Here is a 55,738-nt window from a genome sequence, read left to right as displayed (position 1 = left end):
CGGCTATGCGGCGGAAGAGGTGGGGCTGCGGGGCTCCAAGGACATCGCCACCCGCTACAAGGCGGCCAACACCAAGGTGCTGGCGGCGCTGCAGCTGGACATGACCAACTACCAGGGCTCGGCACAAGACATCGTCTTCATGACCGATTACACCGACCAGGGGCTGACCGGCTATCTGGCCCAGTTGCTCGACGCCTATCTGCCCCAGATCCGCTACGGCTACGACAGCTGCGGTTACGGCTGCTCGGATCACGCCTCCTGGCACAATCAGGGCTACCCGGCCGCCATGCCGTTCGAGTCGCGCTTCAACGACTACAACCCCAACATCCACACCGCCCAGGATACCTTGCAGAATTCCGATCCCTCGGCCGCCCACGCCCTCAAGTTCGCCCAGCTGGCCACCAGCTTCGCCATCGAGATGGGCAAGATAAACTGAGGCGTCAGGGGCAATGAAGCACGCAAAAAAAGGCCCACTGTCGTGGGCCTTTTGCATTCTTGGCAGGGGCGGGAAGCTATTCCCGTTCCTTGACATAGGGGGTGCCGAGCGCCTTGGGTGCCACCGCCTTGCCGATGAAGCCGGCCAGCAGGAACACGGTCAGGATGTAGGGCAGCGCCTCGATGGCCTGCACCGGGATCGGGAAGTCGCCGATGCTGACCCCCTGCAACCGGATGGCGACGGCGTCGAGGAAGCCGAACAGCAGGCAGGCCGCCATGGCGTTCCAGGGGCGCCACTTGCCGAACACCAGCGCCGCCAGTGCCATGAAGCCCTTGCCCGCGCTCATGTTGGGGATGAACTGGGCGGTCTGGGCCACCGCCAGGTAGGTGCCGCCGATGCCGGCCAGCAGGCCGCCGATGATGAGCGCCGTGTAGCGCATGCGCACTACGGAGATGCCGGCGGTATCGACCGCGGCCGGGGCCTCGCCCACGGCGCGCAGGCGCAGGCCGAAGCGGGTGCGGAACAGCACCCACCAGGCCAGCGGCACGGCGGCGAAGGCCACGTATTCCAGCAGGGAGTGGCCGCTCAAGAGCTCGCTGTAGAGCTGGCCGATGACGGGCACGTCGTACAGTTCCTTGGCGTAGGGCAGGTCGATGGGGGCGAAGCGGGCGTCACCGGACAGTGCCGGGGTCTGACCGCCCTGATCGAACCAATAACGGCCCAGGGTCACGGTCAGGCCGGCCGCCAGTATGTTGATGGCCATGCCGCTCACCACCTGATCGCCGCGGTGGGTGATGGTGGCGAAGCCGTGCATCAGGGCGAACAGGATGGATATCCCCACCCCGACGCCGAGCCCGATCCAGGCCGAGCCGGTGACGGCGGCGGCCGCCGCGCTCGCGAAGGCGGAGGCCAGCAGCTTGCCCTCCAGGGCGATGTTGACCACCCCGGAGCGTTCACAGAACATCCCGGCCATGGCCGCGAGGATCAGCGGCGGTGCAGTACGGATGGTGGCATCCAGCATCAATATCAGGGTTTCGAACATGGTCAGGCTCCTTTGACTTGCGCGGCTGAGCGGTTGGCGAAGGCTAGGTAGGCCTGCTCGATGCGCGGGCGCAGCATGTGCTCCAGGGCGCCGCAGAACAGGATCACCAGACCCTGCAGCACCACCACTATGTTGCGGTCCACCCCGAACTCGAAGCTGAGCTCGGCGCCGCCCTGATAGAGGAAGCCGAACAGCAGGCTGGCGATGATGACGCCGACCGGGTGGTTGCGCCCCATCAGCGCCACCGCGATGCCGGTGAAGCCGAAGCCCTCCACGAAGTTCAGCTTGATCTGGTGCAGCTCGCCCTGCAGCACGTTGAGGGCGAAGAAGCCCGCCAGCATGCCGGAGATCACCATGGCCAGGATCACCACCTTGGGATAGGAGATGCCCGCATAGGCGGAGGCGCTCTGGCTGGCGCCGACCGAGCGGATCTCGTAGCCCCAGCGGGTATGCCAGATGAAGACCCAGACCAGCAGCGCGCAGATCAGCGCCCAGAAGAAGCTGATGTTGAGCGGGCTGTTGGGCATCTCCATGCCGAAACCGGCCGCCAGTTCACTCATCTTCGGCAGCCAGCTCGCCACGGCGAACACCTTGCTCTCGGTGGCCATGGAGCCCGCCGGCTTGAAGATGTCCACCAGCAGGTAGGCCATCAAGGAGGCCGCGATGAAGTTGAACATGATGGTGGTGATGACGATGTGGCTGCCGCGCTTGGCTTGCAGCCAGGCCGGGATGAAGGCCCAGGCCGCACCGAACAGACCGCCGGCAATGATGGCCAGCGGCAGCAGCAGGGCGAACGGCAAGACGTCGCCGAGCAGCAGGCAGACCAGACCGACGCCGAGGCCGCCGATATAGGCCTGCCCCTCACCGCCGATGTTGAACAGGCCGGCGTGGAAGGCCACCGCCACCGCCAGACCGGTGAAGATGAAGCCGGTGGCGTAGTAGAGGGTGAAGCCTATCCCCTCGCCGGTGCCGAAGGCGCCATACCACATGATCTCGGCGGCATCGATCGGGCTGATGTCGAGGTAATAGAACAGGATGGCCGACACCAGGAAGGCCAGCAGTATGTTGATCGCGGGCAGGACGCCCACGGAAATCCAGGCGGGAACACGTGCTTGGCTCATGGGCGAGCCTCCTTGGCAATCTCGTCGGGAATGATGTTAGCCATCATCAGACCTATGGTGCGTTCATCGGCCTTGGCGCCGTCCAGCTCGCCGACGATGCGACCGTCTGCGATGACCAGGATACGGTCAGACAGGCTCATGATCTCGTCCAGCTCCACCGACACCAGCAGCACGGCCTTGCCCTTGTCGCGCATGGCGATGATCTGCTGGTGGATGTACTCGATGGCGCCGATGTCGACCCCGCGGGTCGGCTGGCCGACCAGCAGCACATCCGGGTCCTGCTCCACTTCCCGGGCGATCACCAGCTTCTGCTGGTTGCCGCCGGAGAAATTCGCGGTCTTGTGCTCGGGATGGGGCGGGCGCACGTCCCACTTGTCCATCTTGGCCTGGCAATCCTGGCGGATCGCCTCCTTGTCCTGCAGCCAGCCCTTGTTGTACTGGGCGCGCTGGTGGTAGCCGAGGATGAAGGCCTCTTTCGCCTCGAAGCGGTTGATCAGCCCCATCTTGTGGCGATCTTCCGGGATGTGGCCGAGGCCGAAGTTGCGCACCTGCTCCGGGTTGGCCGGGCGGGAGGGATCGACCAGGTGGGCCTTGCCGTCACCCAGGATGCTGAAGCTGCCCTTGCTGGGCTTGATGATGCCGCCGAGCAGGCTGAGCAGCTCGGACTGGCCGTTGCCGGAGACGCCGGCGATGCCGACCACTTCCCCGGCCCGTACCTCGAAGCTGGCGGACTTGACCCGCTCCACGCCGGCGTCGTCCACGTAGCTGAGGCCCTCGACCTTGAGCTTGGCCTCGCCCGGGTGGGCGGTGCCCTTGTCGACCTTGAGGCGCACCTTGCGGCCCACCATCAGCTCGGCGAGCTGCTCCTTGTCGGTATCCTTGGTGGCGACGTGGGCCACCATCTCGCCCCGGCGCATGATGGAGACCTGATCCGTGATGGCCAGGATCTCCCGCAGCTTGTGGGTGATGATGATGACGGTGGTGCCCTGATCCCGCAGCTTCTTGAGCACCTCGAACAGGTGATCCGCCTCTTGCGGGGTCAGCACCCCGGTCGGCTCGTCCAGGATCAGGATACGGGCGCCGCGATAGAGCGCCTTGAGGATCTCGACCCGCTGCTGCAGGCCCACCGGCAGATCCTCGATCTTCTCGTGCAGCGGCACCTCGAGACCATAGTCCCGGGCCAGCTCGCCGAGCAGCTTCTCGGCCGCGCCCAGGCTCTTGCCCAGATGCCAGCCATTTTCCGCGCCGAGGATCACGTTCTCCAGCACGGTGAAGTTGTTCACCAGCATAAAGTGCTGGTGCACCATGCCCACGCCTGCGGCAATCGCATCCTGTGAGCCATGGGGTTTGAAGGGGTGACCGTCGATCAGCATCTCACCTCTGTCGGCGTGGTAGAAACCGTAGATGATGCTCATCAGCGTCGACTTGCCGGCGCCATTTTCGCCGACGATGCCGTGAATGCTGCCTTTACGAACCTTGAGGTCGATCTGCTTGTTGGCGTAAACCTCGCCAAAGCGCTTATCGATACCTCTTAATTCGATGGCATAGCGATCTGTCTGGTCCATGATGCAGGTCCTTGCGAGTCATGAAGTAGAGACTAAAAACCGGCCCGTATGGGCCGGTCATCTTGGGTTGAGAGTAGTAGCGGTGACTCAGTACTTACAGGAGTTGTCGCTCATGTAGTCGTGCACCTTGATCTTGCCGGCGATGATGTCGGCCTTGATGCTCTCGACCTTGGCCTTCATCTCCGGGGTGATCAGCTTGGCGTTGTTCTCGTCCAGCGCCCAGTCAACACCGCCTTCCGCCAGACCCAGGGACTGGATGCCGGGCTTCCAGGTGCCCTTGGCGGCGTCATCCCAGGTCTTGTACGCGGCCAGGCCGACGGACTTGACCATGGAGGTCAGCATGGTGCCGGGTTGCAGGTGGTTCTGGTTGGAATCCACGCCGATGGCGAACTTGCCTTCGTCCTTGGCGGCCTGGTAAACACCGATGCCGGTACCGCCGGCGGCGGCATAGACCACGTCGGCACCCTTGGCGAACTGGGACTTGGCCAGCTCTGCACCCTTGGCCGGGTCAGCAAAGGCCGCCGGGGTGGAGCCGGTCATGTTCTGATAGACGTCGATCTTCGGATTGATGTACTTGGCGCCCTGCTCGTAGCCGCACTGGAATTTTCGGATCAGCGGGATGTCCATGCCGCCCACGAAGCCGACCTTGCCGGTCTTGGAGGCGATGGCGGCCAGGGCACCCACCAGGAAGGAGCCTTCATGCTCCTTGAAGATGAGGGACTGCACGTTCGGCTTGTCGACCACCATGTCGATGATGGTGAACTGGGTGTTCGGGAACTCGGTGGCGACCTTCTCTACCGCGGAGCCCATGTTGAAGCCGACGGCGACGATGGGGCCGTTGCCACGGCTGGCCAGACGACGCAGGCCCTGCTCGCGCTGGGCTTCGTTCTGGGGTTCGAACTCCTTGACCTTGACGCCTTTGTCCTTGTTGTAGAGTTCGACGCCGTTGCGGAACACGGCTTCGTTGAAGGACTTGTCGAATTTGCCTGCGGTGTCATAGATGACGGCGGGCTCGGAGGCTGCCTGAGCGGACAGGGCAGCAAGGGTGAGGGCGGCCACGGTGGCCAGCTTGAGCACTTTAGTCACGATCGTATCCTTGATTGTTATGTGAGGGGCCACAACCTGCCGTGGCAGGTCATAAAGCACGCTGGCTAACTGTAAGTGAGCCAGATTGTGGGTCAAGGAGATCATAAAGGAAAAACGTTTGCGTTAACGGTTTGAAATATAAGCAATTTGCCTTATAAGTGATTGTTTTTGGCGTTGTTTCCAGAACTAAATGCTGTGATTAATAGGTGTCAAATGACATTTTTGTTTGTATTCATCGAGTTAGACGCAAGCGTTTTCGTCCGTCGATGAAAATCAAGGCTTCCATTGACGCCAATTTGCACCCCGGACGCCTCCCGCGGCACTGGGCCGTCGGGCACAGCTTCCCGTCAGGCCGATTTGGTCTCTGGCGGCTCAGGCCGTATAATCCCCGCCTGTATAAATAAACAGGAGTGGTGATGGACGTTTCAACCCTGCTCGACGGGCTCAATGACAAGCAAAGAGACGCGGTGGCGGCCCCCCGTTGCAACCTGCTGGTGCTGGCCGGTGCCGGTTCGGGCAAGACCCGGGTGCTGGTGCACCGTATCGCCTGGTTGATGCAGGTGGAACGCTGTTCACCCTTCTCCATCATCGCGGTGACCTTTACCAACAAGGCGGCGGCCGAGATGCGTGGCCGGGTCGAGAAGGTGATCGGTGACGGCGTGCGCGGCATGTGGATTGGCACCTTCCACGGCATCGCCCACCGATTGCTGCGGGCCCACCATCTGGATGCGGGGCTGCCCCAGGATTTCCAGATCCTCGACTCCGACGACCAGTACCGCCTCATTCGCCGGGTGCTCAAGGCGCTCAACCTCGACGAGAAGCACTGGGCCCCGCGCGCCGTGATGGGCTACATCAACGGCAAGAAGGACGAGGGGCTGCGCCCCGGCGACATCGACCTCTACGGCGACCCCGTCACCCGCACCTACCAGCAGATCTACAAGACCTATCAGGAGACCTGCGATCGCTCCGGGCTGGTGGATTTTGCCGAGCTCCTGCTGCGCGCCCACGAACTGTGGCTCAACAAGCCCCACATCCTCGAGCACTACCGGGATCGCTTCCAGAACATCCTGGTGGACGAGTTCCAGGATACCAACGGTATCCAGTACGCCTGGCTGCGGATGCTGGCAGGGGATTCCGGCAAGGTGATGATCGTCGGTGACGATGACCAGTCCATCTACGGCTGGCGCGGCGCCAAGATTGAGAACATCCAGCGCTTCCTGACCGACTATGAGGGCGCCGAGACCATTCGCCTCGAGCAGAACTACCGCTCCACCGCCAATATCCTGAAAGCCGCCAACAGCGTCATCGCCAACAATGCGGAGCGCCTTGGCAAGGAGCTGTGGACCGAAGGGGCCGAGGGGGAGCCGATTTCGCTGTACGCCGCCTTCAACGAGGTGGACGAGGCCCGCTTCGTGGTCGGCCGCCTCAAGGACTGGAAAGAGAAGGGGGGTCTGCTCGCCGACTGCGCCATCCTCTATCGCTCCAACGCCCAGTCGCGGGTGCTGGAAGAGGCGCTGATGCAGGATGCCATGCCCTATCGTATCTACGGCGGCCTGCGCTTCTTCGAACGCCAGGAGATCAAAGACGCCATGGCCTACCTGCGCCTTATCAACAACCGTGGCGACGACGCCAGCTTCGAGCGGGTGGTCAACACCCCGACCCGCGGCATCGGCGATCGCACCCTCGAGATCCTGCGCAACAACGCCCGGGATCAGGGTCAGAACCTGTGGCAGTCCGCCAAGACCCTGCTCAATGACAAGGTGCTGACCGGCCGCGCCGGCAACGCGGTGCGCGGCTTTGTGGATCTCATCGACGCGCTGGAGAGCCAAGTCTCCCTGCTGCCACTGCACCAGCAGGCGGATATCGCCATCCAGCACTCCGGGCTCAAGGCCATGTATCTGGCGGAAAAAGGGGAGAAATCCCAGGCGCGGGTAGAGAACCTGGACGAGCTGGTCACCGCCTGCCGCCAGTACCAGCGCCCGGACGAGCTGGAGGACATGAGCGATCTCTCCGCCTTCCTCGCCCATGCGGCGCTGGAATCCGGGGAGAATCAGGCGGACGAATACGCCGACGCGGTGCAACTGATGACCCTGCACAGCGCCAAGGGGCTGGAATATCCCCTGGTGCTGCTGGTCGGTGTGGAAGAGGGCATGTTCCCCAGCCAGCAATCCACCGAGGAGTCGGGCCGGCTGGAAGAGGAGCGCCGCCTCTGTTACGTCGGCATGACCCGCGCCATGGAGAAGCTCTACATCTGTTATGCCGAGAGCCGCCGCATCTACGGCCGCGAGATGTTCCACAAGCCGAGCCGCTTTATCCGCGAGATGCCCGCCGAGTGTCTGGAGGAGATCCGCCTGCGCACCCAGGTCAGCCGACCCACGCAATATGGGCGCTTCAGCCAGAATGAGGTGCAGCAGAGCTTCGACGCCAGCGGCATCAAGCTCGGCCAGCGGGTGCTCCATCCGAAATTCGGCGAAGGGATCGTGCTCAACTTCGAAGGGGTCGGCCAGCAGAGCCGGGTGCAGATCCAGTTCGACGAGGTCGGTGCCAAGTGGCTGGTGACGGCCTATGCCAGATTGGAGGCGCTCTGATTTCTTTCGCCTTTTGATGCAATCAACCCGGCGTAGGCCGGGTTGGTTTTTATATGATTAGATTCGCGATAGTCCAAATACCTTTAGCTATTCAAACCTACTAGCTGTAACTGCTCTCAACCTGCCCAGTTTTGTTGGTCGGAAGACTTCTATATCAGTAGCTACATCTCGTGCAACTTATGTGGATCAATGAAGGACGTCAGGTGGCGCCTACCTGTCCCAGCGTTACTTCAGCTGACGAGATTAGGCTGTCTATCGACAGCGCTGACTTTGTATCATACATTAGAGCAACTAAGACGATTTTATGTCTAGAGGCGCCTAGTATGATTAAAAAGTATAAGTTTATTAATTTTCAATCCTACCTGAATGAATGTGAAGTTGACTTTTCAGTCAATAAAAGAGCTCCCCATTCATACTATGACTATGAACTACTAGATGGCTCCAAGATTGCCAAGGTAATGGCTGTCATGGGTGCAAATGGTGCTGGTAAGTCAAACCTTCTCAAGCCACTATCATTTTTATCTTGGTTTATCCCCGATTCTTTTGGCTTCGCTGATCAGAGGGAGGGAATATTTATACTTCCACATGCGAAGACATCAAAAAACAATACGGTAATTGAACTCTCTTTTGTTCTTCCTAGGACGAAAGAGCATAATGATGAAGTAGAATATAAATATTATATCGAACTCAACTCTGAATATATAGTTGAAGAGTCGTTGAAGCTTAAAACATCACGTTTGTATTCAAACGTTATTTCTAGAAAGCTTATTGACAACAAAAAATTCAAATACAAAGTTTCTAAGAGCAAAAAATATGGTTCATCTTTGGATGAGCGTATTCTAGAAAAAGCCCCAAGAAATTGCTCTATATTTTCATTCATTGATAATCTTTTGTCGGAAGAAGAAAAAGATGATGTGGAGAACTCTGTTCTATTGCTTCCGATTTATTATTTCAGAACTAACCGCAGTAACATCCAGGCTATTGGTAAAAAAAATATTTCAGATAACCTTGACCAATCCATAGAGTTTTATAAAAACAATCCAGACGATTTTAAAAAGATCAAAGATTTACTGATTAAATATGATCTTGGAATTGAAGATATAACGCTTGAAGAACGTCTTCTAATGAACTCAGAAACGGGTCAAGAAGAGAATGCAACTATACCCATGTTTACTCATGAGTGTGAAAAAGGTTCTTTTAAAATCCCAATATTCATGGAGTCTAGTGGTACGAAGAGTGCTTTTTGTATTCTTGCATTTATAATGGAGACGCTCACAACGGGTGGTGTAGCTATTCTAGATGAATTTGACAATGATCTTCACCCACACCTCACGGTAGAAATTATAAACTTATTTAAGAGTCAGTCCAAGAACCACATGAATGCTCAACTTTTGTTCAATACTCATTCTCCCGAAGTATTGAAGAGTTTGAGAATGCAGCATTGTTACCTAGTAGAAAAAAGAAATGGAATTTCAAGTGCTTACAGAGCGGATGATGTAGAAGGCTTGTTAGCAAGGGACAATTTGTACGCAAAGTATGTCTCTGGTTCTCTTGGTGCAGTACCCAACTTTGACTAAAGTAACTGGAACAGACTTTATGGCACGAACAAAATTCACAAGAAAATTAAAAGAAACTCTTGTTTTTGTTGGGGAAGGAGAAACAGAAGAGGCCTTTATTAGTTATCTGAGGTCATTATTCTCTACAGGTAACCCAAGTGTAAAGGTAAAAAGCGCTGGTGGGAAAGGTCCAAGTAATGTAATAGGTGATGCAATCGGGACATTAAACTCTTCTGGTTGTGACCGTGTAGCAGCACTACTAGACCTTGATTTACCATGGCCTAAAACTAAGGTTAGCACAGCAAGAAAGAAAAAAATAATCCTTATTGGTGTTGATCCTTGTATTGAAGCAATGTTGATTGACATACTTGAAATACAAAGACCGACACCATGTAATAATCAGACATGTAAAGCATTACTACATCCAAAGCTAAACGGTAGTCCAACAGAAAAAACAAGTTATGCTGCTCTTTTTAACAAAGACACGTTATTAAAAGCGAGAACGCGAGTCTCACCATTAGATGATATAATTAAGGTCATTACTGGTGACTTAAAGTAATATATAAATCTCGGACACCTATCTTTATGCGCAAAGAGTAGCTAGCTAGGTTGGTTATAGGTAAAATAATGGTGTCCGAATATTCATCTTCTGCACAAGACCGTAGGTTCGATTAGCGAAGCGTAATCGGACGATCGCGTAATCAGACGTTTACAACGGAACAACCCTTTTAGGGGTTTACTCCAATCCTCCCAACACCCCATCCACCGACCCGCACCAATCCGGCGGATAGACGCCACTCGCCACGTAACGATGGAAGGTGGAATACGGCCAATCGGCCACCCGCGTGACATGACCATGTTTGAGGGGGTTGATATGGACATAATCCATATGGTGGCGGTAATCCTGCTCATCCCGGATCAGGTGTTCCCAATAATGGCGTTGCCAGATGCCCCGCTCCCCGTGGCGCAACCGGGTCTGGCTACGCCGCTCGGTCACCGGCAAGGCGCGGGAAAAGTGGCTTTTGATCAACCGCCACCGCAGGGGGAAATCGGTGTCCCCCTGCGGTAAAGAGAGGATGCAGTGGAGATGGTCGGGCAACACTACCCATGCATGAATGGCGAAGGGGTGAGCCTGTTGCACCTTGGCAACGCTATGGCGCAGCAGGTCGATCTGCTCCACCAGCAACCGGTTGTTGCGCCGCTCCAGCAGGTTGACGGTAAAGAACCAGGTTCCTCCGGGCCACCATGCCCGCCGCCAGTTGGCCATTCCTTGCCCCTTGCCTCAGTCGAAAAGCCAAGCATAGCCTTGTTGTCTATATAGCCAATCACGCGAATGTCCTATGACGCGAACGTCCGATTACGCGATCGTCCGATTACGCTTCGCTAATCGAACCTACACGCTGCATACAGGTATCGTGGCCGAGAGGCACAAACCCCAAGCTCCCGCCTGTCTGACTTACCTCGGCTGAAACGCCTTGACGAGAAATTCGATAAAGAGCCGCACGTTGCGGGACTGCTCCTTGTGGAAGGGGTAGACGGCGAACAGGGCGTGGGGGTCGGGTTGCCAGTCGGGGAGCAGTTTGACCAGGGTGCCGTCCGCCAGTTCGCTTGCCACGAACTCTTTGGGCACCAGGATCACCCCTAGCCCCTGCACCGCCGCCTGTTTCAGGGCGATGCCGTTGTTGGCGCAGAAGCTGGCGGGGGGCAGCTCCACCGCCACGCTCTCCGCGTCCCGGGTGAAGAACCACTTGTTGGGGGAGGAGGAGAGGCTGTAGCGCAGGCAGTTGTGGCCCTTGAGATCCGCCGGGTGGGCAGGCTGGCCCGCCTCTTTCAGGTAATCGGGGGCGGCGCAGAGCACCCGCTGCACCTCGCACAGGGGTTTGGCGCGCAGGGTGGAGTCCTCCAGGGTGCCTGCCCCCCGGATCACCACGTCCAGCCCCTGATCCACCAGATCCATGTAGGCGTCGCTCAGGATCACCTCGATGCCGATCTCCGGATAGCGGCGCTGGAATTCGCAGACAAGGGGGTTGAGCCGGATCAGCCCGTAGGACATGGGCATGCCGATCCTCAGCCTGCCCCTGGGGGTGAAGGAGGCGGCCATGATGGACTGGTCGGCGGCCTCCAGGCTGTCCAGCACGGCGCATATCTGGCCGTAATAGGCCATGCCCGATTCGGTGACGCTCAGCCGCCTTGTGGTGCGGTTGATGAGGGCAATGCCGAGAAAGGCTTCCAGCTCGTTGATGTTCTTGCTGACCGCCGCCTGGGAGAGGCGCAGGTCGTCCGCCGCCGCCCTGAAGGTGCCCATTTCCACCACCCGGCGAAAGACGTTCAGCGCCGTGATCTTGTTCATCCTGCCCCCGTTAATTCACTACTGGTAAATGATGGCGCCATCATTGCGCACTTTTATCACAATAGTGCGGTTCCCCGGGGTGTCCACCCCCCATCCCCCGCCAGACAGAGAGCTGCCCGTGGCAGACCGGCCCGGATCATGGCCCTCCGGGCGTGGCAGAGACGCAGACGAAAGAGAGGCGATGGGCCCCGGGCACCCCGGCCCCGAGGTGGCAGGCGTAGCAGGCATAAAAGCAGGCGGCAGGGCCCGGGCCCCGCCGCCAGATGGCACGCACCGGCTTACTGCACCTTGCCGGGGGCGGGGGGCAGGGTGATGCCGACATCGGCCCAGGGGTTGGTGCCAAGCAACTGGGCGTGGGGCACATCCGCCTGGTAGCGCATGGTGAATGCTCTGGGGCCGTGGGCGAAGGCCACCAGCAGCCCCTGTTTTGCATCCATCAACCCGGCGTGCATGCCCAGCCCGTGATAGCTGACTCGCACGGCCTTGTCCTCCAGGCCCACCTTGTCGATCTGGAAGCGGGCGATGCTGCCGTCTTTGAGGGTAAAGCCCCAGCGGAACGGCCCGCCGCTGACCACCGTCATCACCTCGTCGATGTCGGTGCCGTCCTCGGCGGAGTTGACGTGCATGCGGCCATATTTGCCCAGCACGGCGCTGCGGGTGCGCTCGTCCAGCGCCATCAGGTCATAGACCTTGGGGTAGGGGCCGACGCCGGTCTCCTCGGTGGCGACGCCGCCTCCTTGCACCGCGGGCTCGCGCCCTGCGAGCCTGGCCTGCTCCAGCAGCTCCCCCTGACTCAGGTTGAAGGCCGAGATCAGGGCGCCGTGCTCCGCTTTGGTCAACGCGCGGCGGTGGGAGGCTTCAAGCAGCGGCCTGGCGGCCTCGGGGATGTCGACGGTGACCACGTTGACGCCTATGGGGTTGAGCGCTTTGTTGACCGCCTCGACCCCGCTGACGGCGGGGCGGCCATCGCTGAACTGCACCGAGACCAGATCACCGGCGATGGTGTTGAAAGAGAGGGCCGAAGCGATAACGCCGGTCAGCAACGCGAGATGGGTGAGTTTCATACAAGACTCCTCGTTAAGGTTCGAGAAGCAGTCTAGGGCGGTGAAGTGTTCACTGAAATGGCGCTCGGCTGATATGAAAATTCACTGACAGTAATCAATAGCAGGGTTCATGGTGCGGGCACACCCGCCAGGTGAACCAGGCGCTCACTGCCGACGTGACGGGGGCAGGGCGGGTGAGCCGCTCCTGGCCGTCCAGGCTGCGTCACAGCCTGGGCAAATAAAGTACAAAAGGTGATGATCCAGTCATTAGAGAGATGCATATGCCTGTGGGGACCAATCAATGGAGAATGACCAGATGAAAGGGATTCAACGTTGTGCCGCACTCGCAATGATACTGGGTCTGGCTGCGTGCGGAGGCAGTGACAATGACAGCAGTTCGCCCAATGCCGCCATCAGGATCAGCCACCTGGCCCCCGATGCCCCCAGGGTGAATGTCAATGTCGATGGGGCGGCCTTGCTGACGGCCGTTGACTATGGCTCAAGCAGCGGGCTCAAGCCGATTGCGGCAGGCAGTCACGAGCTCGCGGTAGACGGCATACTGCCGGGCGGTACGACGACCGTCATAGGCCCGGTGTCGCTCGAGTTGAAGCCGGACACCCAGTACGACGTGCTGGCGGTCGGCAAGCTGGCGGGGAGCGGGGATAGTGCCTTTGGCCCTCTGGTGATTGAGCGGCCGAACCAGGCGCCCTCGGGCGGGGATATTCGCGTGCAGGTGCTGCATGCCGCGCCGACTGCCCCCGCCGTCGACGTCCATGTCACAGCTCCCGGGGCCGCGCTGACCAGCCCGACGCTGGCCAATATCCCCTTCAAGACCCATAGCGACCCCCTGACCCTGCCCGCGGGTGCATACCAGATCCGGCTGACCCTGCCGGGGAGCGCGGCCGCGGTGTATGACTCGGGCCCGCTGACCCTCGACGGCGGTAGCGACCTGCTGATCGCGGCGATCGACAACCTGGGGGCAGGGCCAAGCCCGGTCAAGCTGCTCGCCATCGACAGTGCTGGTGCCACCCCCATCCTGTCTGCCGATGAGCAGGCTCAGCTGAGGGTGGTTCATGCGGTTGCCGATGCCCCTGCAGTCGACATCCGGGTGAATGGCGTGGCCCCGACGGCGGCTCCGCTGCAAGGATTGGCCTTCAAGGGGGATACCGGGTATCTGGAGCTGGCCGCCGCCGACTATGACCTTGTGGTGACGCCGACCGGCGCGACTGCGCCCGAGGTGATCAACGCCAGCGACGTGCCGCTCAAGGCGGGCGCCCGCTACTCCCTGTTTGCCGTGGGCCAGTTGATGGGGCCATCCGGCGAGACCATAGAGCCGCTGTTGCTGACCGATACCGGTCGTTCGGTGGCGACAGAGGCGCAGCTTAGGGTACTTCATGCGGCCCCCACGGCCCCGGCGGTGGACGTCTACCTGACCGCGGGGACGGACATCGGCGGCGCGACTCCGGTGCTCAAGGCCGTGCCCTTCAAGGCAGACAGCGGTTATCTTGCCGTCGCCGCCGGAGACTACTTTGTCACCGTCACGGCATCGGGCGACAAGGCGCCGGTCATTGGCCCCCTGCCGGTCACCCTGGCCGATGGCCAGGTGCTGACCGCGGCGGCCCTGTCTGACAGTGTCGGCGGCGTGGATCCTGCGCTGCTGATCCTGGAGGACGTCGGCAGCAACTGATGCTCCGCCGCTGGCCAAAAGACCCATAGTGAAACCCAAACTGATGGCATCAGTTTGGGTTTTTTGATGGCGGGAAATCTTGAACGAATCGGGCAGGAAAACTGGGACATCCCTCTTGTTGTGCGTGTCGCCGCGGTTGGCGGTCGAGCACAAAAAGCTGGGTGTCCCAAGATGCATCCCAAGATGAAGGGTGTCGGCGAGGCGTTCGCCGACAGCTCAGTCAACGGCAAGCTGCCCAGTCGCCGGCGAGATCAGGCCCCCTGCCAGCGCTTGAACAGCACGCTGGCATTCACGCCGCCAAAGCCGAAGCCGTTGGAGATGGCGTGCTCTATCCGCATGTCACGGGCCGCGCCCCGCACTATGTCCACGCCGTCGGCGAGGGGGTCGGGTTGCTGCAGGTTGCGGGTGGCAGGCACCCGCTGATCGCGAATGGCCAGGGCGGTGAAGATGGCCTCTATGCCTCCGGCGGCCCCCAGCAGATGGCCGGTGGCGGACTTGGTGGAGGTCACCGCAATCTGGTGGTTGTCGCCAAACACGCCCTTGATGGCGGCGAGCTCCCCCCTGTCACCCACCGGGGTCGAGGTGGCATGGGCATTGAGGTGCTGGACATCCGCCCCCTGAATGCCGGCCTGCGCCAGGGCCGCCATCATGGCGCGGCGTGCGCCGTCGCCATCCTCCGGGCCGGCGGTGAGGTGATAGGCGTCGGCGCTGGTGCCGTATCCCACCAGCTCCACTATGGGGGTGGCGCCCCTGGCCAGGGCGTGCTCCAGGGACTCAATCACCAGGATCCCTGCCCCTTCGCCCATAACAAAGCCGTCGCGGTCGACATCGAACGGGCGGGAGGCCGCCTCGGGGTCATCGGCATAGGCGGATGACAGGGCGCGAGCGGCGGCAAACCCGCCGAGACTGACGCGATCTATGGTGGCCTCGGCCCCGCCACAGATGGCGATGTCTGCCTCACCGCAGCGAATGAGCCGGGCGGCGTCACCAATGGCCTGCACCCCGGCGGCGCAGGCCGTGACCGGTGCCCCGAGCGGCCCCTTGAAGCCGAAGTTGATGGAGACATGGCCCGCCGCCATGTTGACCAGGAACGAGGGGATGGTGAAGGGGGACAAGCGGCGTGGGCCCCGCTCATCCGTGGTGCGCACGGCCTCGACGATGGCGGGGAAACCGCCGATGCCAGAGGCGATGATGGTGGCGGTGCGCTCCTGCTCAGCTGCCGTCGCGGGGGCCCAGTTGGCTTGCGACAGGGCCTCCTTGGCCGCGGCAATGGCAAACAGGATGAAGCGATCCATCTTCTTCTGCTCCTTGGTCGACACCACGGCATCGGGGTCAAACCCGGCCAGGGGATCCTCGGCCAGGGAGGGCACCATGGCGCCCACCTTGGCCGCCAGCCCTTCGGTGAAGGCCTCCGGCAGGCGGCACAAGCCGGACTGGCCCGCCAGCAGCCGTTGCCACACGGTTTCCACCCCAGATCCAAGGGGGGTCACCGCGCCCATTCCTGTCACCACGATGCGAGTTGAGGTCATGACTCTGATTCCTGTTTCGAAGGGGGGTTGCCGCTCATCACGCCATTGGCATGGCACAGACGCTGCTTCATGCCGTCGCTGGCGGCCGGTCCCGGCACCAATCTGTGGCGCGAGGGGGAAATCTCCTGACCGGTGCGCCTGTCCACCAGCAGGGGCTCGACCAGCTCGCCCGTCTGGGCATCCCTCAGCTGGATGCTGGCCCCCTCGGGCGCCAGGTGGTTGTTGCCCCAGGTGAGCAGCGCGATCAGCACTGTGCTGAGATCCTGGCCGCGGGGGGTGAGCGCATATTCATAACGAGGGGGGCGCTCGGAGTAGAGCCGCTTCTCCATCAGGCCCCCCTCGACCAGGGCGCTCAGGCGCCGGGTCAGTATGTTGGGGGAGATGCCAAGGCTCTTTTGAAATTCATCGAAGCGCGACAGGCCATGCATGGCATCGCGGATAATCAGCAGACTCCACCATTCGCCGACGTGATCCAGGCTGCGGGCGATGGGGCACTGCTGTTCACTCAGACTCTTCTTGCGCATATGGGTCATCAGGTTACTTGCATAATGGAAGTAACCTTACGGCCCTTACTTCCATTATGCAAGTGACTCGTGTCATCCGGTGGCGGACGACATCTTGGGGATAGGAAAAGCTGGGAGTCAGAAACCCGGCCACCGACGGGGCGCGGCGGCCGGGTGAATTGTAAAGAGTAGGGTGACGGAAAACGGGATCAGCCTAGTCTAATCAACTCGATGGGGGCGTAGCGCTCTCGGGAGTTGGCCAGCAGCACGCACTTCTCGTGCTCCGCCTCATAGGGGGTCAGGTTGTCGGTGTGGGCCTCCTTGAGGGTGTCGACCGCGCCGGTGGCGGCGATCATGACGCGCTGGCCCAGGGTCAGCACATTGCGGTTTCGATCGTAGATCTTCATGGCATTCTCCTTTTCGGGTATGGGTCCCGGTTCGTGCCGGGACAGCGGGCTCCAGACTACGCCCATCAAAAAACGGGATGCCTGTCACAGATCAAAAAAATCGCAGAGGGGGCCGGGAGGGCCTGAACCGGGGCGCCCCGGGGGCGCGTCGCCTGCCACTCCCTGTCGCAGCCCGTGGCCGCTTTGTGTTGCCCCGGGCTCGAACCGGAAGGCGGATGCGCTATAGTGGAGGCCGCTCGCATTTCTGCCTTCAACCAACCGAGAGCCTGTTATGAACCGTGATATTGCCGCCCAGTTTATCAAGATGCTGACCAACCTGGACCATTGCCTCGCCAAGGCCGAGGCCCACGCCGAGGCGAAGAAATTCAATGTGGAGAACTTCCTCGGCGAGCGCCTGATCGTCGACATGCTGCCGTTTGCCAAGCAGGTGCTGATCTGCTGTGACAGCGCCCGCGCCGTGGTGGCCACCGCCAGCCTGAGCGAGCCGCCGGTGCTGGGAGATGATCCCAAGACCATGGCGGATCTGCGCGCCCACGTGGCCAAGACCATCGCCTATCTGGAGGGCAAGCTGGAGGCCGATTTCAGCCGGTATGCGAGCGGCCACTACTACCCCTACTGGGCGGGCGGCAAGGGGATGGACGGCCACAGCTGCGTGCACGAGTACGGCATTCCGAACTTCTACTTCCATCTGACCATGACCTATGCCCTGCTGCGCCAGGCCGGGGTGGATCTGGGCAAGCGGGACTATCTGGGCGGCCTGAACCTGCAATGAGTGCTGGGCATTGCACATGAAAAGAGCCTGCCATCCGGCAGGCTCTTTGCTTTTTGCGGGTCCGGCATCCCCGGGATGGCGCCGGGTCATTCGTTCGGGATCTCGGGCTCCACCAGGGCGGCGAGCTGCACCAGGGACTCCTGCCAGCCGAGGTAGCACATGGCCACCGGGATGAGCTCGGGGATCCCGGCCTGCTCTATCTCCAGGCTGGTGCCGCACACCACCTCGGTCAGGGTGATGGTGACCCTCATCTCCCCCGGCAGATTGGGGTCGTCGAAGCGATCCGTGTAGCGGATGCGTTTGCCCGGCTCCAGCTCCTGATATTCGCCGCCGAAGGCGTGGCTGTGGCCGGTGGCGAAATTCGAGAACGCCATGCGAAAGCTGCCGCCGACCCTGGCCTCCAGATGCGCCACCTTGCAGGTGAAGCCGTGGGGAGGCAGCCACTTGGCGAGGGCATCCCCGTCGATAAAGGCGCGATAGACCCGCTCTGGCGGGGCCTTGAGGACGCGATGCAGTGTGACAGTGCCTGTGCTCATGATGGATTCCTTCTCTGTGGTTCCGGAGCAAGGATAGTCGCCGCCGCCTGGGTTGGTGGCGGCCTGTGCCAAGGTGGGGGAGGAGGGCTCCCTCAGCCCCCCAGGGCTATGGTGACCAGCACGATGGCGACGCCGGCCGCGGCGAAGAGCACGCCGATAAGCCAAGGGCGCGGCGAGCCGGCATGGCGGGCCAGGCCATACCCTATTCCCATCAGCATGACGAGGGCGATGGCGTGGGAGAGGCGCAGGGCCGGCACCGGATCCGCCAGGAAGATGAAGGGCAGCAGCACGGGAAAGGTGGAGAGGAACACCATGAGGAAGACCCCCAGGCTGTTGAGCAGATCGTTCCAGCGGAAGATGGCGCCCTGGCTCAGCTCGGGGCGTTGGCGCAGGCGTGTCTGCCAGTCGCCGAGCTCGTCGTCGCGGCAGATCGCCGCAAGCGGGCCGGGCAGGGCATTACGCAGCGCCGCGATCCCCCTGTGGTCCCCCGACGGCAGCAGGTTGAGCCGTTGCAGCAGTCGCAGGGCGCGGCCGCGCTCGGTCAGGGTAGTGATGAGGTAGACGATGGCATCGATCATGCCCCAGGCGAGGTTGCAGCCGATGCCGGCGATCAGCAGATCTCTCACCTCGGCCCGGCCCGCTTCGAAAGCATTGAAGCCGCCGGTGAAGGTCAGCACCATCAGCAGGCCGAACAGGATCTCGGAATAGCGCGAGATGGGATCGAGGGGGGAAAAACGGGACTGGCTCATAGGGGGACCTCCATGTCCGTGAGATCATGAGCATGGGTCGGCCTCCTGGCCGGGTCAAGGCTGCCCGGCGCGTCCCTCGCGTCTGACTCCTTCGCTAACAGGATGATTTTCCGGGGGGATTGGCGAGGAGTTGATCAAGATAGAGGTTATTGTCGCCGTTCGCTCATATAATCGCCGCCATGCAAGCGACTCGGAAGGATTCGATGACACAGCTGATGGCGGCCCTGCTGGGGCTGTTTTACGCCGGCCTGATCTGGGCGGCGCCCGTCCCCTTCGTGGCCACCCCGGCCAGTTCCCCCACCACTCAGGCCAGGATGGAGCCGCTGCTCTCCTGGTTTACCGGGGAGTTCTCCAGCCAGGAGCAGGCCACCTTTGATGCCCGCTTCACCAGCGCCGAGCTGCGGCTGGTGGAGATCTGGCCGGGAGAGGGACCCTTTCGCTGGGTCTATGCGGAGCAGTTCCTGACAGAGCGGGCGCTGCGGCCGTTTCGCCAGCGCATCTACCGTTTCTCCCCGCTGCCCGATGGCCGCATCCTGATGGCGGAGCTGACCATGCCGAGGGCCACGGATTTCGCCGGCGCCTGGCGCCAGCCCGAGCTGCTCGATTCCCTCACCCCGCAGCAGCTCTCCCTGCGCGAGGGGTGCGAGATCTGGCTGACCCGCCAGCCGGGGGGAGACTACAGGGGGCACACCCAGGTCGGTCACTGTGCCACCGACTTTGGCGGTGCCACCACCCTGGTGCAGTACCTCTGGATCGGGCCGGACAGCGTCAGGCTGCTGGACAGGGCCTATGACAATGGCACCCGCCAGCGCTGGGGCAGCCCGGGGGAGGGTTATGTCTATCTGCGCAAGGGCACTCGGCGCGGGGAGTAGCGACTCAGGCTGGGAGATCCAGCTCGCGGCGATGCTCGCAGAGATAGTCGATGAGCAGCCGCAGGCGCAGCGGCATGGGCTCCCGGGCCGGATAGAGCAGGTTGACCGGGCGCGGGGCGGGCAGGGCGTGGGAGAGGATCTCCACCAGGGCGCCGCTGGCCAGCGCCTCCCTCAGCAGGGCGCGCGGTTGCAGCACTATGCCCGCATGGTGCAGGGCGGCCATCTTGAGGGCGCCGCCATGGTTGCTGACGAAGGGGCTGTCCCACAGGTGCAGCTGGTCGAGGGGAAACTCGCCGGCGAGGTTCGACTGGCTCAGCCAGGGGGTGAAGCCCAGGCAGTGGTGCCGGGCCAGCTCCGCCAGCTCCCGCGGGGTGCCGTGCCGCTGCAGGTAGCGGGGTGAGGCGCAGAACACCGGAACCGACGTCGCCATGGGCCTGGCGATGAAGGCGGCATCCTTGGGGGCGCCGACCCGGAAGACGAGGTCGAAGCCGTCCCCCGTCACGTCGACCAGCAGGTCCGAGAGGTCCAGCTCGATGCGGATCTGCGGGTAGTGCGCCATGAAGCGGCACAGCAAGGGGGTCAGCCGGTAGGTGCCGAAGGTATAGGGCGCGCTGATGCGGATCTTGCCCGTCGCCTGACCAGTGTGGGCCTGGGTGTTCTGCTCCAGCTCCCGGTAGTGCTGCAACAGGCTCTGACAGCCGGCGAGGTACTCCCGACCCGCCTCGGTCAGGCTCTGGCTGCGGGTATTGCGGTTCAGCAGGCGGGAGCCGACCCTGGCCTCCAGCCACTTGATGTACTTGCCTATCATGGCCGGCGTCATCTCGAAGCGTTCCGCCACGGCGCTGAAGCTGCCTGCCCGGGCGACGTCGACGAAGATCTCGATGGCGGTGAGGCGGTCCATTCCAAACTCCTGGTTTATAAAGCCCGTCGCCACTATGTCTGGCAGGAGAAACGGCTGTCAATATACTGGATGGCAGCCGTTCGACACTGGAGTCTTCCGATGAGCCCCGATTATTATGCCCTCTACCTGCTGCTTGCCATCGGGACCGTGCTCACCTCCGGCCCCGCGGTGATCTACACCATAGGCAACACCCTGACCCGGGGCAGCCGCCATGCCATCGCCGGGTTCTGCGGCGTGGCGACGGGCATATTGCTGGTGGCGGCCATGGCCTCGCTGGTGGTGATCTGGTTTACCCGCTGGCTGGCCACAGGCCAGCAGATCCTCACCCTGGGGGGCGCCTGTTACCTCTTCTATCTCGGGGTGAGCGCCTGGCGCCAGCGGGCGTCGAGCCCGGTGATGGGGGCCGTCTCGGAGCGGGATTGCCGGCGCAGCTTCCTCAAGGGGGCGCTCATCAGCCTGCTCAACCCCAAGGCCATCATCTTCTTCACCAGCCTGTTTCCCCAGTTCATCGACTTTCGCCAGGGGGCGTCGGGGCAGTGCCTGTTGCTGGCGCTCACCTTCAGCGCCGTGGTGCTGGTGGTGCATGGCGGCTACTGTCTGGTGTTTCGCTGGGTGGGGGCGCAGGGCTTTGGTCAGCGCTTCGCCAGGGGGATCAACCGGGTGTCGGCACTGATGTTCATCGGCTTCTCCCTGCTGCTGTTGCTGCGGCTGTGGGGATGAACGGCCTGCCCGAGCCGGTCAGGCCCCGGGCCAGTGCGTCTGCAGGTCGAGGAGGATGGAGAGGCTGACCGCGCCGAACAAGAGGCCGGTGACCAGGTTGAGGGGGCGCTGGATGCGGCCGAGCAGGCGCTGGGCCCGGGCGGTGGAGAGGCTCCAGGCCAGGGCGCCGAACCAGAGGAGGGAGAGCAGGAACAGCTCCAGGATCAGCAGACCCCGGGTCAGGCCGTCTACCTGGGGCGTCACCATGGCGGCCAGCAGTCCCATGAAGAACAGCAATGCTTTGGGGTTGAGCAGATTGGTGGCCAGCCCCCGTCTCACCCCCTTGCGCCAGCCCTGCCGCTCGTTGCCTGCCTGCAGCGCCAGATCTCCCGCCCCCTGCCAGGCCGCCTTCAGCGCCCCCCAGCCGAGCCACCCCAGATAGAGGGCCCCCACCAGTTTCACCGCGAGGAACAGCCAGGGCTGGCTTGCGATCAGCAGGCTGATGCCGGTCAGGCTCAGGGTGGCGTGGAGCAGGATGGCGAGCGCGATGCCGAGCGCCGCCCCGAGGGCGGTGGGGCGATGCAGGCTGGTGCGCAGGATGAGCGCGAAATCCGGGCCCGGGCTCGCCAGGGCGACGAGATGGACGAGCCCCAGGGTCAGAAACAGGCTGGTAAACATAAAGACCTCGGATAGCGGTATGGAGGTGACAGCATGGGGCAGGACGGGGGTCGCCGGATTGTAAAAGATTGCAGGCGTGACTCCTCAGGTCGGCTGCATCTGCTGGCGATACTCCGCCGGGGTGAGCCCGAAGGCCTGGCGAAAACCGTGGTGGAAGTGGCTCTGATCGAAGAAGCCGACCGTCAGTGCCACCTCGCTTACCGGCAGGCCGCCACCGAGCAGGCGCTTGCCCTGTTCCAGACGCAGTCGCTTGAGCCAGGCGTAGGGGGTCATGCCGGTCTTCTTCTTGAACTGGCGCAGGAAGGCGAAGCGATCCAGCCCGAACAGGGCGGCGAGATCCTCCAGGCTGTGGCGCTCGTCCAGCCGGGCCAGCAGATGGTCGCGCAGGTATCTGAGCTGGGGATCCGCCAGGGCGTGGCGCTCGGGGGCGAGCCGGAACAGTTCGCCGAGCAGGGCGAGCAGCTGGCTCTCCGCCAGCAGGCCGTCCGGCTTTGGTTGATCCAGATACATGTGCAGCCGGGCAAAGCCCTGATAGAGGTCGGGGCGACTCTGCAACCCCTTGTCGAAGAAGGGCTCCGGGTGTTCCGGCAGCCAGCGGGCCAGCTGCTCCGGCGCGATGGCGAAGACCCGCACCTCGTACCCTTCCGGCAGCAGGCTGAGGCCATCGTGCATCTCGTCCGGGTTGACGGTGGAGAGCTCGCCGCGCACCAGGTGGTGGCTGTTGCCCTTGTGGATGAACTTCTGGCCGCCCCGCTGCACCAGACCGATGTGGTAGTCCAGGTGCACGTGGCGGCCGTAGCTGAACTCCCTGTGGTGGGAGTGGGAGAGTTCGACCCCCGGCAGCAGCCGGGATTGCCAGTAGTGGATGCGGGATTGGGGTGCGCTCATGGCCTATTGATACCCCAAAACCCGATCCCTGGCTTGTAGATTATTGCGCCGGCTTCTGCCTGCCGTTGCGCAGCCCGTCCAGGCTGAACAGCACCAGGGCGCTCCAGATGCAGCCGAAGGTGATCATCTTGTCCAGCGCCAGCGCCTCCCCGTACAGGGTCACCGCCAGGATGAACATCAGGCTGGGGCCTATGTACTGGAAGAAGCCCAGGGTGGAGAGCTTGAGCCGGGTGGCCGCCGCGGTGAAGCAGAGCAGGGGCGCCGTGGTGACGGCACCGGCGGCGATGAGCAGCAGGTTCAGGTGCCAGTCGTTTTGCGTGAGGTGGCTGGTGGGGCTGTCGGCGATGCCCCACAGATAGAAGGCGGCCGGCGGCAGCATGATCAGGGTCTCGATGAGCAGGCCGGTCAGCGCGTCCAGGGCCAGCTTCTTGCGAATGAGGCCATAGATGGCGAAGCTCGAGGCCAGCACCAGGGCTATCCAGGGCAGGGAGCCGAAGGCGATGAGCTGGATGGCGACCCCGATGACGGCGAGCCCGACCGCCCACCACTGCAACCGGCGCAGCTGCTCGCTCAGGAACAGCATGCCGAGCAGCACGTTGAACAGGGGGTTGATGTAGTAGCCCAGGCTCGCATCCAGCATGTGGCCGTTGTTGATGGCCCAGATGAACAGCAGCCAGTTGCCGCCAACGGTGACCGAGGTGAAGGCCAGGGTGAGCAGCACCTTGGGCTGGCGCAGCACCGCCTGCACCTTGTGCCACTGGCGGCCGAGCAGGACCAGCACCATCAGCAGGGCGCAGGACCAGATCATGCGGTGGGTCAGGATCTCGGCGGCCGGCACGGCGGAGAGCGTCTTGAAGTAGATGGGAGCCAGGCCCCAAAGGGTATAGGCGCCGAGGGCATAGAGGACGCCCTGGCGCTGGATCTGTTGTTGCATGCGGATAACCTTCACTGGAGAGCGGATGTAGGGAAACATCGCAAAAGTGCAGTGTAGCCATCCTTTTGGGGGGAAAGAAGTCAATAAATGGGTCTGAGGGGATTTTGACAGCAGAAACAGGGTCAGCGACCGCCCCCGCGGCGGATCTTGTCCACGTCCATCAACAGCCACAGCATCAGGGCGATGGCGGAGATCCAGGGCCCCCAGGTCACATAGGCTTCACCCTGACCCAGCACGAAGAACAGGAGCGGCAGTCCCACCACCAGAAACAGTACACTTCCCAGAAAAAACAGCATTTTTATCTTTAAATTGAACGGCTTGCTATTTGACGATTATATCGATTAGGGCCCGCGATGAAAGGGTAAAAATGAAAAAGGAGGATTTCTCCCCCTTTGTCGCCGGATCTCGTCATATTCGATGCTAATCGAGCTGGATCCAGGTGCTTTTCAGCTCGGTATACTTCTCCAGGGCATGCAGGGACTTGTCGCGGCCGTTGCCGGACTGCTTGAAGCCGCCGAACGGCATGGTCATGTCGCCCCCGTCCCAGTTGTTGACGAAGACGGTGCCGGCGCGCAGGGCGCGGGAGCCCTTGACCGCCTTGTTGAGATCCGCCGTCCAGATCGCGGCGGCCAGGCCGTAGTCGGTGTCGTTGCCAAGGGCGATGGCCTCGTCCAGGGTGTCGAAGCCGGTCACCGCCAGCACGGGGCCGAAGATCTCCTCGCGGAAGATCCGCATCTGGGGCGTCACCTCGTCAAAGATGGTGGGCTCGATGTAGTAGCCGCCGCTCTCGATCCGGGTGCGCTTGCCCCCCAGCAGCAGCCTGGCCCCCTCCTGCTGGCCTATGGTGATGTAGTTCAGCACCTGCTCCATCTGGATGCTGTCCACCATGGCGCCGATGCGGGTGGCGGGATCGAGGGGGTTGGACGAGATCCATTCGCGGGCGTGGGCCAGCAGCCGCTCCATGAACTGCGGCTTGATGCTGTTCTGCACCAGCAGGCGGGAGGCGGCGGTGCACACTTCCCCCTGGTTGTAGAAGATGGCGCCGGCCGCGCTTTTGGCGGCGGCATCCAGATCCGGCGCGTCAGCCAGTATGATGTTGGGGCTCTTGCCGCCGCACTCCATAAAGGCGCGTTTCAGATTGGATTTCCCGGAGCACTGTACCAGGTGCTTGCCGATGCGGGTGGAGCCGGTGAAGGTGATGCAGTCCACGTCCATGTGCATGGCGAGCGCCTCGCCCACCGTATGGCCGAAGCCCGGCAGCACGTTGAAGACGCCGTCCGGGATGCCCGCCTCCTTCGCCAGACCCGCGATGCGCAGGGCGGTGAGGGGGGACTTCTCGGAGGGCTTGAGGATCACCGAGTTGCCGGTGGCGAGCGCCGGACCCAGCTTCCAGCAGGCCATCACCAGGGGGAAGTTCCAGGGGACGATGGCGGCCACGACGCCGAGGGGCTCGCGGGTCACCAGGGCCAGGGCGGACTCCTCCACCGGGGCGACCTGATCGTAGATCTTGTCGATGGCCTCGGCGTTCCAGGCGATGCAGTTGGCCGCGGCGGGGGCGTCATAGCCCATGGCGTCGCCGATGGGCTTGCCCATGTCCAGGGATTCCAGCAGTGCCAGCTCCACCTGGTTGAGCCGCATCAGCTCGGCGAAGCGCTGCATGATGAGCTTGCGCTGCTTGGGGGAGAGGCCGCACCAGCGCTTGTCGTCGAAGGCGGCACGGGCGGCTTGCACCGCCAGCTCGGCGTCGGCGGCGTCGCAGGAGGCGACCCGGGTCAGCAGCTTGCCGTTGGCCGGGTTGATGCAGTCGAAGGTGGCGCCGTTGACGGCGTCCCGGTAGCTGCCGTCGATAAAGGCTTGCGAGGGCAGGGTCAGATGGGCGGCCTTGTGTTGCCACTGGGCCAGGGTCAGGTCACTCATGTTCACTCCTTGAACCGGCAGAAAGTCAGTCTCCGCGTATCAATATGCTAAACATCCTGCCGGTTGTAAATCCATCTTGTAACAATTCATTAAACACCTTGCCCCTCTGATCGCCTCGGCGGCTCCCGGAAACTGGCCGGGGCGCCCAAGTCGGGATTGGCATAATCCCCTGGTCCGCCGAGTGTCAGAAGCTGGCGGGGGTGTTGGCGGAGATCAGCACGCACTCCTGATCCCCCACGTTGCGAAAACGGTGGGGGGTGCGGCTGTCGAAGTAGTAGCCATCCCCCGGTGCCAGCAGGTGAACCTGCTCGCCCACGGTGACCTCCACCTGACCCCGGATGACGATGCCGCACTCTTCCCCCTCGTGACTCAGCATGTCGTCGCCGGTGTCGGCCCCCGGGGGCAGTATCTCCTGCATCATGCCGATGGCGCGGTTGGCGCGGCTGTGGCCCACCAGGCGGTAGCTGATGGGATGGGTGCCGAGATCCGGCATGTCGTCCGCACGGAAGATCACCTCGGAATCCATCTCCGTCTCGTCGGTGAAGAAGCTGGCCAGGGACATGGGGATGCCTTCCAGCACCTTGCGCAGGGAGGCCACCGAGGGGCTCACCTGATTTTTCTCGATCTGGGAGATAAAGCCGTTGGTCACACCGGAGCGTTTTGCCAGCTCGCGCTGGGAGAGGGCCGCCTTGGTGCGAACCGCCTTGAGGCGGTGACCGATATCCATCGATAGACACTCCTTGACTGTTTACTATTATTAAAATTGTGTTAAATATCTTATACCACCCCTGAGGGGTGACACCAAGCCGGGCGATAAAAGCCCGTTTTTATGGATTCAGGTGTTTAATTTAATAGGCATGAGCCGGGTGTTACTAAACGCCTTAAGGATGAGGTGACCATGAAACCTGTCAGCGACATCAATACCCCCGACATGTCCGCATTCTGGATGCCGTTCACCGCCAACCAGCAGTTCAAGGCGGCGCCGCGCATCCTGAAGTCGGCAGAGGGGATGTATTATCACTCAGAGGATGGCCGCAAGATACTGGATGGCACTGCCGGACTCTGGTGTTGCAACGCGGGCCATGGTCGGCGCGAGATTGCCGAGGCGGTCTCCCAGCAGATCTCCCACCTCGACTTTGCCCCCACCTTCCAGATGGGCCACCCCCTGCCGTTCGAGCTGGCCAACCGGCTGGTGGAGATCGCCCCCAAGGGCTTCGGCCACGTCTTCTATACCAACTCCGGATCGGAGTCCGTCGACACCGCGCTCAAGATCGCCCTGGCCTGGCAGCGGGCGCGGGGCCAGGGCACCCGCACCCGGCTCATCGGGCGCGAGCGCGGCTACCACGGGGTCGGCTTTGGCGGCATCTCGGTGGGGGGCATTCCCGGCAACCGCAAGTGGTTCGGCTCCCTGCTGACCGGGGTGGATCATCTGCCCCACACCCTCAACATAGGGAAAAATGCGTTCACCAAGGGGCTGCCAGCAGAAGACCTCACCCTGGCCGATGAACTGGAGAAGATCGTCTTCCTGCACGACGCCAGCAACATCGCGGCGGTCATCGTCGAGCCCATCGCCGGCAGCACAGGCGTCATCATGCCCCCCAAGGGCTACCTCAAGCGCCTTCGGGAGATCTGCACCAGGCACGGCATCCTGCTGATCTTCGACGAGGTGATCACCGGTTTCGGCCGCCTCGGCTCCCCCTTCGCCGCCCAGGAGTTCGACGTCATCCCCGACATGATCACCTGTGCCAAGGGGCTCACCAACGGCGCCATCCCCATGGGGGCCGTGCTGGTGCAGAACCATATCTATGACGACATGATGGCGGCGGGCAAGGGGGCCATCGAGCTGTTCCACGGCTACACCTACTCGGGTCACCCGGTGGCGGCGGCTGCGGGTCTGGCGACCCTCGAGATCTACCGCAGCGAAAACCTGCTGACCCGGGCCGCCGATCTGGCGGGCTACTGGGAGGAGGCTGCCCATTCCCTCAAGGGCTGCAAGCACGTGAAGGATGTGCGCAACTACGGCCTGGTGGCGGGCATCGAGCTGGAATCCATGCCCGATGCGCCGGGCAAGCGGGCCTACGAGGTGTTCGTGCGCTGCTTCGAGAAGGGGGCGCTTATCCGGGTGACCGGCGACATCATCGCCCTGTCGCCCCCCCTCATCATAGAGCGCAGCCAGATCGACGATCTCTTCACCCTGCTGCAGGACGCCCTGCAGGCCCAGGACTGACCCCTTTATCACGCAGGATGGCGCCCGCCCCGGGCGCCATCTCCCTGTGCCGCCCCCGGCGCGGCGAGGACGGATGACCCATCACGGAGGATTTATGAGTTACAGGATCGACAACTTCATCGACGGCGAGACGACCGAGAGTCGCAGCGAGCGTTTCGGCGCCATCTTCAATCCGGCCACCGGCCAGCAGCAGGGCTCCGTCGTTCTCAGCACCGCCGATGAGTGTGCCGAGGCGATTGCCTGCGCCGAGCGCGCCTTTGCAGACTGGTCCCAGACCCCGCCCCTGGTGCGGGCCCGGGTGCTGTTTCGCTTCAAGGAGCTGATGGAGCAGCACAGGGACGAGCTGGCCCAGCTCATCAGCCGCGAGCACGGCAAGGTCTTCTCCGATGCCCAGGGGGAGCTGACCCGGGGGCTGGAGGTGGTGGAGTTTGCCTGCGGCATTCCCCATCTGCTCAAGGGGGAGCACTCCCTCAACGTGGGCCGCGGGGTCGACAGTCACTCCATGATGCAGCCGGTGGGGGTCTGCGCCGGCATCACGCCGTTCAACTTCCCGGCCATGGTGCCGCTCTGGATGTTCCCGGTGGCCCTGGCCTGCGGCAACACCTTCATCCTCAAGCCCTCGGAGAAGGATCCGTCCCTCTCCCTGCGCATGGCCGAACTGCTCAAGCAGGCGGGCCTGCCGGACGGAGTGCTGAACGTGGTCAACGGCGACAAGGAGGTGGTGGACGTGCTGTTGACCGACCCCCGGGTCGGCGCCGTGTCGTTTGTCGGCTCCACCCCCATCGCCCAGTACATCTATGCCACCGCCTCGGCCCACGGCAAGCGGGTGCAGGCCCTGGGCGGCGCCAAGAACCACATGGTGGTGATGCCGGATGCCAATCTGGATCAGGCGGTTTCCGCCCTGATGGGGGCCGCCTATGGCGCGGCCGGCGAGCGCTGCATGGCGATCTCGGTGGCCGTGGTGGTGGGGGAGCAGACCGCCGATGCCCTGGTCGCGAAGCTCTCGCCCCTGGTGGCGGCCCTGCGGGTCGGCCCTGGCCTGGGCCAGAGTCCGGAGAACGAGATGGGGCCCCTCATCAGCCGGGAGCACCTGGCCAAGGTGCGCGGCTACGTGGATCAGGGGGTGGCCGAGGGGGCCGAGCTGGTGGTGGATGGTCGCGGTGTCAGCCATGGGGAAGGCTACTTTATCGGAGGCAGCCTGTTCGATCGGGTCGGCCCCGAGATGCGCATCTACCGGGAGGAGATCTTCGGCCCCGTGCTCGCCATAGTGCGGGCGCCGGACTACGAGACGGCGCTCCAGCTCATCAACGAACACGAGTACGGCAACGGCACCGCCATCTTCACCGGTGACGGCGATACCGCAAGGGACTTCACCACACGGGTTCAGGTCGGTATGGTAGGGGTGAACGTCCCCATTCCGGTGCCCATGGCGTTTCACAGCTTCGGTGGCTGGAAGCGGTCCATCTTCGGGCCGCTCAACATGCACGGGCCGGACGGGGTGCGTTTCTACACCCGGATGAAGACGGTGACTGCCCGCTGGCCCCAGAGCCTGCGCGCCGGCGCCGAGTTCTCCATGCCGACCATGAAGTGAGCCGCCGGCTCGCTGCCATGGCCTTATTCTCTTGCCCCCGCAGGCCGCCGGTCTGCGGGGGCGCTTCTGTCAAGGAGTAACAGATGCGACTGGGTATTCTCGATTGTGACCGGCTGGACCCCGATTTGGTGGGGGATTTTGGTCCCGTTTACTCCGAGATGTTTATCAAGGGTTTCCGGGCGCTGGCCCCCGAGCTGGAATTCCGGGTCTGGTCCGCCCTCGACGGCGATCTGCCCCCGGATCTGACCGAATGCGATGCCTGGCTCATCACCGGCTCGCGCCACGATGCCTACAGCGACATCCCCTGGATAGTGGCGCTGCGCGACTGGATCCGCCGTGCCCACGACGCCAACGTCAAGCTGGCCGGGGTCTGCTTCGGCCACCAGGTGATCGCCCAGGCCCTGGGAGGGGAGGTGATGAAGTCCACCAAGGGGTGGGGGCTAGGGGTGTCGGTCCATGCCATGCAGACGACGAAACCCTGGATGGCACCCGGGCTGGACACCATCCGGATCCTGGCAAGCCACCAGGATCAGGTGGAGCAGCTGCCGCCGGGGGCGACCCTGCTGGCGGGCAACGACTTCTGCCCCAACTTCATGTTCCTGCAGGGGGATCACATCGTTGCCATCCAGGGCCACCCTGAGTTTTCGGTGGAGTACAACCGGGCCCTGATCGAGCGGCGACGGGATAGATTGCCCGATGCGCACTACCAGAGCAGCCTCTCCTCCCTGGAGGGGGAGGTGGACTCCGCCACCATGATGCAGTGGCTGCTGCAGTTCCTCGGCATACTGCCGGTCGGGGCCGCACAAGGCTGAGCTCCCGTTTGTCATATCCACCGCGCTGATGCTAGATTTTGTAGCAAAATGAAGGATCAAGCGGCGATATGCCCAGCTCGGATGATACACTGGCCGCCATCTTTGGCGGCCTTGTCCATGCACGACAGCCGCGCCAGCCTGTGAGGGTGCAACCTTGAAACTACAGCAGTTGAAGTATCTGATCGCGGTGCGGGACCACAATCTCAACGTCTCCGTCGCCTCCGATGCGCTCTATACCAGTCAGCCTGGGGTGAGCAAGCAGATCGGCTTGCTGGAGAGCGAGCTGGGGGTGCGCATCTTCGAACGCCGCGGCAAGCACCTGCACCGCATCACCCCGGTGGGGGAGGAGATCATCAAGTGTGCCGAGGCCATGCTCAACATCGAGAGCAAGATCAAGGCCATCTCCCGGGAGTACCTGGATCCGACCGTGGGGACCCTCAACATCCACACCACCCACACCATAGCGCGCTACCTGCTGCCGAAAAGCGTCACCTACTTCACCAAGAAGTACCCCAAGATCTCGTTCCACCTGCATCCCGTGATGTCGGCCACCAAGGAGCAGATCAGCAAGGGGTATTCGGATTTTTCCATCGTGGCCCACGAGATAGGCTTCGACAAGGAGCTGATCGCGCTGCCCGCCTACCTCTGGACCCTCTCACTGGTGGTGCCCCAGGATCACCCCCTGGCCAAGGTGAAGAAGCCGACCCTGGAGCAGCTCTGCCAGTACCCCATCCTGAGCTACGAGAGCGGCGCCACCGGGCGCCAGGTGCAGGACAGGGTGTTCCAGGCCGCCGGGCTCACCCCCAACTACTACATGACGGTGATGGATGCCGGCGTCATCAAGCGCTACGTGGAGCTGGGCTTCGGCATCGGCATCATCTCGTCACTGGTGGCCAACGATCACGATGCCCCCGGCCTCGTGGCCATCAACCTGGAGCACCTGTTCGAGCCCTGCCCGGCCCAGATCTGCTTCAGCAAGAGCATCCTCCTGCAGAACTACATGTATGACTTCATCAGCTCCTTCTCCCCCCACCTCACCAAGGAGATGATCCAGAACGTGATGCAGCAGCCGACCCAGGCGCGCATCGACGAGCTGCTGGCCGGGGTGGAGCTGCCCGTCTACTGATCCCGCTTCCGTCTCTGTGCCGGCACCCCGGGTGCCGGCCTCCTCCCGCCGAGGTTCCCATGTCCCGCATCCTGCTGCTCGCCAATCTCAACTGTGATCACGTGCTCTCCCTGGCCGAACCCCTGGTGGCGGGGGCGCGGCTGCAATACGTGGATCAGGGCCGCCGGCTCGGCGGTGGCGCCGCCAACACCGGCATCGGCCTGGTGTGGGCGGGACACGAGGTTATCATTGCCTCCCGGGTCGGGCTGGACGAGACCGGTGACTGGCTGCTGGAGCAGGCGGCCTCATACGGCCTGGATTGCAGCCATGTGGAACGATTTGGTGGCGAGACGGGGGAGCTGCTGGTGCTGGTGGATTCCACCGGCGAGCGCACCATACTCCGGCGGCCACGCCGTCCGGATCTGCCCGGGGATCTGCCGACCGAGGGGGTGGACTGCCTCTACGTGAACTACCCCGGCACCGCCATCATCGGCTACATGCGCCAGATGCTCGCCAAGAGCTTCGTGGTGGCCCAGTATCCCAAGGGCGGGCAGGCCCGCCGCCCCTGTCACGTGCTGGTGGCCTCCCGCTCCGATCTCGCCGAGGTGGCCGACCCCTGGCTGCATGCCCGCCAGCTCGCGGGGGATCAGCTGGAATGGCTGGTGCTGACCGAAGGCAAGGCGGGGGCCCTGGCCATCCACGGCGAGGAGCGGGTCAGGGTGGCGGCGCGACCGGTCTCGGTGGTGGACACCACGGGGGCGGGGGATGCCTTCGCCGGCGGCCTCATCCATGGGCTGGCGCGGGGCATGGCGATGGGGGATGCGTTGCAGTGCGCGGTGGACTGGGGTGCCTTCGCGGTGGCCTCCGAGAGCTCCATCCCCTCCCAGGCCCTGAAAGCCTGGCTGAAACACCCCCACTGACAGCCCGCTCGCCACCCAGTGGCCCCGTGCCTGCCGATGGAATTTAGCCGCCGGAAATGGCCAAAACCCCGCTCCGAGCCGGCAAGTTTGCGATCAATCAAAGAAAGTGTCGATTTATGTACATCTTCGTCGACACCCGCCAGAGCTGCTCTTAACCTTGTCACTCCACGACCCGGCTGAAGAAGCGACACCTGTGCGGGCGCACGTGCAGTCTCACCTCTCTGGCCACCGGCTGTCGTCCTGATTTCTGGCTTGTAGTAAGAGGCAAGTGCGACCATGCAACTGACACGATTTACCGACTACGCCCTGCGTACCCTGACCTTTCTGGCCATCCAGCCCGGTGATCGTCTGTCGACCATCACGGAAGTGGCCGACACCTTCGCCATCTCCCGCAACCACGTGGTCAAGATAGTGCATCAGCTCGGCATCAAGGGGTACATCGAGACGGTGCGTGGCAAGCATGGCGGCATCCGTCTCGGCCGTGCCGCCGTCTCCATCAACCTGCGGGACGTGGTGATGGACATGGAGCACGTGCTCTGCCCGGTGGACTGCAAGCGCGAGAACTGCCGCCTCTCTGGCGGCTGCCGCATCCAGGGCATCTTGCGCCGCGCCATGAACGCCTTCCTCGAGGTGCTGGGGGAGTACACCCTGGCGGATGCGGTGCGGGATCCCACCCGCCTGTGCCACCTGCTTGGCATCGAGCAGGAGAATATCCTGACCATGGCCTAGGGCCACGGCGGATCGGGGGCCTTCGGGCCCCCGAGTCTTTTCTGGGGCGGCGATCCTGCGGGGTTCAGTGCTGGGGAATCAGGGTGATGGCGCCGTGCAGGCAGGCGAGGCCGCAGGCGCCACAGCCGTCGCAGGCGGCCATGTTGACACTCACCCCCTCGCTGCCGACCTTGATCGCCTGCTGGGGGCAGGCGTCCTCGCACAGCAGGCAGTAGAAGCCCTGACGGGCCTGGCAGCTCGCCTCTATCCTGACCCGGGTCTGCACCTGGCGGCCGAGGCGCAGGTCCAGCGCCCCCGTGGGGCAGGCCCTGGCACAGCTGCCACAGTAGCTGCACTGGCCGCAGGCGAGATCCAGCACCGGGGTGCCTGCGACTGGGGTGCCGGCATAGTCGGGCCGATCGGCGGGTTTGAGCAGGCCGTTGGGGCAGGCCTTGAAGCAGTCGCCACAGCGGTTGCAAAGGGTGAGGAACTGGGACTCTTCGATGGCCCAGGGCGGGCGGGCCTCATGGCAAACCACGTCCGGTTTGCGGGGGCCCCCCAATGCGTGTGCCAGCCAGTGACAGAAAAAATGAGTCATGCTCACCCCTATACCTATTAGGGGTTAATTTTATCGAGTTTTCGTTGGGCAAGCCAGAGAATAGCGCGGGGCAGGATCGCAAGCCGGGTTGCCCTTGTGTAAGCTAGGCGGGTCTTTTTGCGGGATTGAATGAACTCATGTGGCTATTTCTGTGGCGTGCTTCTCTGCTCTATGTCTTCCCCCTGCTGATGTGGGCCTACTGCCATCTCAAGGGTATCGAGTTCAGCGAACTCGATACCGGGGTCAACAGCCACAAGTGGGTGGTGCTGGCGGCCTACCTGCTCTACGTGCTGCTCTGGCTGTTGCTCAACCGCTATCTCGAACTCTTCCTGCGCCAGCGGGAGCGCCGATGATGCCCGCACTCGGCCTGCAGCCAGGGTACCGCCGATGAGCTCGCTGCTGACCTGGTGGCCGGCCGTGCTGGCGGCGCTGCTGGCCCTGTTGCTCGGCTGGCTGGCGGGGCGCCGCAGTGGCCGGGAAGAGGTCCTGCTGCTGGAGGAGCGCCATCAGGTGCTGCAGGACAGGCTGGACGAATCCCAGGACGAGAAGATGCTGATCCAGCAGAAGCTGGACCAGCAGCAGACCCTGCTGCTCAAGCTCACCGCCCGCCTCAAGGAGGCCGAGGCGACCCTACGCAGCGAGCGCCTCGCCAGCGCCGAGAAGCTGCAGCTGCAGCAGGAGGCGGAGGCGCGGCTGAGCCAGCAGTTCGAAAATCTGGCCAACCGTATCTTCGAGCAGAATGCCGGCAACTTCCGCGAACTGAACCAGAACAGCATGGATCTCCTGCTGACTCCGCTCAAGGAGCAGCTCGAGGGGTTCCGCCGCCAGGTGGGGGAGACCCACGCCCAGGAGACGGCCCAGCGCCACAACCTCAAGTTCGAGCTGGAGCGCCTGGCCGAGCTCAACGCCCGCATGACGGAAGAAGCCGCGGCCCTGACCCGCGCCCTCAAGGGGGACAGCAAGCAGCAGGGCAACTGGGGCGAGGTGGTGCTGGCTCGCATCCTCTCCGAGTGCGGCCTGCGGGAGGGCCACGAGTACCACACCCAGGTGAATATCGAGGTGGACAAGGGCAGGCGCTACCAGCCCGACGTCATCGTCCACCTGCCCCAGGAGAAGGACATCATCATCGACGCCAAGGTGTCCCTGACCGCCTACGAGCGCTGGTACAACGCGGGCGACGAGCTGGAGAGGGCGGTGGCGCTCAAGGAGCACGTCGCCTCGGTGCGCAACCACATCCGCGAGCTGGGGCGCAAGGATTACCAGCAGCTGCCCGGGGTGCGCACCCTGGACTATGTGCTGATGTTCGTGGCGGTGGAGCCTGCCTTCCTCACCGCCCTGGAGGCCGATCCCTCCCTGGTGCGCTACGGGCTGGATCACAACATCCTGCTGGTGAGCCCCACCAACCTGATGGTGGCGCTGCGCACCATAGAGAACCTGTGGCGCTACGAGCGGCAGAACCAGAACTCGCGCCAGATAGCGGAACGGGCCGGCCGTCTCTATGAGAAGCTGCGGCTGTTCGTGGAGGAGATGCAGCAGATGGGGGGCAGCCTGCACAAGGCGCAGGAGAGCTACGACAAGGCGATGGGCCGGCTGGTCAACGGTCGCGGCAACCTGATCGCCCAGGCGGAGCGCTTCCGCGAGCTGGGGGTGGAGGTCACCAAGCCCCTGCCGGAATCCCTGGTCGATCGGGCGCTACAGCGGGAAGAGTCGGCCGACTGAGGCGGTGTCTCATCCACCCCATGAAACGAGAAGGGCAGCCATTGGCTGCCCTTCTCACGTCTGTTGCGCGTCGCGGGTTTATTGCTTCCAGAACGAGGGGAAGAAGAGCACCGCCACCGTCAGGATCTCGAGCCGCCCCAGCAGCATGCCGAACGACAGTATCCACTTGGCCGAGTCCGGCAGGCTGGCGAAGTTGGTGCTGGGGCCGATGACAGGGCCCATGCCGGGGCCCACGTTGGCCACGGCGGTGATGGAGCCCGAGATGGCGGTCAGGGGATCCAGCCCGATGGCGGCGAGCAGGGCGGCGATGAGCAGTATGATGGCGAAGTAGACCAGCACGAAGGAGATCAGGGAGCGGATGATGGCGTCGTTGACCGGGCGGCCGTTGTACTTCTGGGGGAAGACGCCGGAGGGATGCATCAGCTGGCGCATCTGCTTCTTGAACAGGGCGAAGGCGACCTGCACCCGGAAGATCTTGAGACCGCCGGCGGTGGAACCCGAGCAGGCGCCGAGGGCCAGCAGGATCATGAAGAGGATGCTGGTGAGCGGCCCCCAGGTGCCGAAATCGCCGAGACCATAGCCGGTCGTGGTCAATACGGAGACGATGTTGAAGCTGCTGATCCGCAGCGCATCCATAAAGCCGTAAATATCCCTGACCCACAGATAGAAGGTGACGACGACGGTCACCCAGACCACGAGCCAGAAGAAGCCCTGAACCTGGGCGTCCTTGAGCAGGCTGTTGTCACGGCGGGAGAGGGCCTGCACGTAGAGCAGGAAGGGCAGGCCGCCGAGGAACATGAAGAGGGTGCCGATCCAGTGCGCCTCGTTGGAGAAGTGGGACATGGATTGGTCCGAGGTGGAGTAGCCGCCGGTGCTGAGCGTGGTCATGGCGTGGTTGACCGCCTCGAACAGGGTCATGCCGCTCACCCAGTAGGCGAGGAAGCAGAGCATGGAGAGCACCAGATAGACCACCACTATGTTGTTGGCCACCGTCTTGGCCCGCGGCGCGCTCTTATCGGACCAGTCCGAACTCTCGGTCTGGAACAGCTTCATGCCACCGACGTTGAGGTAGGGCAGTACCGCCACCGCCATCACGATAAAGCCCACCCCGCCCAGCCACTGCAGGATGGATCGCCACAGCAGGATGCTGTGGGCCATGCCGTCCAGCCCCGACAGCACGGTGGAGCCCGTGGTGGTGACCCCGGACATGGTCTCGAAGTAGGCGTCGGCAAAGTCGATGTGGGTGATGAAGACGAAGGGTAGCGCCCCGAAGACGCAGGCCACCACCCAGACCGAGGTGGTGAGCAGGAACATCTCTCGCACCCCGAGGTGAAACTCGGCCTTGCGCCCATGGTGCAGGCAGAGCAGGGCGGCGCCGTGGGTGATGAGCACGGATTTGAGAAACTCGACGAAGCCTTCCGAGCCGGTCAGCAGGGCCAGCAGGGTAGGCAGCCACATGAAGAGGGCCAGCTTGGAGAGCACCAGACCCAGAGTGAAGACGATGGGACGCAGCTTGATCATGCGAGATAACCTGGTCGTTGATTGAAAAAAGACCCGGGCCTTTCCTGCGGAAAGGGGCCGGGTCTGGATGCCGTTGCCTGAGACATGGCCGGCTTACAGGAAGAAGGGGCTGGGCTGGAACAGACGCTCCACTTCCGGGATGTATTTCTTGTCCACCAGGAACATGACCACGTGGTCATCCTGCTGGATCCGGGTACGATCGTGAGCGATCAGCACCTCATCCCCCCGCACGATGGCGCCGATCGTGGTGCCCGGCGGCAGCTTGAGCTCGCCCACCGTCTTGCCGACCACCTTGGAGGTGTTCTCGTCGCCATGGGCGATGGCCTCGATGGCCTCGGCAGCACCCCGGCGCAGGCTGTAGACGTTGGCGATGTCGGCCCGGCGCACATGGGTCAGCAGGGCCGAGATGGTGGCCTGCTGGGGCGAGATGGCGATGTCGATGGAGCCGCCCTGCACCAGATCCACGTAGGCGCCGCGCTGGATCAGCACCATGGTCTTCTTGGCGCCCATCTTCTTGGCGAGCAGGGCCGACATGATGTTGGCCTCGTCCTCGTTGGTCACCGCGATGAAGACGTCGATCTGGTCGATGTGCTCTTCGGCGAGCAGCTCCTGGTCCGCCGCATCGCCGCAGAAGACGATGGTGTGTTCCAGGTTCTCCGAGAGCTGCTCCGCCCGCTTCTGGTTGCGCTCGATAAGCTTCACGCTGTAGCGCTTCTCCAGCTGGCGGGCGAGACCGGCACCTATGTTGCCGCCCCCGACGATCATGATGCGGCGATAGGGGCTCTCGAGGCGCTGCAGCTCCGACATCACGGCGCGGATGTGGCCCGCCGCCGCCACGAAGAACACCTCGTCATCGGCCTCGATGATGGTGGTGCCCTGGGGACGGATGGAGCGGCCCTGACGGAAGATGGCGGCGACCCGGGTCTCGATGTTCGGCATGTGATCCCGCAGGGTGGAGAGTGCGTTGCCCACCAGGGGGCCGCCATAGTAGGCCTTGACCGCCACCAGACCCACCTTGCCGCCGGCGAAGTCCACCACCTGCAAGGCGCCCGGGTACTCGATGAGACGGCGCACATAGTCGGTGACCAGCTGTTCGGGGGCGATCAGGTGGTCCACCGGCACGGATTCCGGCAGGAACAGCCGATCCCGTTCCACCAGATAGGCGGGGGAGCGGATCCGCGCCACCTTGTTCGGGGTGTTGAACAGGGAGTAGGCCACCTGGCAGGCGACCATGTTGGTCTCGTCGCTGTTGGTGACGGCGACCAGCATGTCCGCATCCTGGGCGCCCGCCTCCCGCAGCACCCTGGGGTGAGCGCCGTGACCGTTCACCACCCGCAGGTCGAACTTGTCCTGCAGCTCCCGCAGTCGCTCGCTGTCGGTGTCGACTATGGTGATGTCGTTGTTCTCGCCGGCGAGGTTTTCCGCCAGGGTGCCACCCACCTGACCTGCGCCCAGAATGATGATTTTCATGAGGACATCTTACCCAAGGTTGTTGCTTCGAAATGAGGGCGGCTCGTTATCCGTATCCGCCGTGCCGATATGCGACCTACAGCTTGCTCAGCTTGGCATAGTAGAAGCCATCCATCTCCCCTTCGCCGGGCAGGAACTGGCGACCCGGACAGGCCGGGGTATCCTCTGGATGCAGCGGCACCAGGCGGGCATCCGGAGTGTCGGCCAGGAAGGCGCGGATCTGCTCCCGGTTCTCCTCCGGCAGTACGGAGCAGGTGGCGTAGAGCAGGGTGCCACCGCTCTTGAGCTTGCCCCAGAGGGCATTGAGGATACGGCGCTGCAGTTCGGCCAGCTCGCGGATGTCCTGATCCCGGCGCAGCCACTTGATGTCGGGGTGACGGCGGATGACGCCGGTGGCGGAACAGGGGGCGTCCAGCAGGATGCGGTCGAACTGCCCCTCTGGCCACCATTGGTCCGGCGTGCTGGCGTCCCCGTGGATCACCTGGGCACTGAGGCCGATGCGATCCAGGTTCTCCTGCACCCGCTTGAGGCGCTGCTCGTCGGCATCGACCGCCACCACGCCGGCCAGGGCGGGCTGGCGCTCCAGCAGGTGGGCCGTCTTGCCGCCGGGGGCGGCGCAGGCATCCAGCACCCACTCGCCCGGCTGGGGGTCGAGCAGGCGGGCAGCCTGCTGGGCGGCGCCGTCCTGCACCGAGCAGTCACCCTGCTCGAAACCGGGCAGCTTGGTGACGTCGCAGGGGCGTTCCAGCAGGATGCCATCCTCCCCCTCCTCGCCGGCGACGGCCGGTATGCCCGCCTCGCTCATCCGGGCCAGCATGACCTCGCGGCTCTGGCGCTGGCCGTTGTTGCGGATCCACATGGGCGGGCGCTGGTTGTTGGCCTCCATGATGAACTCCCAGTCATCGGGATAGGCCTGGCGCAGCCGCTTGGTGAGCCACTCGGGGTGGCCAAGGCGGATGCTGGGGACGCGGTCGATGCGCACCAGAATGACCTCGGCGCTGCGCTGGAAGTTGCGCAGCACGCCGTTGATGAGGCCGCGCAGAGACGACCCCTTGAGCAGCTTGACGGCGTTGACGGTCTCGGCCACGGCGGCGTGGGCCGGAATGCGGGTGTAGATGAGCTGGTAGAGGCCGACCAGGATGAGGTAGTGGAAGATGCGGCTCTTGTTCTTGAGCGGCTTGTCCATCATCTCGCTCACCGCCGCGTCGAGACGGGGCAGCCAGCGCAGGGTGCCGTAACAGAGTTCTTGCAGGAGGGCGCGATCGCGCGGCGCGACCTTCTCCTGGGCAGCAGGCAGAACGGCGGAGAGGGATTGACCCTGATCCAGCACCTGTTGAATGACGAGAGCAGCCTGTGCGCGTGTTTTCATAGCGTTACCTTAGATGCACGAGTCGGGGCCTGGGCCCCGCCTGTGTCAATTCAATCCAGATCAAATCAGTTGGGTGCCGGGTTCGAACCAGTCGCGGCGAGAGTTGAGCAGATCCGAGACGGGCATGGCCTTCTTGCCCGGGGGCTGCAGGGTCAGCAGGCGCAGCACGCCCTGGCCGGTGGCAACCTCGATCCCCTGCTTGTCGGCCTTGAGCAGGGTGCCTGCCGCCTGGCCGTGCGCCTGGGGAACGACCTCGGCCTGCCACACCTTGACGGTCTGGCCAGCCACTTCAAACCAGCTGATGGGCCAGGGGTTGAAGGCGCGGATGCAGCGCTCGATGGCGACCGCGTCCATCGACCAGTCGATGCGCGCCTCCTCCTTGGAGAGCTTCTCGGCGTAGTTGGCCAGGGCGTCGTCCTGCGGCTCGGCGACGGTGTCGCCGGCGGCCATGGCGTCCAGGGTGTCGACCAGTGCCTGCGGGCCCAGACCGGCCAGCTTGTCGTACAGGCTGGCAGAAGTCTCGTCGGCCGCGATGGGGCAGCTTACCTTGCGGATCATGGCGCCGGTGTCCAGTCCGACGTCCATCTGCATGATGGTGACGCCGGTTTCGGCATCCCCTGCCCAGATAGAACGCTGGATGGGAGCGGCACCGCGCCAGCGCGGCAGCAGGGAGCCGTGCACGTTGATGCAGCCCAGACGCGGGGTGTCGAGCACGGCCTTGGGCAGGATCAGGCCATAGGCCACCACCACCATCAGGTCGGCGCCGAGGGCAGCCAGTTCGGCCTGCGCCGCTTCATTGCGCAGGGAGGCGGGCTGATAGACGGGAAGACTGTGGGCCAGTGCCAGTTCCTTGACCGGGCTGGCGGTGAGCTTCTGGCCGCGGCCGGCAGGCTTGTCGGGCTGGGTGTAAACGGCGACGACTTCGTGGCCGGAAGACAACAACGCCGCCAGGTGACGGGCGGCGAAGTCGGGGGTACCGGCAAAAATCAGTTTCAGCTTGTTCAATGGAGCGGATCCTCAGAGGACTTTGCGATCTTCACGGGCCATCTTTTCCAGCTTCTGACGAATGCGCTGGCGCTTGAGCGGGGACAAGTAATCCACAAACAGCTTGCCGACCAGATGATCCATCTCATGCTGTATGCAGATGGCGAGCAGATCGTCCGCTTCCAGCTCGAAGGTGTTGCCGTGGCGATCCTGTGCCCTGACCTTGACCCATTCGGCGCGTGGCACCAGGGCCCGATTGCCGGGCACGGAGAGGCAACCTTCCTCGATGCCGGTGCTGCCGGACTGCTCCAGGATCTCCGGGTTGATCAACACCAGCTGATCTTCATGGTTTTCGGAGACATCGATGACGATGATGCGCTGATGAATGTCGACCTGGGTCGCGGCCAGGCCTATGCCTTCCTCCGCGTACATGGTTTCGAACATATCATCTACAATGTGTTGTAACTCGGGTGTAAAGGCCTCGACAGGGGCCGCGACTGTGCGCAGACGCTCATCGGGGAAACGCAATACATCTAGAATGGCCATAATTTTTTCTTTAGTTTCATATAAACGCAGTCAATATTGACGTAATTCTAGTCATTTACGCCGACAAAAAACAGCAACACTTTGCGTGCAGAAGTAACAGGGAGTGTTATGTATCTGAAGCAAATCGTCGTCGCCTGCCTGGCGACAGCCCTGGCCGGTGGCGCCATGGCACAGCAGTTGACGCTGAAATCCGGCTATCCCGAGAGCTATGTGGTACAGAAGGGCGATACCCTCTGGGATATATCGGGTCAGTATCTGGCCGAACCCTGGCTCTGGCCGCGCCTCTGGAACATCAATCCCCAGATTGCCAACCCGCACTGGATTTACCCTGGTGACGTGCTGCACCTCAGCTGGGTCAATGGTGAACCACGACTCGGCAAGGCCAGCCAGGGCGGCAAACAGGTGATCCGCCTCTCGCCCAAGAACCGCTATGAGAACAAGGCCAATCCGATCCCGACCCTGCCGCTCAGTGAGATAGCCCCTTTCCTGCAGACCGATCACATTCTGGCCAACAGCCAACAGAGCAAGGATCTGCCCTATGTGCTTGGCAACAACGACAAGCACATCGGCATGCTGGAAGGAGGCATCCTCTATGTGAAGGGGGCGCTGGATCCGGGCAAGAGTTATGGCATCTATCGCCCCGGGCTGGTGTACAAGGACAAGCACACCGGCGAGCAGCTCGGTCAGGAGGCGATCTTTGTCGGCACTGTGCGGGCGGAGGAACGTCTTGCCAATGACAGTACCAGGGTCACCCTCACCCACAACCGCCGTGAAGTCTATCAGGGCGACAAGGTGATGCCGCTGCCCTCCCAGGAGAGCCTGTCCGCCGTCTTCATGCCAAAGGCGGCACCCGCCATTTCACCCGGGTATGTGATCGAGTTGCCGAGCAAGGTACACGGTGGCGGCAAGTTTGACGTCGTGCTCATCAACAAGGGGCTGCGCGATCAGGTGACGCCAGGCGATGTGCTCGAGATCCAGCGTCCTGGGGCCGAGATGGTGGACAAGAATGGCAAGGTGTCGTATCGGGAATATGCATCTGTCTATGACAAGGCCTTTTACTCCGCGGGCAAGTCTTCCCTGCCTGCCGAGGCCGTTGCCAGGGTCATGCTGTTCAAGGTGTACGACAAGCTGAGCTATGGCTTGATCCTGCAGAGTCAGGACTTGGTCGGCTCTGGTTATCAGGTCAGCAACTTCTGACGTGCCACTCCCACTCGAACGGCTGTCACGGTGGCTGACGCTGGATGCCGTGGCCGGTATAGGCCCGGTGACCGCCGCCCGCCTGCTGGCCCATTTTGGTGGGGACATCACCGCTCTGTTTGACTCAGACGACGGCACCCTGCGATCCCTTGGTCTGCAGAGCGCCCAAATCCAGCAGATGAGATGGCCCCTGCCGCTTGTGGATCAGGGGCTGAGCTGGGCCACCAAGCCCGGCAATCACCTCCTCTGTCTCGATGACCCCGCCTATCCTGCCCTGCTCAAAGAGATCCCCGCCGCCCCGCTATTGCTCTATTGTCGCGGGGATATCGCCTCCCTCTCCCTGCCACAGCTGGCGATGGTGGGCACACGCCACCCCACCTATGCCGGCAAGGACAATGCGGCACGCCTGTGTGGCGAACTGGTGGGTTGCGGCCTGGCGATCACCTCGGGTTTGGCGCTGGGCATCGATGGCATCTGTCACCAGCAGGCGCTGGCATCGGGTGGGGTGACCCTGGCGGTGCTGGGGTCCGGCCTGGATTGTCTTTACCCCAAGCGCCACCACGGGCTGGCGATGCAGATCCTTGAGCAGGGCGGTTTGCTCGTGTCCGAGCTGGCGCCTGACCAGGGGCCGCTGGCCGAGCATTTCCCCCGTCGCAATCGCATCATCAGCGGCCTGTCGCTGGGTACCCTGGTGGTGGAGGCGGCCGAGCAAAGCGGCTCGCTCATCACGGCCCGCTACGCCCTTGAACAGGGGCGAGAGGTTTTTGCCGTGCCGGGTGCTCCGCAAAATATGCAGGCGGCGGGATGCAACCGTCTGCTTCAGCAGGGTGCCAAGCTGGTCCTGAATGCCGCGGATGTTCTTGAGGAGCTGCCGGCTCTCCTGCCGTCCATGGGGTCGATGGGACCTTCTTCCGAGCCATTGCATAATAGCGAATTGCCTTATGCCGATTTGTTGGATAACGTAGATTACGAAGCCACGAGCGTGGATGCCGTTGCCGAACGGGCCCAGCTTCCTGTCGATGTCGTATTGGGCAGGTTGGTCGAACTGGAGCTGCTCGGTGCAGTGATGGCGGTAGCCGGTGGATACGTCAGAACGAGGAGGGCGAATCATGTTTGATGTATTGATGTACCTTTTCGAGACCTACATCCACAGCGATGCAGATGTGATGGTCGAGCAGGATGAACTCACCGACGAACTGAGCCGGGCCGGTTTCAATCAGGACGAAATCGAGAAGGCGCTCGACTGGCTGGAGCGGCTGGCCAATCTACACGACAGCGAACGGGAGGTGTATGTCACCTCCAGTGCGCAAGGCTCGATGCGGATCTACGCCCCGCAAGAGCTGGCACGCCTCAGCACCGAATGCCGCGGTTTCTTGCTGTTCCTAGAACAGGCGCAAGTGTTGAACGCCGAAACCCGCGAAATCTGCATCGAGCGGTTGCTTGAGCTGGATAAGCCGGACATCGAGCTGGATGATCTCAAGTGGGTCGTCATGATGGTGCTGTTCAACGTGCCGGGCAGCGAGAACGCCTACCAGCAGATGGAAGAGCTGGTGTTTGACGAGTCAGACGGTGTCATTCACTGACAGCCCTGTGCCGCGCTGGTAGAATTCAGGCCATCTGGATTTCAAGGCGCGGCCCATGTCAAAGATCGACCATCACCTCTTCTCTGCCCACGAACATGCATTCGAGCGCGAGCCGTGCCCGCAGTGTGGTGCCGAGCTGGTGATCCGTCAGGGCAAGCATGGCCCCTTCCTGGGTTGCTCGGCCTACCCTTCCTGCGACTACATCCGCTCCCTGACCCCCTCAGGTCGCGACATCGAGAAAGTGCTTGATGGGTCGGCCTGCCCGGATTGCGGCCATCCGCTGGCCATCAAGAAGGGGCGATACGGCCTGTTTGTGGGGTGCACCCAGTACCCTGCCTGCCAGCACATCGAATCCCTGCAGGAGAGTGACGACACCCAGATCCTCTGTCCCGAATGTGGCAAGGGTCATCTGGTGAGCCGCACCTCTCGCTACGGCAAGCAATTCTACTCCTGTGACGCCTATCCTCACTGCAAGTATGTGGTGAACGACAAGCCCGTTCCCATGCCTTGTCCCGAGTGTGGCTGGGGCATCATGGTGGAGAAGAAGGTGAGGGGCAGCCTGCGCTGGATCTGCCCGCAAAAGAAATGCTGCCATCAGATGGAGCGGGTATAATCCAGCCGCCATGACCCGGGGGCTGACGAAGGAACCGGTCCGGTTCGCTTCCGCATCACCTTGAGTTGGTCACGTCGGTGGGCTCGGCTTCCGATGTGCGTGCTTTACCCTGTTAAAACGAGGGTAAGCCACCCGACTCCCGGGGCGTCTGATGATGTGTCATGGTACAGCATGTGCTGCAGAGATGATGGCCCAGGGCCGTCATGCCGGTTCAACCAACAATCCAGTGATGAGAGGCGACAGCGCGGCTGTTGCATGTTTTCTATGCCAAACGAACTTGAACAAGCCGTCACCGCCCTTCAAGGAGAAGGGGTGATCGCCTATGCCACCGAGGCCGTGTTTGGCCTGGGATGTGACCCTGATTCCGAGGCTGCGGTGCAGCGCCTGTTGGCCATCAAGCAGCGACCGGTGGAGAAGGGGCTGATCCTGATCGCAGCCGAAATGGCGCAGTTGCAGGATTACATCGATCTGGGCCCGCTCAGCGATAAGCAGCTGGCGCGGGTTGAAGCAAGCTGGCCTGGTCCCTTCACCTGGATCATGCCAGCCCGTTCGACGACGCCATCCTGGCTGACCGGTCAGTTCGATACCCTGGCGGTACGCGTCACGGCTCATCCCCAGGTGCAGGCCCTGTGCCGCGCCTTCGGCAAGCCGCTGGTCTCTACCAGTGCCAATCTGACTGGTGAGGAGCCCGCCCGCCGGGTCAGCGACATAGGTGAACTGCTGGCAAGCCAGCTGGCCTATATCCTGCCCGGCGAGGTGGGGGGCCAGGCCAATCCGTCCGAGATCAAGGATGCCCGCACCGGCGCCATCATTCGCCCTTCCTGACCGGTGGCAAGATTTCCATTGGCAGTCTGAGCCTTGAGTTCATGACATCACGATAAGACGGACAGGGCGCTCGCACGCCCGCCTGACCGGAGACAAGATGAGTAAACCGGATGTGGCCCAGGTCAAGGCCTTCCTGCTGCAGTTGCAGGACGAGATCTGCCGTGGCCTGGAGCAGGCTGATGGCGCCGGGCGCTTTGAGGAGGACATGTGGCGCCGTGAGGGCGGCGGTGGTGGTCGTACTCGCGTGCTGCGCCACGGTGCTGTGATAGAGCAGGGGGGCGTCAACTTCTCCCACGTTTACGGTGACGCCATGCCGGCGTCGGCCACGGCACACCGCCCCGAACTGGCCGGCCGCAGGTTCGAAGCCATGGGGGTATCGCTGGTGATCCACCCGCACAACCCCTATGTGCCGACCAGCCATGCCAATGTCCGCTTCTTCATCGCAGAGAAAGAGGGCGAGGAACCCATCTGGTGGTTTGGCGGCGGTTTCGATCTGACACCCTTCTATCCATTTGCCGAGGATGTGCGGCACTGGCATCAGATATCCCATGACCTGTGCCAGCCCTTTGGCGAGGGTATCTACCCCGAATTCAAATCCTGGTGCGATCGCTACTTCTTCCTCAAGCATCGCAACGAGACGCGCGGGGTGGGCGGCCTCTTCTTCGACGATCTGAACCGCTGGCCGTTCGATGAGTGCTTCGCCTTCATACGGGCGGTCGGACAGGGGTATCTCGATGCCTATCTGCCCATAGTCGAGCGGCGCAAGGCTCTGCCCTATGGCGAGCGGGAGCGGGAGTTCCAGCTCTACCGCCGCGGCCGCTATGTGGAGTTCAACCTGGTGTATGACAGGGGAACCCTGTTCGGCCTGCAAACCGGGGGGCGTACCGAGTCTATCCTGATGTCGATGCCCCCGCTGGCGCGCTGGGAGTATGATTGGCAGCCGGAGCCAGGGAGTCCGGAGGCGCAGCTTTATACCCATTACCTCGCACCGCGGACCTGGTTGTGACCAGAGGGGCCATCAGGGCCCCTCTTTGCTGGCCGATATTCGGCTTGTTCCCGCATGAGAAAAACCGTTAAATCGGGAGATTGCCCTCTGATGGAATTCTCCGATGGATCGTTATCTGGTTTTTGGCCACCCGGTGCGCCACAGCAAGTCCCCTTTCATTCACACCCTGTTCGCCAGACAGACCCAGCAGGCACTGGAGTATGGGCTGGCCGAACCGGCCGTCGATGAGTTTGCCACTGCCCTGCGCCACTTCTTTGCCCAGGGAGGCAAAGGGTGCAACGTGACGGTTCCCTTCAAGGAGCAGGCATTCGCCCTGGTCGACCGGTTGAGTCCAAGGGCCCTGCGGGCGGGGGCCGTCAACACCATCAAGCTGACCGATGACGGTGTGCTGCTCGGAGATAACACCGACGGTGCCGGGTTGGTGGCCGATCTGAAGTCCCATGGTGTGGCGTTGGAAGGGCGCCGGATCCTGCTACTGGGAGCGGGCGGCGCCGCCCGCGGTGCGCTGGCCCCCCTGCTGGCCGAAAAGCCGGGCGAACTGGTCATCGTCAACCGCACCCATGCCAAGGCAGAGCAATTGGCGGCTGAGTTTCATGATTTGGGGCCAGTCAGTGCCCAGCCCTATGAGCAGTTGGCGGGCCGGTTCAACCTCATCATCAACTCGACCTCTGCCAGCCTGCAGGGGGAGTTGCCGCCCCTGGCTCCCGCTCTCATTCACGCCGATATTGCCATCTACGACATGATGTATGGTGCGACGGACACGGCCTTTATCGATTGGGCCAAACGTCAGGGGGCGCGTCAGACCATGGACGGGCTCGGCATGCTGGTGGAGCAGGCTGCCGAAGCCTTCACCGTGTGGCGTGGCATCCGGCCCGGCACCAAGCAGGTATTGAGAGAGCTGAAGCGCAACCTGGGGGGGCTGTAAGCCGGTTTGCCGGGGCGTTGGGACTGCTCTCGAAGCAACCGGGTCTGGCTGGCAGAGGGGCCCGGCACAGTAGATGCGCAAGATGGGGCTCGTATGTAGCGAAATGGGGCTCCCATACGGAGCATCTTTAAGCAAAAGACCAGATTGTTTTTATAGAAAAATCCATTAGTAACAATGCTTTATGTCTTCCATCAGCTACTTGCTGTGCCTTTTTCAAGTTTTTTCTCAAAGCAGCGGAACTAGTTCGCAATGGTGCTGACTAATTAGATAGTTGAGGAAGTGCTAGCTAGTCACCTTTATAACTCCCCGGTATTCATACTGGGGATTTTTTTATCTGCATGAAAAATATATAGATTTTCCTCAGTTACTTTCCGTGAAACTAAATTACATAAATTACTTTCACTTTCTGCTGCTTTGCTGTACAGTTGTCGGCGTAGGGTACAGAGGTAAGATGTTCTATCTTTCAGACCTTTTATTTCACGTAATTGAATGTGGCTGAATAGCAGCCCCGATGAGTCATCGTCGGGGCGTTTTTTTATGCGTTTTGATTAGAGTAAATGCTTTAGTTTGTGTGGCCTTTTGTTAGAATGAGGGTGTTTCTTGAGGAAAACCAATCGTCTTTGTTCTCGAGAACTCGCTTTTTCCCAATTTTTTGAACGCATTTCTTCAGGCCGGTCCGCTGCTGCGAGACTGGCCTCATTTTTATCCCTTCAAGATATGATTCGGTAATAAAGTTTCAGTTTCGTTTGTGACAATCCTATTGTCAGCTTGCTGCGACTGAAAGAATGAAAACGGTGTCAAGGATGAGAAAAGTTAATTCACTACGCGTCTTAACTGTCAATGTGATTGATTTTGAGTGATTTTATTGTCATTGGATGCAGCATGGGAGGAAAGGCGGGAGAGACTGGTCTGGGCGGGGTGACACTGAAAGTCTTTCAATCAGCGGAGGGGGAACTCCGCTCATTGCAGCAAGAGGAGGCGCTGTTTACTCCTCGGCCTGATGGTCCTCGTCTGCCTCTGCCGGAGAGGTATCGGCATTGGACTGGTACCAGCCACTCAATGTCTGAGCCAGCTTCTCGACGCCGATATTGGTCAGGGAGGAGAAGGCCTCAACCTGGATCTGCGGACCCAGTTCAGCCACCGCCTGGCGGACCTTGATCACCTGATTGTTGCGGGGGCCCGGGCTCAGCTTGTCGGCCTTGGTCAGCAGCAGCATCACCGGCAGCTCACGGTGCGAACTCCACTCCAGCATGTTCATGTCGGTCTCTTTGAGCGGGTGGCGAATGTCCATCAGGATGACCAGCCCCTTCAAGGACTCCCGGCGTTGCAGATATTCCGCCAGGGATTTTTGCCACTTGAGCTTCATTTCCAGCGGGACTTGCGCATAACCGTAGCCTGGCAGGTCGACCAGACGCTTGCCCGGTTCGAGTTCAAACAGGTTGATCAGCTGGGTGCGACCCGGTGTCTTACTGGTCCGCGCCAGGTTCTTGTGCTTGGTCAAGGTATTCAATGCAGAGGATTTGCCCGCGTTGGAACGCCCGGCAAACGCAATCTCGACACCCCCATCATGTGGCAGGTGGCGGATGTCGGGTGCGCTGGTCACAAAATGCACCTTATTGAAATTCAGAGTTTGTGTATCCAACGTAAATTCCCCATAGAGAGAGAGGGTTATAGAGTTACTTTTTTGTGAAATCGTGTAAAATGGCGTCGCTTAAACGCGTTTATTTTAACATGCCTTCGGCGGCATGGGATCTGGAAGCCTAATAACGAGAAAGTTGGAACGCCATGAAGAACCTAGTCATTACACTTGCTCTGATGGTTGGCGTAACTGGGATGGCACAAGCCAAGGGCGATGCCGCTGCGGGACAAACCAAGGCTGCCGTCTGTGCGGCCTGTCATGGACCGGACGGCAACAGCCCAGTCGACATGTATCCCAAGATTGCTGGTCAGCACGCATCATATATCAAAAAACAATTAGTTGAACTGAAGGCTGCCGCTTCCGGCCAAACTGGCCGGATTGCGCCTGTCATGGGCCCCATGGCGCTGCCGCTGTCCGATCAGGACATGGACGACCTGGCCGCCTACTTCTCCAGCCAGAAGGTCAGCCCGATCGCCGTGCCCGACGAGGTGGTCGCCGCAGGCAAGGCACTCTATATGGGCGGGGACATGAGCCGCGGTCTGGCCGCCTGCACTGCCTGTCATGGGCCGCGCGGTTCCGGCGTCGAGCAGGCCAAGTACCCCAGCCTGTCGGGGCAGCATCCGGCCTATATCAAGGCTCAGCTGGTCGCTTTCCGCTCGGCGAACCGCGACAATGACCCCAACGGCATGATGCGCGATGTGGCCAAGAAGCTGACGGATCAGGATATCGAGGCGCTCTCCAAATATGTGGCAGGGCTGCACTGATAATATTCGGAGTCTATCATCTTGAAAAAGCAGGGAACCACAGGGTTCCCTGTTCTTTTTCTGACTTTTCTCTCACTTCATCAAAGTCGCCAACATTGTTGTAAGAGATCTTCCATTTCCATGGTTGGAAGAGGCTGAAAAAGTCTTGTGATTTGACTGCGTTATGCTTATTTATCAGGTGGTTAATCTTAAAAGTGACACTTATCTTTATTTGGAAGAATCTATGGTAGATTGAACCATCAGGTGAAGTTGTTACATTGTGCACATGGATTGAACGGGCGGACGGGATGCAACCTGCCGCCGGTGCGACAGGATGTTGACTCAGGGCATGCAGGTGATGAGCGAGGCATGCAAAGACCAGGATGGTGACCGCCAGGGATGAGCGGGGTTGCGGGAAGCAGCCACCCCAGTGGGAGGCAGGATGCCGCCAGTACGGGTTAGACAAGCACACGCACATTCAGGATCGGCCAATAAGGGTCAGGAAGACCCAACGACAGGATGCGCAGCGGTACGCCCAGGGACAAGGCGGTGAGACTCCAGGGATCGGGACTCGCATGACAGGAACAAGGCAGCTTCGGCTGCCTTTTTTCTATTGGGTCATTAACCCGCCAAGGCATTCTGTGTCAAAATACCAGCAACATGCCCAGAGGATGCCGATCCTGCGGTGTTCAGCGACCCAAGATGGTCGAATTGGTGCGGGATCCCACTCTTGTTCCAGATTTACTGTTCCCCGCCTCAGCATTCTCCCCGGACGACACGCTCCGGGGGTTTTCAATCCAGATATTTGTCGGAGTCATTCATGTCGGCCAAACAACCCACCCGCAAGCCTACCGGCAAGCGCAAAGAATCAGATGCCAGTGCCCAGGAAGGTCGTGAGCGCAAGCGCGCCGCCAAGCGCAAGGGCTTGAAGGCGGGCTCCCGCCAGCAGGTCGAACAGGCAGGCAAGAAGAGTGGCACCAAGCAAGCCAAGGATCCGCGCATTGGTTCCCGCAAGCCCGTCGCCCTCATCGTGGATGAGAAGAGCAGCAAGCCGGTGGCGCCCAAGGCTGTCAAAGAGAAGACGCTGGTGATGACGCCCGAGCAGGAACTGGCCTCCATCGAGAACGATGATCGCCTGAATGACCTGCTGGATCGCCTCGATGCCGGTGAAACCCTGGATGCGGCCGAGCAGGCCTGGGTCGACCAGCGTGTCGATCGCTATCAGGAGCTGATGGACGAGCTCGGCATCATAGACACCGACGAAGATGAAGACGGTGACTTCGACAACGTCGAGTATGAGGAATCGAGCGAGCCGGCCTCCGAGGAAGAGCTGTGGGAGCGCTTCACCCAGGTGGACTATCAGCCCGAGCCCAAACCCGAGCCGAAGAAAAAGTGATGAGTGGATGGATGCTGGCCGCCCTGTTGGGCGGCCTGATTTTGCTGGGGCTGGCTGTCTATGCCGGCACTCTGCTGGCCCGCCTCAAGCGCCAGCACGACGGTCAGCAGCAAGCCATTGCGGCGCGCAACGAGCGCATTCTCGAGAGCGTCAGGGTCATCGCCCACGCGGTGCGGGATGGCCAGTGCGACTACTCCGAAGGCGCCATCCGGCTGACCAACCTGCTGGATGCCTTGCAGATCAAGGAGGGACGCGCCTTTGCCAGCGAGTTCCCCGGTCTGTACGGCCTCTATGATAAGGTCAAGGAGATGCCGACCCACGAGGCGCGGCGCGCCCTCAAGCGCAATGAAGTGATGAAGATGGATCTCGAACGCAGCGGCTACGAGGCCGAGCTGGAGGCGCAGATCCTCCAGGATGTCGCCAGGCTGAAGGATTTCCGGTTAAGCCGCTGAACGGATAACAAAGAAAGGGGAAGCAAGCGTGCAAGCAGAACAGATTGTGTGGGATCAGGCCCTGATCGAGAAATATAACTACAGTGGCCCGCGATATACCTCCTATCCCACAGCCCTTGAGTTCAACGAGAGTTTCGGCTATCCGGACTTCGTCCAGGCCGCGGGGCAGTATCCGGCCCGCAATCTGTCCCTCTACGTGCATATCCCCTTCTGTCACAAGCTTTGCTACTACTGCGGTTGCAACAAGGTGATCACCCGTCACCAGCACAAGGCCGATCAGTACCTCGATTACCTCGAGCATGAAATCAAGGCGCAGGCCCCCCTGTTCAAGCACCGTCTGGTGACCCAGCTGCACTGGGGGGGCGGTACCCCCACCTATCTGAATGAACCCCAGACTCGCCGCCTGATGGCCATGTTGCGGGAACATTTCCATTTCGCCGGGAAGGGGGAGATCAGCATAGAGGTGGATCCGCGCGAGATCGAACTCTCCATGCTGGACGTGTTGCGGGAGCTCGGTTTCAACCGCATCAGTCTCGGCGTGCAGGACTTCAACAAGGCGGTCCAGGTCGCGGTTAACCGCGAGCAGGACAACGACTTCATCCGCGCCATGCTGGAGCGTGCCCGCGAGCTGGGATTCCGTTCCACCAACCTGGATCTCATCTACGGCCTGCCGCACCAGAACCGGGAGAGCTTCCATCACACCCTGGAGGAAGTGCTCAAGACCGACCCGGCCCGCCTCTCCATCTTCAACTATGCCCACCTGCCGAGCCGCTTCGCCGCCCAGCACAAGCTGAAAGAGGCGGACATGCCGGCGCCCCGGGAGAAGCTGGCCATGCTGCAGGACACCATCGCCTTCCTCACCGGCCGGGGCTATCAGTTCATCGGCATGGACCACTTTGCCAAGCCGGACGACGAGCTGGCGGTGGCCCAGCGCGAGGGCAAGCTGCACCGCAACTTCCAGGGCTATACCACCCAGGGAGATTGCGATCTGCTGGGGCTGGGGGTCTCCTCCATCAGCATGATCGGCGATGCCTATTCCCAGAACCAGAAAGAGCTCAAGGCCTATTACGCCCAGGTGGATGCGCTGGGCCATGCCCAGTGGAAGGGGTGCTCCCTCAACCGGGATGACCTGATCCGCCGCGAGGTGATCAAGCGCCTCATCTGCGACTTCTCCCTGAACTTCGCCGCCGTCGAACAGGCCCACGGCCTGGTGTTCAGGGAGTACTTTGCCGAGGATCTCAAACTGCTGCAGACCTTCGTCGACGACGGTCTGGTGCGCATGACGGACGAGGGGCTGGAGGTGGTCTCCACCGGCCAGCTGCTGATCCGCAACATCTGCATGTGCTTCGACGTCTACCTGCGCAGCAAGGCGCGCCAGCAGCAGTTCTCCCGGGTGATCTAAGCCGGTCGATGTCGTTGGAAAATAAAAAAACCGCCTCTCGGCGGTTTTTTTATTGGGCGGGTCGGGATTTAGCGGCGGGCGGCGCGGGCGCTCAGCTCGGCCTTCTCGCCATCGCTCAGGAAGGCCAGGGTCAGGCCGTTCTGCTGGGCGGTGCGGATCTCGCCTGGGGTCATGCCGGCGGCCGGTGCGGCCACCTCGTACTCGTGGGGAAGGTCAATGCCTTCGACTGCGGGATCGTCGGTGTTGAGGCAGGCCAGCACACCGGCGGCCAGGAACTGGCGGATGGGGTGCTCGGCGAGGCTCGCCACCGTGGTGGTCTGCAGGTTGGAGGTGAGGCAGGACTCGATGCCGATGCGGTGCTCTGCCAGATAGGCCATCAGAGCCGGGTCCTGGATCGCCTTGACGCCGTGACCGATGCGCTCGGCACCGAGATCGCGAATGGCCTGCCACATGCTCTCCGGGCCGGCCGCCTCACCGGCGTGCACCGTCACGCGCATCCCCGCATCCCGCACCCGGCGGAAGTGGTCGGTGAAGAGCTCCCCCGGGAAGCCCAGCTCGTCGCCGGCCAGATCGATGGCAACCAGCTTGTCGCGCAGGGCTAGGCAGGCGTCCAGCTCGGTGCGGCACTGCTCGGTGCCGAAGGTGCGGCTCATGATGCCGATGAGGTTGGTCTTGATGCCGAAGTCGCGGCTGCCGGCGACCACGCCGTCAACGATGGCTTCCACCACGCCCTGGGGGTGCAGCTTGTGGGTCATCGCCATGTAGGCCGGGCTGAAGCGCAGCTCCGCATAGTCGATGCCGGCGCGCAGCAGATCTTCCACGTTCTCGTAGGCCACCCGGCGGCAGGCGTCGTAGTCGGCCAGCACGGCCACGCCCCAGTCCAGTTTCTTCAGGAAGGCAACCAGACTCGGCTCGTTCTCGACGATCTGCACGTGGGGGCGCAGGGTCTCCAGCTCATCGGCCGGCAGCTGGACGTTGTGCTGACGCCCCAGCTCGAGAATGATCTGCGGGCGGATGTTGCCGTCCAGATGGCGATGCAGGTCGGTCAGGGGGAGGGATCTGTCAATCATGGGGTACCTTCTGCGAGTCGGGTTGGAAAGCCTGCCATTCTAGGCGGGACGCCTGAAAAAGATACCCCGTTTGCAGGCAAACGGGGTCGGATTGGTCAGGCTTTCCCTCAAGGCGTGATGGGAATCGTTTTTCCCGAAGACTCAGGGAATGTCGAGCTCCTTGAGCTTGCGGGTCAGGGTATTGCGGCCCCAGCCGAGCAGGCGGGCGGCCTCCTGCTTGTGACCGTGGGTGTGATCCAGGGCCGTCTCAAGCATGATCCGTTCGAACTGGGGCATGGCATCCGCCAGGATGTCGGTCTCGCCCAGGGCCAGCTTGGCGGCCACCCAGTCCTGCAACTGCTGCTGCCAGCCGCCGGTCAGGGCAGGCTGACCCGGCTCCGCCGTGCTGGTGATGGGCGTCAGCAGCTCGGTGGGCAGATCGCTCACCAGCACCTCCTGGCCCGAGGCCATCACCGTCAACCAGCGGCAGACGTTCTCCAGCTGGCGCACGTTGCCCGGCCAGGGCAGGCGGCTGATGTAGGCCTGGGTATCCGGGTGCAGACTCTTGGCTTCCACGTTCAGTTCCTTGGCGGCGCGCAGCAGGAAGTGCTGGGCGAGCTGGGGGATGTCTTCCCGCCGCTCCTTGAGGGCGGGGATATGGATGCGGATGACGTTGAGGCGGTGGAACAGGTCTTCCCGAAACTCGCCGTCGGCGACCCGTTTCTCCAGATTCTGGTGGGTGGCGGCGATGATCCGCACGTCCACCTGCACCGGCTGGTGGCCGCCGACCCGGTAGAACTGGCCGTCCGCCAGCACCCGCAGCAACCGGGTCTGCACGTCCAGCGGCATGTCGCCTATTTCGTCGAGAAACAGGGTGCCGCCGTCGGCCTGCTCGAAGCGGCCGTGGCGGATGTTGTTGGCGCCGGTGAAGGCCCCCTTCTCGTGGCCGAACAGCTCGGATTCGATGAGATCCTTGGGAATGGCCGCCATGTTGAGGGCGATGAAGTTCTTGTGGGCCCGGGGGCTGTGCTTGTGCAGGGCGTGGGCGACCAGCTCCTTGCCGGTGCCGCTCTGGCCGTTGATCAGCACCGAGATGCTGGAGCGCGACAGCCGGCCGATGGCGCGGAATACCTCCTGCATGGCGGGGGCTTCACCGATGATCTCGGGCGTGGTGGTGGCCTCCTGCTGGCGTGCCTTGCGCTTGGTGCGCTGCTCCTTGAGGTGGTTCTCGGCACGGCGCACCAGGCTGACCGCCTCGTCGATGTCGAACGGCTTGGGCAGGTATTCGAAGGCGCCGCGCTGGTAGGCGTTGACCGCGGAGTCGAGGTCCGAGTGCGCCGTCATGATGATGATGGGCAGATCGGCCTGGCGGCGGTGGATCTGCTCCAGCAGGCTCAGGCCGTCGATGCCCGGCATGCGGATGTCCGAGAGGATCACGTCCGGCGAACGCACCTCCAGGGAGCTCAGCAGGGCTTCGCC

The 55,738-nt window shown here is 62.3% G+C and carries 56 protein-coding genes (2 of these 56 running past the window's edge); 27 read left to right on the top strand and 29 right to left on the bottom strand.

From position 1 onward, the window contains the following. On the top strand, nt 1-436 hold the 3' end of the coding sequence (locus AB5Y72_RS10960) for a M28 family metallopeptidase (RefSeq protein WP_368199014.1). It extends 737 nt beyond the left edge of the window; only the last 436 of its 1,173 coding nucleotides appear in the window; its start codon lies off the left edge, out of view; the stop codon is at nt 434-436. Between the two features lie 76 nt (nt 437-512). Here the strand turns inward: AB5Y72_RS10960 and AB5Y72_RS10955 are convergent, their stop codons facing one another. From AB5Y72_RS10955 to AB5Y72_RS10940, 4 genes are all read right to left on the bottom strand, one after another. Beyond that, nucleotides 513-1,478 carry an ABC transporter permease gene (locus AB5Y72_RS10955; protein ID WP_042075866.1) on the bottom strand — a complete coding sequence of 322 codons (966 nt, stop codon included), beginning with the start codon at nt 1,476-1,478 and terminating at the stop codon, nt 513-515. A 2-nt stretch (nt 1,479-1,480) separates the two neighbouring features. After that, nucleotides 1,481-2,599 carry an ABC transporter permease gene (locus AB5Y72_RS10950; protein WP_209794836.1) on the bottom strand — a complete coding sequence of 373 codons (1,119 nt, stop codon included), beginning with the start codon at nt 2,597-2,599 and terminating at the stop codon, nt 1,481-1,483. Beyond that, on the bottom strand, nt 2,596-4,164 hold the full coding sequence (locus AB5Y72_RS10945) for an ABC transporter ATP-binding protein (RefSeq protein ID WP_042075862.1): 1,569 nt from the start codon (nt 4,162-4,164) through the stop codon (nt 2,596-2,598). Before AB5Y72_RS10945 ends, AB5Y72_RS10950 begins: the two co-directional genes overlap by 4 nt. A gap of 87 nt (nt 4,165-4,251) precedes the next feature. Next, nucleotides 4,252-5,250 (bottom strand): BMP family protein, encoded by a 999-nt coding sequence (locus tag AB5Y72_RS10940; protein ID WP_042075861.1) that lies wholly within the window; start codon nt 5,248-5,250, stop codon nt 4,252-4,254. Between the two features lie 416 nt (nt 5,251-5,666). Here AB5Y72_RS10940 and uvrD point away from each other — a divergent pair, with 416 nt between their 5' ends. The 3 genes from uvrD (at nt 5,667) to AB5Y72_RS10925 (ending at nt 9,953) form a co-directional block, all read left to right on the top strand. Next, nucleotides 5,667-7,838 carry a DNA helicase II gene (gene uvrD, locus AB5Y72_RS10935; RefSeq protein WP_368199013.1) on the top strand — a complete coding sequence of 724 codons (2,172 nt, stop codon included), beginning with the start codon at nt 5,667-5,669 and terminating at the stop codon, nt 7,836-7,838. Between the two features lie 323 nt (nt 7,839-8,161). Further along, nucleotides 8,162-9,415 (top strand): ATP/GTP-binding protein, encoded by a 1,254-nt coding sequence (locus AB5Y72_RS10930; RefSeq protein ID WP_368199012.1) that lies wholly within the window; start codon nt 8,162-8,164, stop codon nt 9,413-9,415. 19 nt (nt 9,416-9,434) lie between these two features. After that, nucleotides 9,435-9,953 (top strand): hypothetical protein, encoded by a 519-nt coding sequence (locus AB5Y72_RS10925; RefSeq protein WP_368199011.1) that lies wholly within the window; start codon nt 9,435-9,437, stop codon nt 9,951-9,953. 177 nt (nt 9,954-10,130) lie between these two features. Here the strand turns inward: AB5Y72_RS10925 and AB5Y72_RS10920 are convergent, their stop codons facing one another. The 3 genes from AB5Y72_RS10920 to AB5Y72_RS10910 form a co-directional block, all read right to left on the bottom strand. Further along, nucleotides 10,131-10,661 (bottom strand): transposase, encoded by a 531-nt coding sequence (locus AB5Y72_RS10920; protein WP_049636728.1) that lies wholly within the window; start codon nt 10,659-10,661, stop codon nt 10,131-10,133. A gap of 189 nt (nt 10,662-10,850) precedes the next feature. After that, on the bottom strand, nt 10,851-11,744 hold the full coding sequence (locus AB5Y72_RS10915) for a LysR family transcriptional regulator (protein ID WP_368199010.1): 894 nt from the start codon (nt 11,742-11,744) through the stop codon (nt 10,851-10,853). A 278-nt stretch (nt 11,745-12,022) separates the two neighbouring features. After that, complete coding sequence (locus AB5Y72_RS10910; RefSeq protein WP_368199008.1) at nt 12,023-12,808, bottom strand: hypothetical protein; 786 nt, start codon at nt 12,806-12,808, stop codon at nt 12,023-12,025. 295 nt (nt 12,809-13,103) lie between these two features. On the opposite strand from AB5Y72_RS10910, the gene AB5Y72_RS10905 reads away from it, so the two are divergent. Further along, nucleotides 13,104-14,474, top strand: a complete 1,371-nt coding sequence (locus AB5Y72_RS10905; protein ID WP_368199007.1) for a DUF4397 domain-containing protein — start codon at nt 13,104-13,106, stop codon at nt 14,472-14,474. A 251-nt stretch (nt 14,475-14,725) separates the two neighbouring features. Here AB5Y72_RS10905 and fabF read toward each other — a convergent pair whose 3' ends face one another. The 3 genes from fabF to ydfZ form a co-directional block, all read right to left on the bottom strand. Then, a complete protein-coding gene (gene fabF, locus AB5Y72_RS10900; protein WP_368199006.1) occupies nt 14,726-16,003 on the bottom strand; it encodes a beta-ketoacyl-ACP synthase II in 1,278 nt (425 codons plus the stop codon). After that, nucleotides 16,000-16,527: a winged helix-turn-helix transcriptional regulator gene (locus AB5Y72_RS10895; protein WP_368199005.1), complete on the bottom strand. Its 528-nt coding sequence runs from the start codon at nt 16,525-16,527 to the stop codon at nt 16,000-16,002. Before AB5Y72_RS10895 ends, fabF begins: the two co-directional genes overlap by 4 nt. A gap of 188 nt (nt 16,528-16,715) precedes the next feature. Then, on the bottom strand, nt 16,716-16,913 hold the full coding sequence (ydfZ, locus tag AB5Y72_RS10890) for a putative selenium delivery protein YdfZ (protein ID WP_368199003.1): 198 nt from the start codon (nt 16,911-16,913) through the stop codon (nt 16,716-16,718). A 271-nt stretch (nt 16,914-17,184) separates the two neighbouring features. Between ydfZ and AB5Y72_RS10885 the strand changes: the two genes are divergently transcribed. Next, nucleotides 17,185-17,685, top strand: coding sequence for a DUF1993 domain-containing protein (locus tag AB5Y72_RS10885; RefSeq protein ID WP_368199002.1), 501 nt, complete (start codon nt 17,185-17,187; stop codon nt 17,683-17,685). Nucleotides 17,686-17,771: 86 nt separating this feature from the next. On the opposite strand, the gene AB5Y72_RS10880 is transcribed toward AB5Y72_RS10885, so the two are convergent. Both AB5Y72_RS10880 and AB5Y72_RS10875 read right to left on the bottom strand, forming a co-directional pair. Next, the gene (locus tag AB5Y72_RS10880) at nt 17,772-18,221 is read right to left on the bottom strand and encodes an SRPBCC family protein (RefSeq protein ID WP_042075843.1); all 450 of its coding nucleotides are present in this window, start codon (nt 18,219-18,221) and stop codon (nt 17,772-17,774) included. A gap of 92 nt (nt 18,222-18,313) precedes the next feature. Continuing rightward, complete coding sequence (locus tag AB5Y72_RS10875; protein WP_209794849.1) at nt 18,314-18,970, bottom strand: hypothetical protein; 657 nt, start codon at nt 18,968-18,970, stop codon at nt 18,314-18,316. Nucleotides 18,971-19,173: 203 nt separating this feature from the next. Between AB5Y72_RS10875 and AB5Y72_RS10870 the strand changes: the two genes are divergently transcribed. Beyond that, nucleotides 19,174-19,842, top strand: a complete 669-nt coding sequence (locus tag AB5Y72_RS10870) for a chromophore lyase CpcT/CpeT (protein ID WP_368199000.1) — start codon at nt 19,174-19,176, stop codon at nt 19,840-19,842. A 4-nt stretch (nt 19,843-19,846) separates the two neighbouring features. Here AB5Y72_RS10870 and AB5Y72_RS10865 read toward each other — a convergent pair whose 3' ends face one another. Then, on the bottom strand, nt 19,847-20,743 hold the full coding sequence (locus AB5Y72_RS10865; RefSeq protein ID WP_368198998.1) for a LysR substrate-binding domain-containing protein: 897 nt from the start codon (nt 20,741-20,743) through the stop codon (nt 19,847-19,849). A gap of 99 nt (nt 20,744-20,842) precedes the next feature. Here AB5Y72_RS10865 and AB5Y72_RS10860 point away from each other — a divergent pair, with 99 nt between their 5' ends. Further along, the gene (locus tag AB5Y72_RS10860; protein WP_368198996.1) at nt 20,843-21,463 is read left to right on the top strand and encodes a LysE family translocator; all 621 of its coding nucleotides are present in this window, start codon (nt 20,843-20,845) and stop codon (nt 21,461-21,463) included. 18 nt (nt 21,464-21,481) lie between these two features. Here AB5Y72_RS10860 and AB5Y72_RS10855 read toward each other — a convergent pair whose 3' ends face one another. The 6 genes from AB5Y72_RS10855 to AB5Y72_RS10830 form a co-directional block, all read right to left on the bottom strand. Continuing rightward, a complete protein-coding gene (locus tag AB5Y72_RS10855; protein ID WP_209794853.1) occupies nt 21,482-22,120 on the bottom strand; it encodes a LysE family translocator in 639 nt (212 codons plus the stop codon). 84 nt (nt 22,121-22,204) lie between these two features. Further along, nucleotides 22,205-23,008: an AraC family transcriptional regulator gene (locus tag AB5Y72_RS10850; RefSeq protein ID WP_042078347.1), complete on the bottom strand. Its 804-nt coding sequence runs from the start codon at nt 23,006-23,008 to the stop codon at nt 22,205-22,207. 40 nt (nt 23,009-23,048) lie between these two features. Then, nucleotides 23,049-23,942 carry an EamA family transporter RarD gene (gene rarD / locus AB5Y72_RS10845; RefSeq protein WP_209794854.1) on the bottom strand — a complete coding sequence of 298 codons (894 nt, stop codon included), beginning with the start codon at nt 23,940-23,942 and terminating at the stop codon, nt 23,049-23,051. A 122-nt stretch (nt 23,943-24,064) separates the two neighbouring features. Further along, nucleotides 24,065-24,238 (bottom strand): hypothetical protein, encoded by a 174-nt coding sequence (locus AB5Y72_RS10840; RefSeq protein WP_167335716.1) that lies wholly within the window; start codon nt 24,236-24,238, stop codon nt 24,065-24,067. A gap of 124 nt (nt 24,239-24,362) precedes the next feature. Further along, entirely contained in the window at nt 24,363-25,859 is a 1,497-nt protein-coding gene (locus AB5Y72_RS10835) for an aldehyde dehydrogenase (protein ID WP_209794855.1), read from the bottom strand. 184 nt (nt 25,860-26,043) lie between these two features. After that, nucleotides 26,044-26,586: a cupin domain-containing protein gene (locus AB5Y72_RS10830; RefSeq protein WP_010672493.1), complete on the bottom strand. Its 543-nt coding sequence runs from the start codon at nt 26,584-26,586 to the stop codon at nt 26,044-26,046. 171 nt (nt 26,587-26,757) lie between these two features. Here AB5Y72_RS10830 and AB5Y72_RS10825 point away from each other — a divergent pair, with 171 nt between their 5' ends. The 6 genes from AB5Y72_RS10825 to AB5Y72_RS10800 all read left to right on the top strand — a co-directional run bounded on the left by AB5Y72_RS10825 (nt 26,758) and on the right by AB5Y72_RS10800 (nt 33,243). After that, nucleotides 26,758-28,086 carry an aspartate aminotransferase family protein gene (locus tag AB5Y72_RS10825; protein ID WP_216991270.1) on the top strand — a complete coding sequence of 443 codons (1,329 nt, stop codon included), beginning with the start codon at nt 26,758-26,760 and terminating at the stop codon, nt 28,084-28,086. Between the two features lie 94 nt (nt 28,087-28,180). After that, nucleotides 28,181-29,677, top strand: a complete 1,497-nt coding sequence (locus AB5Y72_RS10820) for a CoA-acylating methylmalonate-semialdehyde dehydrogenase (protein ID WP_368198993.1) — start codon at nt 28,181-28,183, stop codon at nt 29,675-29,677. An 83-nt stretch (nt 29,678-29,760) separates the two neighbouring features. Beyond that, nucleotides 29,761-30,489, top strand: coding sequence for a glutamine amidotransferase (locus tag AB5Y72_RS10815; RefSeq protein ID WP_209794858.1), 729 nt, complete (start codon nt 29,761-29,763; stop codon nt 30,487-30,489). A gap of 154 nt (nt 30,490-30,643) precedes the next feature. Next, nucleotides 30,644-31,615 (top strand): LysR substrate-binding domain-containing protein, encoded by a 972-nt coding sequence (locus tag AB5Y72_RS10810; protein ID WP_042078357.1) that lies wholly within the window; start codon nt 30,644-30,646, stop codon nt 31,613-31,615. A gap of 59 nt (nt 31,616-31,674) precedes the next feature. After that, entirely contained in the window at nt 31,675-32,514 is an 840-nt protein-coding gene (locus tag AB5Y72_RS10805; protein ID WP_368198991.1) for a PfkB family carbohydrate kinase, read from the top strand. Between the two features lie 276 nt (nt 32,515-32,790). Continuing rightward, a complete protein-coding gene (locus tag AB5Y72_RS10800) occupies nt 32,791-33,243 on the top strand; it encodes an Rrf2 family transcriptional regulator (protein WP_042078360.1) in 453 nt (150 codons plus the stop codon). Between the two features lie 64 nt (nt 33,244-33,307). Here the strand turns inward: AB5Y72_RS10800 and AB5Y72_RS10795 are convergent, their stop codons facing one another. After that, complete coding sequence (locus AB5Y72_RS10795) at nt 33,308-33,820, bottom strand: ferredoxin-type protein NapF (protein WP_368198990.1); 513 nt, start codon at nt 33,818-33,820, stop codon at nt 33,308-33,310. A gap of 137 nt (nt 33,821-33,957) precedes the next feature. On the opposite strand from AB5Y72_RS10795, the gene AB5Y72_RS10790 reads away from it, so the two are divergent. After that, nucleotides 33,958-34,173 (top strand): hypothetical protein, encoded by a 216-nt coding sequence (locus AB5Y72_RS10790; protein ID WP_219143310.1) that lies wholly within the window; start codon nt 33,958-33,960, stop codon nt 34,171-34,173. Nucleotides 34,174-34,207: 34 nt separating this feature from the next. Beyond that, a complete protein-coding gene (rmuC, locus tag AB5Y72_RS10785; protein WP_219143311.1) occupies nt 34,208-35,539 on the top strand; it encodes a DNA recombination protein RmuC in 1,332 nt (443 codons plus the stop codon). A 78-nt stretch (nt 35,540-35,617) separates the two neighbouring features. Here rmuC and AB5Y72_RS10780 read toward each other — a convergent pair whose 3' ends face one another. The 5 genes from AB5Y72_RS10780 to def form a co-directional block, all read right to left on the bottom strand. Further along, the gene (locus AB5Y72_RS10780) at nt 35,618-37,060 is read right to left on the bottom strand and encodes a TrkH family potassium uptake protein (RefSeq protein ID WP_209794861.1); all 1,443 of its coding nucleotides are present in this window, start codon (nt 37,058-37,060) and stop codon (nt 35,618-35,620) included. A 93-nt stretch (nt 37,061-37,153) separates the two neighbouring features. Next, complete coding sequence (gene trkA, locus AB5Y72_RS10775; protein ID WP_042078365.1) at nt 37,154-38,530, bottom strand: Trk system potassium transporter TrkA; 1,377 nt, start codon at nt 38,528-38,530, stop codon at nt 37,154-37,156. Nucleotides 38,531-38,606: 76 nt separating this feature from the next. After that, nucleotides 38,607-39,899 (bottom strand): 16S rRNA (cytosine(967)-C(5))-methyltransferase RsmB, encoded by a 1,293-nt coding sequence (gene rsmB / locus AB5Y72_RS10770; RefSeq protein WP_219143312.1) that lies wholly within the window; start codon nt 39,897-39,899, stop codon nt 38,607-38,609. 60 nt (nt 39,900-39,959) lie between these two features. After that, complete coding sequence (fmt, locus tag AB5Y72_RS10765; RefSeq protein WP_216991264.1) at nt 39,960-40,904, bottom strand: methionyl-tRNA formyltransferase; 945 nt, start codon at nt 40,902-40,904, stop codon at nt 39,960-39,962. Nucleotides 40,905-40,916: 12 nt separating this feature from the next. Continuing rightward, the gene (def, locus tag AB5Y72_RS10760; RefSeq protein ID WP_219143313.1) at nt 40,917-41,429 is read right to left on the bottom strand and encodes a peptide deformylase; all 513 of its coding nucleotides are present in this window, start codon (nt 41,427-41,429) and stop codon (nt 40,917-40,919) included. 108 nt (nt 41,430-41,537) lie between these two features. Here def and AB5Y72_RS10755 point away from each other — a divergent pair, with 108 nt between their 5' ends. The 7 genes from AB5Y72_RS10755 to aroE all read left to right on the top strand — a co-directional run bounded on the left by AB5Y72_RS10755 (nt 41,538) and on the right by aroE (nt 47,578). After that, nucleotides 41,538-42,626: a LysM peptidoglycan-binding domain-containing protein gene (locus AB5Y72_RS10755; protein ID WP_219143314.1), complete on the top strand. Its 1,089-nt coding sequence runs from the start codon at nt 41,538-41,540 to the stop codon at nt 42,624-42,626. Nucleotide 42,627: 1 nt separating this feature from the next. Continuing rightward, a complete protein-coding gene (dprA, locus tag AB5Y72_RS10750) occupies nt 42,628-43,743 on the top strand; it encodes a DNA-processing protein DprA (protein WP_325783346.1) in 1,116 nt (371 codons plus the stop codon). Next, complete coding sequence (locus tag AB5Y72_RS10745; protein ID WP_042078376.1) at nt 43,736-44,209, top strand: DUF494 family protein; 474 nt, start codon at nt 43,736-43,738, stop codon at nt 44,207-44,209. The genes dprA and AB5Y72_RS10745 overlap by 8 nt, the downstream gene beginning before the upstream one ends. Before the next feature lie 55 nt (nt 44,210-44,264). Further along, nucleotides 44,265-44,822, top strand: coding sequence for a type I DNA topoisomerase (locus AB5Y72_RS10740; RefSeq protein ID WP_042078377.1), 558 nt, complete (start codon nt 44,265-44,267; stop codon nt 44,820-44,822). Between the two features lie 264 nt (nt 44,823-45,086). Beyond that, nucleotides 45,087-45,647 (top strand): Sua5/YciO/YrdC/YwlC family protein, encoded by a 561-nt coding sequence (locus AB5Y72_RS10735; RefSeq protein ID WP_325783349.1) that lies wholly within the window; start codon nt 45,087-45,089, stop codon nt 45,645-45,647. A 97-nt stretch (nt 45,648-45,744) separates the two neighbouring features. Further along, on the top strand, nt 45,745-46,653 hold the full coding sequence (gene hemF, locus AB5Y72_RS10730) for an oxygen-dependent coproporphyrinogen oxidase (protein ID WP_219143318.1): 909 nt from the start codon (nt 45,745-45,747) through the stop codon (nt 46,651-46,653). Nucleotides 46,654-46,756: 103 nt separating this feature from the next. Next, complete coding sequence (gene aroE, locus AB5Y72_RS10725; RefSeq protein WP_325783350.1) at nt 46,757-47,578, top strand: shikimate dehydrogenase; 822 nt, start codon at nt 46,757-46,759, stop codon at nt 47,576-47,578. Nucleotides 47,579-48,563: 985 nt separating this feature from the next. Here aroE and yihA read toward each other — a convergent pair. Next, on the bottom strand, nt 48,564-49,220 hold the full coding sequence (gene yihA / locus AB5Y72_RS10720; protein ID WP_042078381.1) for a ribosome biogenesis GTP-binding protein YihA/YsxC: 657 nt from the start codon (nt 49,218-49,220) through the stop codon (nt 48,564-48,566). A gap of 143 nt (nt 49,221-49,363) precedes the next feature. Between yihA and AB5Y72_RS10715 the strand changes: the two genes are divergently transcribed. Next, nucleotides 49,364-49,981, top strand: a complete 618-nt coding sequence (locus tag AB5Y72_RS10715; protein ID WP_042078382.1) for a cytochrome c — start codon at nt 49,364-49,366, stop codon at nt 49,979-49,981. A gap of 16 nt (nt 49,982-49,997) precedes the next feature. Here AB5Y72_RS10715 and AB5Y72_RS10710 read toward each other — a convergent pair whose 3' ends face one another. Continuing rightward, entirely contained in the window at nt 49,998-50,426 is a 429-nt protein-coding gene (locus AB5Y72_RS10710; protein ID WP_325783351.1) for a hypothetical protein, read from the bottom strand. 354 nt (nt 50,427-50,780) lie between these two features. Between AB5Y72_RS10710 and yihI the strand changes: the two genes are divergently transcribed. Genes yihI through hemN form a run of 3 tightly spaced genes read left to right on the top strand, consistent with a single transcriptional unit; the run spans nt 50,781 to nt 53,210 of the window. Beyond that, the gene (gene yihI, locus AB5Y72_RS10705) at nt 50,781-51,356 is read left to right on the top strand and encodes a Der GTPase-activating protein YihI (protein ID WP_325783353.1); all 576 of its coding nucleotides are present in this window, start codon (nt 50,781-50,783) and stop codon (nt 51,354-51,356) included. An 11-nt stretch (nt 51,357-51,367) separates the two neighbouring features. After that, the gene (locus AB5Y72_RS10700; protein WP_042078385.1) at nt 51,368-51,808 is read left to right on the top strand and encodes a DUF2489 domain-containing protein; all 441 of its coding nucleotides are present in this window, start codon (nt 51,368-51,370) and stop codon (nt 51,806-51,808) included. 28 nt (nt 51,809-51,836) lie between these two features. Then, a complete protein-coding gene (gene hemN, locus AB5Y72_RS10695) occupies nt 51,837-53,210 on the top strand; it encodes an oxygen-independent coproporphyrinogen III oxidase (RefSeq protein WP_219143321.1) in 1,374 nt (457 codons plus the stop codon). A 68-nt stretch (nt 53,211-53,278) separates the two neighbouring features. Here the strand turns inward: hemN and add are convergent, their stop codons facing one another. Together add and glnG are read right to left on the bottom strand one after the other, a co-directional pair. Continuing rightward, nucleotides 53,279-54,280 carry an adenosine deaminase gene (add, locus tag AB5Y72_RS10690; RefSeq protein WP_368198983.1) on the bottom strand — a complete coding sequence of 334 codons (1,002 nt, stop codon included), beginning with the start codon at nt 54,278-54,280 and terminating at the stop codon, nt 53,279-53,281. 141 nt (nt 54,281-54,421) lie between these two features. Further along, a protein-coding gene (gene glnG, locus AB5Y72_RS10685) for a nitrogen regulation protein NR(I) (protein ID WP_042078390.1) crosses the window boundary here: on the bottom strand, nt 54,422-55,738 show its 3' portion. The gene runs 102 nt beyond the window's last position; the window shows 1,317 of its 1,419 coding nt (coding positions 103-1,419); its start codon lies beyond the right edge, outside the window — the gene reads right to left on this strand; it ends in the stop codon at nt 54,422-54,424.

This window comes from Aeromonas sp. R7-4, assembly GCF_040908055.1.
Taxonomy (GTDB): domain Bacteria; phylum Pseudomonadota; class Gammaproteobacteria; order Enterobacterales; family Aeromonadaceae; genus Aeromonas; species Aeromonas sanarellii.
The sequence above is the reverse complement of the archived record's forward strand: the minus strand, read 5'-3'. Positions and strand labels throughout refer to the sequence as shown.

Bases quoted from the DNA above. Each gene is read 5' to 3' on its own strand.
- AB5Y72_RS10955 (WP_042075866.1), bottom strand. From the start codon at position 1,478: ATGTTCGAAACCCTGATATTGATGCTGGATGCCACCATCCGTACTGCA.
- AB5Y72_RS10950 (WP_209794836.1), bottom strand. From the start codon at position 2,599: ATGAGCCAAGCACGTGTTCCCGCCTGGATTTCCGTGGGCGTCCTGCCC.
- AB5Y72_RS10945 (WP_042075862.1), bottom strand. From the start codon at position 4,164: ATGGACCAGACAGATCGCTATGCCATCGAATTAAGAGGTATCGATAAG.
- uvrD (WP_368199013.1), top strand. From the start codon at position 5,667: ATGGACGTTTCAACCCTGCTCGACGGGCTCAATGACAAGCAAAGAGAC.
- AB5Y72_RS10930 (WP_368199012.1), top strand. From the start codon at position 8,162: ATGATTAAAAAGTATAAGTTTATTAATTTTCAATCCTACCTGAATGAA.
- AB5Y72_RS10925 (WP_368199011.1), top strand. From the start codon at position 9,435: ATGGCACGAACAAAATTCACAAGAAAATTAAAAGAAACTCTTGTTTTT.
- AB5Y72_RS10920 (WP_049636728.1), bottom strand. From the start codon at position 10,661: ATGGCCAACTGGCGGCGGGCATGGTGGCCCGGAGGAACCTGGTTCTTT.
- AB5Y72_RS10915 (WP_368199010.1), bottom strand. From the start codon at position 11,744: ATGAACAAGATCACGGCGCTGAACGTCTTTCGCCGGGTGGTGGAAATG.
- AB5Y72_RS10910 (WP_368199008.1), bottom strand. From the start codon at position 12,808: ATGAAACTCACCCATCTCGCGTTGCTGACCGGCGTTATCGCTTCGGCC.
- AB5Y72_RS10905 (WP_368199007.1), top strand. From the start codon at position 13,104: ATGAAAGGGATTCAACGTTGTGCCGCACTCGCAATGATACTGGGTCTG.
- fabF (WP_368199006.1), bottom strand. From the start codon at position 16,003: ATGACCTCAACTCGCATCGTGGTGACAGGAATGGGCGCGGTGACCCCC.
- AB5Y72_RS10895 (WP_368199005.1), bottom strand. From the start codon at position 16,527: ATGCGCAAGAAGAGTCTGAGTGAACAGCAGTGCCCCATCGCCCGCAGC.
- ydfZ (WP_368199003.1), bottom strand. From the start codon at position 16,913: ATGAAGATCTACGATCGAAACCGCAATGTGCTGACCCTGGGCCAGCGC.
- AB5Y72_RS10885 (WP_368199002.1), top strand. From the start codon at position 17,185: ATGAACCGTGATATTGCCGCCCAGTTTATCAAGATGCTGACCAACCTG.
- AB5Y72_RS10880 (WP_042075843.1), bottom strand. From the start codon at position 18,221: ATGAGCACAGGCACTGTCACACTGCATCGCGTCCTCAAGGCCCCGCCA.
- AB5Y72_RS10875 (WP_209794849.1), bottom strand. From the start codon at position 18,970: ATGAGCCAGTCCCGTTTTTCCCCCCTCGATCCCATCTCGCGCTATTCC.
- AB5Y72_RS10870 (WP_368199000.1), top strand. From the start codon at position 19,174: ATGACACAGCTGATGGCGGCCCTGCTGGGGCTGTTTTACGCCGGCCTG.
- AB5Y72_RS10865 (WP_368198998.1), bottom strand. From the start codon at position 20,743: ATGGACCGCCTCACCGCCATCGAGATCTTCGTCGACGTCGCCCGGGCA.
- AB5Y72_RS10860 (WP_368198996.1), top strand. From the start codon at position 20,843: ATGAGCCCCGATTATTATGCCCTCTACCTGCTGCTTGCCATCGGGACC.
- AB5Y72_RS10855 (WP_209794853.1), bottom strand. From the start codon at position 22,120: ATGTTTACCAGCCTGTTTCTGACCCTGGGGCTCGTCCATCTCGTCGCC.
- AB5Y72_RS10850 (WP_042078347.1), bottom strand. From the start codon at position 23,008: ATGAGCGCACCCCAATCCCGCATCCACTACTGGCAATCCCGGCTGCTG.
- rarD (WP_209794854.1), bottom strand. From the start codon at position 23,942: ATGCAACAACAGATCCAGCGCCAGGGCGTCCTCTATGCCCTCGGCGCC.
- AB5Y72_RS10840 (WP_167335716.1), bottom strand. From the start codon at position 24,238: ATGCTGTTTTTTCTGGGAAGTGTACTGTTTCTGGTGGTGGGACTGCCG.
- AB5Y72_RS10835 (WP_209794855.1), bottom strand. From the start codon at position 25,859: ATGAGTGACCTGACCCTGGCCCAGTGGCAACACAAGGCCGCCCATCTG.
- AB5Y72_RS10830 (WP_010672493.1), bottom strand. From the start codon at position 26,586: ATGGATATCGGTCACCGCCTCAAGGCGGTTCGCACCAAGGCGGCCCTC.
- AB5Y72_RS10825 (WP_216991270.1), top strand. From the start codon at position 26,758: ATGAAACCTGTCAGCGACATCAATACCCCCGACATGTCCGCATTCTGG.
- AB5Y72_RS10820 (WP_368198993.1), top strand. From the start codon at position 28,181: ATGAGTTACAGGATCGACAACTTCATCGACGGCGAGACGACCGAGAGT.
- AB5Y72_RS10815 (WP_209794858.1), top strand. From the start codon at position 29,761: ATGCGACTGGGTATTCTCGATTGTGACCGGCTGGACCCCGATTTGGTG.
- AB5Y72_RS10805 (WP_368198991.1), top strand. From the start codon at position 31,675: ATGTCCCGCATCCTGCTGCTCGCCAATCTCAACTGTGATCACGTGCTC.
- AB5Y72_RS10800 (WP_042078360.1), top strand. From the start codon at position 32,791: ATGCAACTGACACGATTTACCGACTACGCCCTGCGTACCCTGACCTTT.
- AB5Y72_RS10795 (WP_368198990.1), bottom strand. From the start codon at position 33,820: ATGACTCATTTTTTCTGTCACTGGCTGGCACACGCATTGGGGGGCCCC.
- AB5Y72_RS10790 (WP_219143310.1), top strand. From the start codon at position 33,958: ATGTGGCTATTTCTGTGGCGTGCTTCTCTGCTCTATGTCTTCCCCCTG.
- rmuC (WP_219143311.1), top strand. From the start codon at position 34,208: ATGAGCTCGCTGCTGACCTGGTGGCCGGCCGTGCTGGCGGCGCTGCTG.
- AB5Y72_RS10780 (WP_209794861.1), bottom strand. From the start codon at position 37,060: ATGATCAAGCTGCGTCCCATCGTCTTCACTCTGGGTCTGGTGCTCTCC.
- trkA (WP_042078365.1), bottom strand. From the start codon at position 38,530: ATGAAAATCATCATTCTGGGCGCAGGTCAGGTGGGTGGCACCCTGGCG.
- rsmB (WP_219143312.1), bottom strand. From the start codon at position 39,899: ATGAAAACACGCGCACAGGCTGCTCTCGTCATTCAACAGGTGCTGGAT.
- def (WP_219143313.1), bottom strand. From the start codon at position 41,429: ATGGCCATTCTAGATGTATTGCGTTTCCCCGATGAGCGTCTGCGCACA.
- AB5Y72_RS10755 (WP_219143314.1), top strand. From the start codon at position 41,538: ATGTATCTGAAGCAAATCGTCGTCGCCTGCCTGGCGACAGCCCTGGCC.
- AB5Y72_RS10745 (WP_042078376.1), top strand. From the start codon at position 43,736: ATGTTTGATGTATTGATGTACCTTTTCGAGACCTACATCCACAGCGAT.
- AB5Y72_RS10740 (WP_042078377.1), top strand. From the start codon at position 44,265: ATGTCAAAGATCGACCATCACCTCTTCTCTGCCCACGAACATGCATTC.
- AB5Y72_RS10735 (WP_325783349.1), top strand. From the start codon at position 45,087: ATGCCAAACGAACTTGAACAAGCCGTCACCGCCCTTCAAGGAGAAGGG.
- hemF (WP_219143318.1), top strand. From the start codon at position 45,745: ATGAGTAAACCGGATGTGGCCCAGGTCAAGGCCTTCCTGCTGCAGTTG.
- aroE (WP_325783350.1), top strand. From the start codon at position 46,757: ATGGATCGTTATCTGGTTTTTGGCCACCCGGTGCGCCACAGCAAGTCC.
- AB5Y72_RS10715 (WP_042078382.1), top strand. From the start codon at position 49,364: ATGAAGAACCTAGTCATTACACTTGCTCTGATGGTTGGCGTAACTGGG.
- yihI (WP_325783353.1), top strand. From the start codon at position 50,781: ATGTCGGCCAAACAACCCACCCGCAAGCCTACCGGCAAGCGCAAAGAA.
- AB5Y72_RS10700 (WP_042078385.1), top strand. From the start codon at position 51,368: ATGCTGGCCGCCCTGTTGGGCGGCCTGATTTTGCTGGGGCTGGCTGTC.
- add (WP_368198983.1), bottom strand. From the start codon at position 54,280: ATGATTGACAGATCCCTCCCCCTGACCGACCTGCATCGCCATCTGGAC.